Origin of the sequence: Corynebacterium spheniscorum (assembly GCF_900113445.1) — a bacterium.
In the GTDB taxonomy this organism is placed as follows: Bacteria; Actinomycetota; Actinomycetes; order Mycobacteriales; family Mycobacteriaceae; genus Corynebacterium; species Corynebacterium spheniscorum.
In genome coordinates, this window is sequence record NZ_FOPJ01000007.1 from 1 (window position 1) to 57,671 (window position 57,671).

Genomic DNA, 57,671 nt, shown 5'->3' on the forward strand with positions numbered 1-57,671 from the left:
TTTAGGTGTTGCGGCGGCGTAGTGCGGCGAGCAGTACGGTGAGGCCTGCGACGCTGAGCATCGATGCGATGGCTAGGGTCAGTGTGCTGTTGGCGCCGGTGTTAGCTAGGGTGCCGGTGCGCTTTGGTTGCTGTTGGGCAGGTTGTGCGCCCTTTGCGGGTTTGCTGGGGTCAGCGTTTGGGGCGGGATTCGGGGTCGGTGCAGGTGCCGGTTGTGCGGAGCCGTTGCTGCTGCCGGAGGAGCCGAGCGCCATGCTGCCGAGGGCTAGGCCGGGCAGGATGAGGGAGCCGGCGTCGAATCCAGGAGCCGGGGTGGTGGTCTCTTCGGGTTCGACTGGTGCTGTGGTGCTGCTTTCGGTCGTCGTCGGCAGCGCGGTGCCGGTTTCAGTTGAGGTGGTCGGGGCCGGAGTGCTGGTAGTCGGTGGGTTAACTACGGTGACCGTTGCAACGGCATCGAAGCCATAATCACCGGAGTATCCATCGGGATAGCCCCACGCGCCATTGGTGCCGAGGCGGGACCACTGCTTCCCATCGACGGTGATGGTGCCCCTGAGCTCAAAGGTGCCGGGTTGATCCAGAGCGCCATCAGGGATGGCGTCCCAGGTTACCTTGACATCTTTACGGCCGGTAGCGGTGGGATCTGCACATTCACGTGCCTGAGGCAATCCGGAAGCCTGAAGGTCGGTCGCGAAGTTAACGTTCACTGTCTCCGGAAGTTTAGGAGCTTTGCCGACAGTGGTCGTTTCATTCACGGGGGTTTGCTGCATAGCGAGTAAGCGGTTCCACCGGACGTAATACCATGGGGAGCTCTTGCCATCAGCAGGATCGCCAGGCTGCACGATTTCGAACTTGATCCCTTCGGAGGTTCGGTCGAGACCCCAGAGTTTGTCAGCGGGGATGGGATCCTGAACCCAGGATTGCCACTCATCTGCGGTCAGCTCATCACCTCCCATGTTCTTGATGATCTTGACCGGATACGTCTTGGTGGTGCCATCGGACATGAGGAAAGGCATCTCAGTAGGCATCGCAGGAGGATTGACCAGAGGCTTGGAACCACAGAAAGGCCCAACTAAAGCGGTAGCAGGCGCTTCGGGTTCCACCAGGGAGACCGGCTCTGCAAGTGTCGGTTCCTCGTCTTGAGCAAGGGCATAGGGGGCAGCAGTGAAACTGAGGGCAGCTACGGCGAGAGTCGCAGTGGCTTTACGGATGGCGTAGCCCACAACCTGTCCTTTCGGTGAAGGTATTAATGAAGCAAGCTCAAGCTAACAACCGAAGTTGCCTTTATTCAACGAATCAGCACCCCTTTTAAGGTTAATTAAGTAATATCTAAAGACTGTGGGCCAATTTTTGCAATGTTCTGGAGCTACTTGGGAAACCCACGGTGGAGCTCGGCGGGTGATGCGCCCTAACAGCATTTTTGCAGTTAGTTGCAGGTGAACCGCGGATCCGACGGCTTCATCTCTTAAGGATTGCGCCTACCAGGTAGAAGGGTAAAGGTGAGAGGTCTTGCCCTTATTGATCAGTGCGGTAACAGCTGCCTTCCCCTAACTCGGGTGCACTCCCGAATTCCTTCAAATATGTGCTGCTGGCACGGTTATCTGACCCTATAAATGACCCCGGCGAAGGCGGCTTTCCATGCTTAGATCGGATCAGCCGCCGGAACTACCATCGGGCCGCCAGTTGCAGGATCGCGACCGATAATCGCATCAAGCCCAAAACCTTCAGCAAGCAGCTCCGTGGTGAGCACCTTCCGGGCTGAACCTGTTTTCAGGATCTGTCCGCCCGAGCCCATAGCAATGAGATGGTCCGAATAGCGCGCAGCCAAATTGAGATCATGAAGGACCATAACGATCGTGCGGCCATCCACGGTCGACAAAGATTTCACTAAGCGCAGCATGTCGACGGCATGCGCTAAGTCGAGATAAGTAGTGGGTTCATCCAGAAGCATCACTTCGGTGTCCTGGGCAAGAACCATAGCTAGCCAGGCACGTTGACGCTGGCCACCAGAAAGTGCATTAAGAGGACGCTCCGCCAGATCTAATAGTGCAGTTCGTCGCAGCGCTTCACTAACGGCATGCTCATCTTCTTCGGTAAATCGCCCGTACCAGGACTGGTGCGGGTATCGACCACGAAGAACGAGCTCGCTGACTTTCAAAGTGCCGGGCGCACTAGGGGTTTGGGGTAGTAGTCCTACACGGGCTGCATAATCACGACGGGAAAGCTCGGAAATATTGGTGCCAGCGAAACTGATACGCCCCTTGTGGGGCTCCCGTACCCTTGCCAAAGTAGTGAGGAAAGTGGATTTACCGCAGCCATTAGAGCCAATCAACGTGGTGATCTGCCTACGTGGGATCTCCACGTTCAAACCCTTGAGAACCGTGCGATCACCATAGCCAACATGGAGGTCAGACACGCTGATGATGCTGTCTGATGCAAGTTTCGGTGAAGAAGAAGCTGGTGATGTCATGTGAGTTTCCTTTGGCTAGTGCGCAAGAGGAGATACAGGAGTAAAGCGCCACCAAGCGCGGAGGTCACCACACCTACTGGCGGATCCGAGGGGATGAAGGTGCGTACCGCAATATCTGAACTCAGTACGACCACTGCGCCGCTGAGAGTGGAAGCGGCGATCGGGGGTTGATGCGCACCGGTGAGCATGCGCGCCACATGTGGTGCAAGCAGTGCCGCGAAACCTAAGGGCCCAACTGCTGCAGCTGCGGTGGAGGCTAAGAGCACCGCGATGAACAACACCACTATCCGGGTGCGCTTGATGTTGACCCCTAGGCCAGATGCCGTGTCCAACCCCAAATACATGCGGGCTAGTCGTGGTGCCGCCCAGCCTCCGATGGGCAGAGAAATGACAAGTGCCACAAATACTGGTGCAGTGCGTTCCCAGGATGTTGCTTCCAAGGAGCCATTCAGCCATGTCTGGGCATTAGCGGCATCCCATAGGTCCGCGTTGACTAGCAACCAATTGATATAGGCACCGCATAGCGCAGTAAGCAATACACCGGAAAGCAAAAGACGCATTAAGCCAGAACCGCGAAGACTGGACAACCCCCATAGAAACAAGGCAACGAGGATGCCACCCATAAGGGCAGCCAGCGGTAGGACCAGCGTTCCCTTCACCCCGGTGGTAGGTGCACCAATAACGATGACGGTGACTGCAGCCGCGGAAGCACCGCCGGTAATACCAAGTAGATCCGGGCTAGCCAGTGGGTTGCGAATGGTTGACTGAGTCAAAGCGCCGGCTGCCCCTAGCGCTGCCCCAGCTAGGAGCCCGGCTGCGGTGCGGGGGCCTCGCCAATCTAGCGACGGTGCGCTCGAGAGATTCACCACCGCCTTTAAGTACCTCAAAAATTTGTGTCAACGACAGCGTGTAATCCCCGACCGCCAAAGAAGTAGGCAGCAAGATCAAAAGGAGAATCACAAGCCCGAGTGCGCTTAGCAGCATGCGTGGGGCCCACACGCTGTTGGCTGCACCGACCTTCAGTCGTCGAAGACTAGGCACGCTGGTGTCGTTAATACTTAGTAGACGAGCGCGGCGCGACTGTGGAGAGGATGCGTTGTGAGGTGACACAGTAGTTGAACTCATAGTTCCGGCAGCCTCCTTCGGGTAAGCAGTGCAAGGAGGAAAGGCACACCAATAACTGCGAGCATGATGCCGACCTGGAGTTCCCCGGGGCGGACCACCACCCGTGATGCAACATCAGCTAATAACAGCAGCGCTGCACCTGCTAGCGCAGAGTAGGGCACAGTCCAGCGATGATCGGCACCACTAATCGGGCGGACTAAATGTGGGCCGACTAAACCGACAAAGGAGATCGGCCCAGCAGCGGCAGCTGCAGCGCCAGCAAGCACAGCAACTGTGGCCAGCGCCGATCCGCGAACGCGCGCCGGGTTAATGCCAAGTGCGGTGGCGGCAGCATCGCCGAGGTTCAAAATATTCAGCCTTGCAGCTACTGGTAGTGCCGCGATCAGACCTAACCCAATCGCTGGACTGATGCCTAAGGCAACGGTCATATCACGTCCGGCGAGTGAACCTGCTGTCCAAAAGCGCATGCGATCTAAAGCTGTGAGATTAGCTAGCAATACTCCCGAGGTTAAGGCCAAGAGCACTGCTGATAGTGCGGCACCGCCGAGCACGATTCCGACTAAGGATTCTTCTCCACCGCGGCCGGCTCCGGTAGCTACGGCCAAAGAATGCACGATTGCTGCTGCCGCGAGTGAACCTAAGAAACCAGCAAAAACCATGCTGTGCATACTCGCTAAACCGAGGTAACTAAGACCGATAACAACAGCGAAGGAAGCTCCCGCGGAGATCCCCAAAACACCGGGCCCAGCGCTCGGATTACGTGTGAGACCTTGGACGATGGCCCCAGCGGCGCCGAGCGCAGCGCCCACCAATATTCCGACGAGAGTACGAGGGACGCGGAGTTGAGCAATCAATGAACCGGTAGAGATCCCATCGGCCTCACGCTGCTGGCTAATAATCTGCCAGGCCTCAAGCAGACTGCGGGACAGCTCATTGGCGGGAATAGGGCGTGAACCAACCGCCAACGAGAGCACTGAACTGAGCAGAACAACAAACACCAACAGTAGAAGAAACGCAGTACGTACCCCGTTATGCGCACGCAAGCGTGGGGAACTGCTTTCTCCTATGTGTTGGCGTTCCATTGGTGGGCGAAGCGACATTAGTTCTTATGAACCTTGGCCATCGCGGGTTCTAGTTCCTTAAGCAGCCAGGGAACAGCTGCCACATTGGGATCCTGTAAGGCGGTGGCAACTTCGCTGCTTAGAGCCACATAGCGGTCTTGCAGGATGGACAGGTCCTTGATTGCAGGGTGATTTTCGAAGGCCTCTTGCCCCTCCGAAGAGCGGAAAGTCATGAGCAGGAGATCAGCATCGTTGATGACACTGGCGTTTTCATAGCTCAGTCCCACGGCGGCCTTTAGACGAACTTTGCCGGGATCCATCTCAGCTACAGCGGGTAGCGGAGTTAAACCAAGCTGTTCCATGAACCACACCGAAGCATCAGGTTTCTTCACCAGCATCACCATCTGGTCATCTCCAGCTTGGCCGTATAAATACGTGGCGTTTTCCAGCTGCGGATGAGCTTTTTTGAAATCTGCACGCGCCTTGTCAGCAGCGTCGATGAGTTCCTTTGCCTTTTCTGGGACACCAAGGACTTGGCCGATTCTTTCCGCAACTTCTGGTGCGGGGGACTTATAGAGTTCCTCTTGGTAAGTCACCACCGGCGCGATGGCGCTGAGCTTTTCATATAGTTCCTGGTCCATCATGAAGGCAGCATGCGCGAGGATGACATCGGGGTGCGTTGCAGCGACTTCCTCGACCTTCAGCTTCATCGGGTTAACCCAGGTGACGTCATCCTTAGGGGCGTCAACATAAGGCAGCTTCGGATCCTCACTGACCCCGGCAATCTTGGAATAGGAAATAGGTGCGGCAACCACATTGGCACCCATTGCTAGAGCAAGGCCTCATCACCAAAACCTAGAGTCGCAACACGATTAGGGCGTTCCTTAATGGTCACATCCCCGAAAGCAGTGGGCAGGGTAAGCGGATAGCTGACCGCATTTTCACTATTAGCTGCGCTGCTCTCAGCTGAAGCTGCAGCGGAAGCCGAGCTGGATGCTGCCGAACCTGTTGCGCTTTCAGTGTTCTCGCCGTCACTGCTGCTACAACCGCTTAGTCCAAGTGCGGTAGCAGTGCCGAGAACCACCAGACTGCGCAATAAACGAGAAGAGGTGTGTGTCTTAGTCATCCTGTCTCCAAAGAGGGGTAGAAATACAGTTCCCGCAGGTGAATGAAGGATTAATCCTGCGAGAAGGTGGCAGCGGAAGGAAGGAGAAGGACGTGACTATGTGTGCGTTGAAGTGAAAAGAGAAGCACCACTAGAGGTAGAAGCCTGTGATGATCCCTTCCCTTGGGCCTGAGCTGCACTCAGACACTAAAGCTTGGTATCTGGCTAGCTATTCTTGGGAGGAGAAACATTTTTTAGCTAACTCAGCTGGAACCAAGCTGTTGGGCGATCAAGGTGAATACATCTGCTGAACAGCAGTTTTCATCATGTTCTGTCCAACGCTCGCTTAGCTCTTTAAACCTGGAGTTGGACTCTTCTGTGGCGTTAGAGGTCACCAATCGCGGCATGTCTGCACCATGTTCCAGGCGTGCAACGGTGAACGTTGCTTGCCCAAGGATGGCGCTAAACATTGAGCGATAAAAGAGAAATGCTCGCTGGTCGCTTAGGCCAGCATCCTGGGCGCACTCGATGAGGTGCCTGGGGATAGCAAGCCCAGTCGAACTAATTGCTCTGCCTGTGGGGATCAGCCCGATCATAAAGGGATTGTTGACCAGCACTTCGTGAAACGACTCAGCGATCATGACAGCCCGCTGTGCCGGTGGAATATCCCGGGAAGGGAACTCCAACTTGCTGGCAATGCGGCCTGCAACCGCGGCGAGAAGATCATCGCGATTGCGGAAATAACGGTATAAAGCCATAGGCGTCACGTTGAGTCTTTTCGCAAGTGCACGCATGCTGATTTCAGGATTATCTGATTCAGCAAGCATGGCTTGAGCCTCATCCAAGATGAGTTCTTCCCTTAGTGGCGGCACGTGAAACTAATCCTTCCTTCGCGCTAGGTATACATGTATACCAAGGCGAGCCAAACCTCAACGTTTGGGGGTATGTTCTACCCCCAATGTGGAGCGAGATTCCGCGCTGGCGGAACCTGGATGAAAAGAGCTAAGAGGTATCTTTAAAAAATTTTTTAGCACATCACCACCTGCATACTGGGACCGCTAAAGAGCCGGGTTCCGCTCTTAGCTTCTGGTTTTCCTCGGCTAGGAATTAACCAGGTCGCATTAGCTCCTGGTAGAGCAAATCTACAGGTCATAGGCCGTGAAAAATTTTTTAGGAGCGTTTCTTCGCTCGCTTCTTAAACAGCGAACTAGCGGGCGCCTCATTGACGCGCATGTACTCCGGATCGCTATACAAACCTTCACGGCGAGCCACACGGCCTAAACGCTGCGCAGTCACCGGGCTAGTCAATAAAGCGAACAGCACGAGCAGAACCAATACCCCGATATCGCCACGATCATTGTGTGTGAAGTCAGGAGAACCGATCACCCGAATCATCGCGCCCACCACAGTAAGGATCAGCCCCACGGTCTGTGGCTTGGTGATTGCATGCACGCGGGAGAGGGCATCCCTAAAACGCACCAATCCTACGGCTGCAGAGAATACGAAGAACGCGCCGGCGAGAATAAAAACCAGGGAAATAATATCCGTTATTAGGTGCAGCATTAGGTGCCATCCTTCTTCCGGAAACGCGCGACCGACACTGAGCTAATGAAGCCGAGCAACGCAACCACCAACATTGCACCAGATACGGTGAGATCCAAAGACCAGCAGATATAGGTGGCTAGTGCGCATTGAATCATGGCCACTAAACCATCAAGCCCAAGCAGGCGGTCCAAAGAATTGGGTCCGGCGAGGATTCGATAGGAAGTGAGAATGAAGGCTGCGCCAAAGAAAAGAGCAGCAACTAAGAGGAAGCCGTTGTAGATAGCGGGATCCATATCAACTAATTCCTCTCAAAGATGTGGATGAGGTCGCGTTCCAGTTTGGCCACATTCTCAATTTCTTGGGCTAACGCCTCCGGGGTACCAGCATCAAGCAGATGCACCGTGAGCATACGATTCCCAATATCAATATCGGTGACCGAACCACCTGGCTGCAGATTAAACAAGGTGGTGGCAAAAGCCAGCACAATATCGGATTGCACCCGCATCGGAACCTTAATGATGGCGGTCTGTGGCGGGTCTGCACGGCGCAAGGCTAACCAAGCGACCTTCACAGAGGCTTTGAGTAAATCCCAGAGCCAGCCGAGCATCAGCTTGGCGAACGCACCCCAGCGAATATTGGCACTCGCTAAGGGCATATTCGGAAGCGGCAAACCAAGGACAATCACCAACCCAATAAGCACACCGGCGATAACATTCGCCCAGGTGAGTTGCCCCATGAGCATGACCCAGATGAAGGTAATCCAGACCACCGAACCTAAGTGGAATCGGCGCTGCACACCAGCAAATTTCATGCCAGAAAATTTTTTCATCAGCCCTGCTCACCTCCCTTAAGGCCCAGGGGCTTGGAACCTTCAGCATTATTGTGCGTGCTGGTACGCGGAGCTTTCTCAGGATGCGGGACAGGCTTCGGGGCTAAGGGACCTTCGGGTCGATCATCAATGGGGGACGGGTGATCGCGGTGAGAAAAATTATCTGCACCACCGTTATGGCTTTCTTGGTTTAAGGTTCGTCCCGGGTTTAGGTAGTGATCTCCGAGCACAGCATCACGATAAATGGTTGCGTCTTGGGCTGATTCCGCAGCGCGGTCGGTCACCGCGGACAGCGGACCAGCTAATACCGTGATGCTTAAAGAAACGGTAACCAACGCCGCGGTGGAGGCCACCATGCCGAAGGGCATACTGCCGACATCATCGCGTTCTTGAATATCTACTACATCGGTAACTTCTGCCAGTGGTGCCGGCCGGGCAATAGCTATGCTGCCTTCCGGGGCGTCTTGGCGGTCCCGCCAGAAGCCTTTCGACCACACCAACACCATGGTGTAGAGGGTGAGCAAACTGGTAGCTACCGCGCCGCCGATAAGCAGCCAGGGTAGGAAGCCACCTTCATCGGCGCCGGCTTGGAGCAAAATTATTTTCCCGAGGAATCCCGATAGCGGGGGGATCCCGCCGAGGTTAATGGCTGGGATGAAATACAAGGCGGCTAGCACCGGAGAGTAGCGGGCCAAGGATCCCAACCGCCGCAGGGAAGAAGTACCCACTTGGCGTTCGATGAGTCCAACTACCAGGAAGAGCGCGGTTTGCACCAAGATGTGGTGCACGGCGTAGAAGATCGCGCCGGATAGGCCATGGGCACTACCAAGGGCAATGCCGAAAATCATGTAGCCAATATGGCTGACCAGGGTAAATGACAATAAACGTTTAATGTCGTTCTGCGCCATCGCACCTAAAATGCCCACCAGCATGGTTGCTAGGGCAACCCACATTAAAAGGGTGTCCAAGGAGCCATCGGTAAAGACCACCGAGCGCATCCGAATAATCGAGTAGACACCGACCTTGGTAAGCAGGCCAGCAAACACTGCCGTCACCAAGGAAGGCGCGGTGGGGTAGGAGTCCGGTAGCCAGGCATCGAGCGGGAAGACAGCGGCTTTAATACCAAAGGCAATGAGCAACATGCCGAAAATCGCGGCGCGCGTACCGCTGGGAATTTCGGCCATCCGAAGCCCAATATGTGCCATGTTCACGGTGCCCACGGAGGCATAGACCATACCGATGGCAAAGAGGAATACCAGAGAAGACACCATGGAGACCATCACATAGCCAGCGCCAGCACGCACTCGCGCGGCCGATGCCCCCAAGGTCAGCAGCACATAGCTGGCCACTAAGAACACTTCGAAGCCGACATAGAGGTTAAAGAGGTCACCAGCTAAGAAGGACATATTCACGCCCATGCTTAAGAGCAGGTAGCTGGGCAGGAAGACCGCGACGGGTTCATCATCCCCACCATCGCGAATACCCTGGCTAATGGCGTACCACATCACGCAGAAGAGCACGAGCGCTGAGACCGTCAGCATCACGGTGGACAGCCGGTCAGCCACCAAAGTAATGCCCACCGGGGCATCCCAACCACCGATTTGGACGGTTTGAATTCCTTCGGCATCCACCAGCCACACCATGGCGATGTTCAGCACAATCAAGCTGATGAGGGTGCCAAGCGCAATGATCCTTTGGAGCACCGGAAGTTTCGCGGACATTAACGCCAAGCCCGCTGCCACCGCCGGGAGTACTACCGGCAAGGGGATCAGGAAGGGCATCAACGGCATTAAGGTGGCGCGAAGATCGGCGGCTCCGCTAAGGCCAAGAATCTGGGTGATCATGAGCGGCTATCACCATCTTCTTCGCTTTGGAGCGGCTGCTCGAATGATCGCGGGCCGAAGCTATCGCCCACACTGGTGGCACGCCCAGTTTCTGGATCATTAGAGGCATCGTGGTCAGGTGCCGCTGAAGCCGTAGGTGGGCGCTTAGCGATTGCGGTGTCTTCGGAGTCATCCTCAATCAAGTCCGCGGTGCGATAACCATATTGGCGGAAAGCCAAGGTCAAAATGAAGGCAGTCATTGCCATGGAAATAACAATCGCCGTCAAAATCATGGCTTGGGCTAAGGGATCTGAGATTTGCTCACCATGAAGGACAGAATCGCGGCCCATAATCGGTGGGGAACCAGCCTTCCCGCCGGCTAGCAAGATAAGCAGGTTGGCACCATTGCCGGCCAGCATTAACCCCAACATCATCTTGGTCATGGCGCGATCCAAGATGAGGTACACACCGGCACCAATGAGTGCGCCGGCGGCGAGCAACAGACTGAGGTTCGCAATCATGAAATCTTTCCTCCCTCTGTTGCCTTGCTAGCCGATGCCCGAGGCTTCTCAGCCTTCCCGGCCCCAGCCTTCTGCTCAGCTTCCGCGGCTTCTTGTTGTTTCCTTAACTCCCGGGCGCGTTTCATAGAGCGCGCACGATCACGAGCACGTTGACGGCGTAGTGCCTCATCGGCATCAATCTTGCCGCCCAAAGCATGCAGAATATGCAATGCCACACCCACCACAATCAGGTACACACCAGCATCAAAAAGCAGTGCCGAAGGAATATGCACATCCCCAATCACCGGGATGCTCCACTCCCATACCCGCGTGGTTAAAGGCGGGCGGCCTAAGAACATTGGCCAGATCACCGCAGCGGCGGCAGCTAGTACGCCGGTACCCATCATGCGGGCTGGGTCCACCGGCAAGGTTTCTTCTAATTCTGCACGCCCACCAGCTAAATAGCGCAGGGTAATAGCTAGTGCTGCTACTAAACCACCAGCGAAACCACCGCCGGGGGCATTATGGCCACTAAAGAAGAAGTAGAAGGACACCGCCACCATGGTGGGGAAGAGCAGCCGGGTGGCCACATCCACCATCAGCGATCGACTACGGGCACGCTCACTGGTCACATCAGCGGCCAACCAACGCCGGCCTTCGGAACGCAAGGTAGGGCGACGGGAACGCCGCGTAAAAGAGCGGCTCCTAAACACCAGGGAAGCCACCCCGGTAGCAGCAATCACCAGCACCATAATCTCGCCGAAGGTATCCCAGGCTCGTTGGTCCACCAAGAGCACATTCACCGCATTCGCGCCGTGGGAAATATCCTTCGCCAAATCAGGGATGAACACACTAATCGGGGCGCTGCTGCGCGCATTCATGGCAAAGAGTGCCACCACTACCACGGAGAATCCCACTGCCACCGCTAACCAGGCGCGCATGCGGTCCACCGAGGCGCTGGGGCGCCAATGCGTTTCCGTAGGTAGTTTGCGCAGCACCAGCATGAACACCACCATCACCATGGTTTCCACCAAGGTTTGGGTTAAAGCCAAATCCGGGGCGCCTTGGAGCGCAAAAAGCACAGCCAGGGCGTAGCCGGTTACACCCACCACGATGAGTGCTGAGAGGCGATTATTTAGACGGGTGGCTGCGACCGCCATGACGATGATGATGGCTGCGGCTACTGCTTGCATGGGGGTATCCCAGAGCTGCATCCGCACGGTTGAGCGTGCACCACTAATCAGTGCGCTCAGTGGCAAAAGCACCACCACGGCGAAGATGATGGCCAAGTTAATACCTAAGGAACCGCGCTGGGTAGAAGCCGTAAGGCGCAGAGAAATCAGGCGGAAGATTGCTAGCACCTTGTCGTAGGCATGGTCGGCATTGCCGAAAGCGGCGGTCTTGAAGTGTGCCTTGGCCACCACCTCGCGCTGCCAGAACATCAGCGCACCACCAGCCAAAATCACGCCGGTGAGGACTAGCGGCAACCCAAAACCATGCCAGAGCGCCAAGGGGCTGGGGATATCCGCAGGCGCAGGCAGGTTATCAATATGCATATCCAACAGGCGCCCCAAGATGCTAGGGAAAAGCCCGAGCACAATAGTGAACGTAGTGAGCACCAAGGGCGGGAACCAGAGGCGCGTGCGGATGGGCTGCATCTGGGCAATCGCGCGGCTTTCACACACCCGGCCGCTCTCACCTTCCGCAGCAGCGCAGGGCCCCTCTTGAGCTGCTTTGGTGGCAAAAGCCCCATAAAGGAAGTGCGCGCTATAGGCCACTGTGAGCACGGAACCTAAGACCAGCCCGGCCAACATGAGTTCGCGCGGCAACCCAATTAATAAGGCCTCATCCATGACGGTGCTCAGCGCAGTTTCTTTAGCCACGAAACCTAAAAGCGGTGGCACCCCAGCCATGGAGGCAGCGGAAATAATAGCCAACGCCATAATGAAGGGCTCTTTGCGCCCCAACCCAGAGATCTCCCGGATATCGCGGGTGCCGGTGGTGTGGTCAATGGCGCCGACCACCATAAAGAGCGCGGCTTTGAAAAGCGCATGCCCGAAGGTGAGGGCCAACCCAGCCAGCAGCGCGGTGCGCGAACCAATCCCGATGACGGACATAATGAAGCCCAGTTGCGAGACCGTGCCATAAGCCAAAATGAGTTTGAGGTCGCGTTGGCGTAGCGCCATCCACCCAGCCATCAACATGGTGAATACCCCCAGCGGGAGTACCACCAAATGCCAGGCGGAGAGCACATGCACATCTGGGGCAAGGCGGGCTACTAAATAAATGCCGGCTTTGACCATCGCCGCGGAGTGCAAATAGGCCGACACCGGGGTGGGGGCGGCCATCGCGCCGGGAAGCCAAAAATGTGCCGGGGCGATCGCGGATTTAGAAAGCGCGCCGGCCAAGATCAATACGAAGGCCACTGCCAGCCGCGGCACAGTTTCTAGCTCCGGGATAAGTGGGATGGCGGATAGTTCCCAGACCCCGGTTTGGCGGCCCAGCAAAATAATGCCCACCAGCATCGCCAACCCACCCAAGGTGGTGATCATCAGTGCCTGCCCAGCGGCGCGCCGGGAGGAGGCGCGTTCCCCGTAGTAGCCGACCAGCAAGAAGGAGAGCACACTGGTGATCTCCCAAAAAACGTACATGAGCAGGAGGTTGTCGGAGACCACTAGCCCGAACATGGCCAGTGAGAAGCCCACCATGTGCATGCCGAAGGTGGCAAGGCGTCTGGGGTTGGAATCAAAATAGCCGCGGCAATACAGCAGAATGAGCGCGCCGATGCCCAGAATAATCAGCGAGAATAACCCGGAGAGCGCATCAAGGCGCAAAGTGATATCCAGGTGCGCAGACGGCATCCACGGATAATGCACTTCTAGGGCCCCGCCACCGGCAAAGGTGTTGGTGGCAAAGAGTTGGCAGATCCATAAGAAGCCGCCGAAGGGGATGAGCGCTAAGAAGAGGAAGGCGTTTCTGCCCAGTTGGCGGATCAATAGGGGCGCCACCAGGGTAGCTAGGGTAAGGGCGCCGAGCAGGGTGAGCACGGGGTCTGGATTCCTCCTTGGGGTGAAGCTAGGCGCGCTAATTACCTTAAGCAGCGCCCGAAGTGCTGCCGAAGGTAATTCTTTTCGTCTTCTTCTGTGACCCTTTAGTGTACCCAGCTGAGGATCACCCTGGTGATCCGCAGTGTGGTTTTAACGCCACCCGTAGAGCCGTTGGCTCGCCGCGCTCATGGCGTGGGCAACGGAATCTTCTGGGGAACCAGCCATCCCCATCGCCCAGCGGGTTTTCCCGCTCATGGTGCAAGCCTTAATGAAGGTGACGGTGGATTCAAAAACTTCGACCTGGTGGAAGTTGAGGATCTCCATGGGGCGCCCTGCTTCCGCGAAGATGGCGGTGCAGGCCGCAACCGGGCCGCCGGCCGCAATGTGGCGGTGCGTGGCGTAGCTGGGGCGGGTTTTGGAGTTGTGGCGGATTTCCGCGGAGTAGATGGTGGAACCAAAAGCCCCGGCATCGGGTTCAACGTTCATGGTGTTGATGGTCATGGCCCCTGGGGTGGGCGCGTAGGTGGCCATGAAGAGGTACCAGCCCATGCCGCGGGCTTCTTCCCGCAGGCCGCGGGGCAGGCGGTGGCAGCCGAAGCGTTCGTAGAAACAATCTTCTGCGATGTGCGGGGTAGTGGCTTGCTCGATGCGGTAGTCGCTTAAGAAGGTGGTGTTGGTGTGCATGATGTGCAGGTGTCCTTTGCTGCGCGAGAAAAATACTTTCTCAGCTACCAGGGCTTCACCTATTAGTGTCTCGCCCACGCATCTGAATCAAAGGGGGCAAGTGCGAGTTGGTGTGGTGCTGAGATGACCTGCTCAGTTCTTTTAGCCTGGGGTTAAGGTGCGGCTACGCTCCCTCGCGCGGGGAGCTAGTCACCTTAGCCCGCGTGAGGGTACGTAGCCTTTGCTACTACCACGAGGTTGAAAAGAAGCTGCATCATGACGCAAATAGTAACTCAGTTCATAACCGCTGCCAAAGTGTGACCCATCTGTACGAGTGTCTCGGGTGTAGCCACATTTAAAAACCTGCAGCTCATACAGGCTCCCAACATCTCCACGCCCCACCCCCGTAGGGTCAAACTCCCCGCCAAGAAAAGAACCAGGCGTACCGAGCCTGCACACTCCAGACACTCGGTCTCGGGGAAAGTCCAAGGCCGGAAAAGAATAAAGCCCATGCTCCGCCAAAGGGAGCATGGGCTTAAGCGGCCAAGAATTATTGCTTGAATCCGAGTAAGAAGGCGGCTTCGGCAACCGCAATATCCCGGATTTCTTGGGGATCCACGGACTCATTGGGGGCGTGGATCACGCAGGTGGGTTCCTCCACGCCATACAGCGCAATCTCGGCTTCGGGGAAGAGTTCCTGCAGCTTGGTGCACAGCGGAATGGAACCACCCGTGCCCAGCACCGCAGCCTCCTCCTTGCCATAGGCGGCAGCCAGGCAGCTAGAAAGCGCATCAAAAGCTTCGCCGGAAGGATCCGTAGCGAAAGGCTCATTGACGTCCGTAAGCTCGGCTTTAAGCTTCGCGCCCCAGGGCACATGGGCATGCAGGTGGGCGATGAGCTTTTCTGCGGTATCAGCGGCATTCATGCCTGCCGGAACCCGTAGATTCAGCTGCGCAGAGGCAGTATTGGGCACCGCATTCACGGCCTCTTCCACCGGGGTGGAGCTAAACCCAATCACCGTCACCGCAGGGCGCGCCCACACAAAATCGCTGGGCATGTCATTTTCATCGCCCATCAACTCCACGCCGTCCAGCACCCCCGCATCGCGGCGGAAATCCTCCGGCAGGTAGGGCATGCCCTCCCAGCGGCGCGAACAATCCACCCCATCAATCACGGTGCGGCCGCGCTCATCACGCAGGGAATCCAGGGTGCGCATCAACGCCGCCACCGCATCCGGGGCAGCACCACCAAACCCACCAGAGTGCATGGCTGAGCGCAGGGTATCCACGGTGACGCGCACCTGCCCACCGCCGCGCAGCGAGGTGGTCATGGTGGGCACACCCACCGCGGCATTACCGGAATCGGCAATCAAAATAACATCGGCGCGGAAAAGCTCCGGGTGTTCATCAATGAGATGATCCAGGCCCTCCCCGCCGCGCTCTTCCGAACCCTCAATCAGCACCTTCAGGTTCAGCTTGGTGCCGCCGAGCTCCTCCACCGCGCGCAGCGCAGCCAGGTGCATCACCAGGTTTCCCTTGCAATCCGCAGCGCCCCGGGCATACCAGCGGCCATCCTTTTCGGTGAGCGAAAATGGGTCACTATCCCAGGCCTCCCGCGGGCCCGCGGGCACCACATCATAGTGGCTATAGAGCATCACCGTCGGCGCATCCGGGTCGCCTGCCTTCGTCCCCAGCAGGGTCTGCGACTTATCCACCGTGGGATAGGCCTTCATCTCAAACCCGGCGGCCTCAAAATGCTCCTTCACCCACGCGGCTGCCCCATCGAGCTGCTCCGCCAGCTCCGGCACGCTATGCACGGAATTAAAAGAAGTGATCTCCTTCAACTGCTCAAAGATCTGCTCACGCTGCGCGCCGAGCTCCTCACGCAGCTGCTCGATCCGGTCTTTCTCCACAATTTTCGTCATGGATTCGATGCTACTAGCGTGCCCGCGCGCACGCTGTGAGCGAACAGAGATTTTCTCCTTATATATAAGGAGATGCCGGAAACCTTCGTGATCAGGGCGCATTTTCGAGATCGGGTGCCTGGGGTGGGCAGGAAAGCACGCGTGGTGAGCAGGCTAGGCGCGAGTAGCCCTTGGCAACCTTGCACTCGTAGGGTGTGACTGCTAGAAAAGAACTGGCACTTGGCGCTAGTGAGTGCCAAGTACATGATCGACAACTACAGCGTGTTTAAAGGGTGAGGTTGGTTTACACTCGGCCGACTTAGCCGTCGCGGGCGCCCCTTAAAAACACACGCTTCAGACGTGAGTGTCGTCCTTAAATTACCTTTCAAAGGAGCACGAACATATGGCAAAGATCATCGCTTTTGATGAGGAAGCGCGCCGCGGCCTAGAAAAGGGCCTGAATACCTTGGCGGATGCCGTCAAGGTCACTCTGGGGCCCAAGGGCCGCAATGTTGTCCTGGAGAAGTCCTGGGGCGCGCCGACCATCACCAATGATGGCGTTTCCATTGCTCGCGAAATCGAGCTGGAAGATCCTTATGAGAAGATCGGCGCTGAGCTGGTCAAAGAAGTAGCTAAGAAGACCGATGATGTTGCCGGTGATGGCACCACCACCGCCACAGTCCTCGCCCAGGCCCTGGTTTCTGAGGGTCTGCGCAATGTTGCCGCCGGCTCCAACCCGATGGGTATTAAGCGCGGCATCGAGCAGGCTGTCACCAAGGTGACCGAATCCCTGCTAGCTTCCGCTAAGGAAGTAGAAACCGAAGAAGAAATCGCCGCCACCGCCGGTATTTCCGCTGCTGACCCGGAGATCGGCAAGCAGATCGCCAAGGCCATGTACGCGGTGGGCAATGGTGCGGTGAATAAGGATTCCGTCATCACCGTGGAAGAGTCCAACACCTTCGGTGTGGAACTCGAAGTCACCGAAGGTATGCGCTTCGATAAGGGCTATATCTCCGGCTACTTCGCCACCGATATGGAACGCCAGGAAGCTGTCCTGGAAGACCCCTACATCCTGCTGGTCTCCTCCAAGATCTCCAATATCAAGGACCTGCTGCCGCTGCTGGAAAAGGTCATGCAGTCCGGCAAGCCGCTGCTGATCATCGCCGAGGACGTGGAAGGCGAAGCACTATCCACCCTGGTGGTGAATAAGATCCGCGGCACCTTCAAGTCCGTTGCCGTGAAGGCCCCGGGCTTTGGTGATCGCCGCAAGGCCCAGCTGCAGGACATGGCCATCCTCACCGGTGGCCAGGTTATTGCTGAAGAAGTTGGCCTCTCCCTGGAAACCGCTGACCTGCCGCTGCTCGGCCAGGCCCGCAAGGTTGTAGTCACCAAGGATGACACCACCATTGTCGAAGGTGCTGGCTCCTCCGAGCAGATCGAAGGCCGCGTGAAGCAGATCCGCGCTGAGATCGATAACTCCGATTCTGACTATGACCGCGAGAAGCTCCAAGAGCGCCTCGCCAAGCTGGCTGGCGGCGTGGCAGTGCTCAAGGTTGGTGCCGCCACCGAGGTTGAGCTGAAGGAACGCAAGCACCGCATCGAAGATGCCGTGCGCAACGCCAAGGCTGCCGTGGAAGAAGGCATTGTTGCCGGCGGTGGCGTGGCCCTGCTGCAGGCCTCCCATGTGCTGGATGACAACCTGGACCTGGATGGCGATGAAGCCACCGGCGTGAAGATTGTTCGCCAGGCACTGGCTTCCCCGCTGAAGCAGATTGCCGCTAACGCTGGCCTGGAGTCCGGCGTGGTTGCCGATAAGGTGTCCACCCTGCCGGCTGGCCAGGGCCTGAATGCCGCTACCGGCGAGTACATCGACCTGATGGCCGCTGGCATTAATGACCCGGTGAAGGTCACCCGCTCTGCCCTGCAGAACGCTGCCTCCATCGCTGCGCTCTTCTTGACCACCGAAGCTGTGGTTGCTGAGAAGCCGCAGCCGGCTGGTGCTGGCACCCCGGGTGCTGAAGAAATGGGCGGCATGGGCGGCTTCTAAGCCCCGTATAAAGCGCTAAGCCTTAAGCGCGGGAGTGTACTTCAGATATGAAGCGCACTCCCGCGCTTTTCTGCGTCTAAGGGGAAGGGAGAGGCAGCGCCGCTGGAAGGAGGTCTCTGTGTGGCCTCTATATATAGGAATAGGGAGGTACCGCCACGGTGCGTGCCTCGGCGCCTTATACGGCGCTCTAAGAGCCCTAGAACGCCGCCTAAGGCTGCTGAGAACTTACCTGTAGAACATGTCTTAGGGTTCGACGTGGGTGGAAAAATCCCCCGGGAGCTACACCCCCGGGCCTTAGTGTGTCGCAGATTACTTTTAAAGATCCGTGCGTTAGATGTGTGCGCCTATGAAATCGCGTCCAAGGAGAAGAATTCTTAGGTGCTGAGTGATAGCTAGAAGAAGCGCTCCAGCTGCATGAATAGGTGCAAATTACCCCCGGATTAGGGGACTTTGAAAAATCTTTTTTGGGGTGGGCGGCGCTTTATCGCAGGCCGTTATCAGCACGTTACATAACAACGCGACAAGAAAGCGGAATGAGATTGAGAAAATAGCAACTGAGCTGCGGCGATAGCCCAAAATTCGCTGACGTAGAACTTTTTACAGATGTGGCTAACGTGAGGAGCGTGACTAGGGGGAAGGGAAAACTTCCGTGGGCTCTGCTTGACGGTGGGAGAATCTATGTCAGAATGTATGACGTGACGCCCAGAGGGGTGTCAGCTACTGGAAACCTCACCAGCCAACGCTGGTTCCTCTCTAATTAGGAGATTTTTCATGGATATCGCTGCCATCCGCGAACTGCTCGGCAACTTCGGCACCTTCGTCAAGAACTTCGCTGAGTTCTTCCCGAACCTCTTTGACGGCATCGATGAGGCTGTTGCCTTCTCTTCCGTCATCGCTGCTCTTTAAGTCGTAGCCAACCGGCATCTAGTAGTCTAGTTGCCACCGGCTATGCCTCTACCGGTGTAGCCATAGTAAACATCACATAGATCTCGAGATTTACGATTTCTCGAGGCTACTCGAAAGGTACTTACATGCTCTCCACCGCTGCTTTCCTGCAGGATCTCGCCAACCTCGTTACCAACACCTTCTTCTACAACTTCGTCGTTTCCCTCAAGGGTCTCGCCGAGGCTGCTGGTAACCTGAACGGCCTGCTCGGTCTGATCAAGTAATACAGCTCTGAGCGATAATCTTCTTCCATTAGGGAAGAAGATCAACAACTCAAGACTTTAAGACCCCTGCCTGCCACATGAATGTGGCAGGCAGGGGTTTTGTCGTGCCTCAAACTAGCCTCCCGGCGGCCTTGAGAGGGAATGCGCCGGAATAGATCCAGCAGTACCGAGCGTGTTGCCCGCCACACCGGGGCTAAAAGTAGTGCTCTTGCCTCAGAAACTTTGCTGGCCCGGTAGAATCTTGGTATGGCTGAGCACAAAGAAGACGAACTCCCGGTCATCGATCTGGCCCGTACTGAAGGCTATGTCGTAGACGACTCCGATGAAGACGATCCGATTTTGATCCGACCGGATGGTTCACCTGTGGAAACCTGGCGGGAAAACTACCCCTACCAGGAGCGTCTCTCCCGCGATGAGTATGAACACGTAAAGCGTGCCCTCCAAATCGAGCTCCTGAAATGGCAGAACTGGACCAAAGAAACCGGCCAGCGCCACATCATCCTCTTCGAGGGCCGCGATGCCGCCGGTAAGGGGGGCACCATCAAACGCTTCAATGAGCACCTCAACCCCCGTGGTGCCCGTACCGTCGCCCTGGAGAAGCCCTCCCCACGTGAATCCACCTCCTGGTATTTCCAACGCTACATCGAGCACTTCCCCTGCGCCGGCGAAATCGTATTCTTCGACCGCTCTTGGTATAACCGCTCCGGCGTGGAACGCGTCATGGGTTTCTGCACCGAATCCCAACACGCTGAGTTTCTCCGCGAAGTCCCCATGTTGGAGAACATGCTCCTAGGTAGTGGCATCTCGCTGACCAAGTTCTGGTTCTCTGTCACCCAGAAGGAACAACGCACCCGTTTTGCGATCCGCCAGGTGGACCCAGTGCGCCAGTGGAAGCTCTCCCCAATGGACTTGGCCTCCTTGGATAAGTGGGAGGACTACACCCGCGCTAAGGAAGAGCAATTCCGCTACACCGACACTGATGAATCCCCCTGGATTACGATCCGCTCGAATGATAAGAAGCGGGCACGTCTTAACGCCATGCGTTATGTGCTGAGCAAGTTCGAGTACACCGATAAGGACCATGAACTTGTTGGTGAACCCGATCCGAAGATCGTGATGCGTGGCCGCGACCAGATCGGCGACTAATCCCACTCTGTGCGGGTACAGCCCGCGCAGCTGAGGGTGCTCTCAGCCAGCACCACGTGAAAAACCCCGCTGAGCAAGAAGAACCTATCTTGCCTAGCGGGGTTATGTTGTGCCTTGCGCGATTATTGTTCCTGCTTGGCGCTGTGGCTATGCTGATCTTCTTCTTCACTGGCAATAATCGCGGCAGCTAGCTTGCGCAGATGCTTGAGCTGCTTCTGAGTGGACTCATCTAATGCTCGATCCTCCGCATTAGATACTAAGCGGTTTAACTCCACCCGCTTATGGCGGCCAGCAGCGCTGAGAGTAATAATCTGGCGGCGGCGATCGCGTGGATCACGCTCACGCTTTGCCCACCCGCGCTCTTCTAAAGCATCAATAATGCGCACCATATCGGATGCGTCAATGGCTAATAATTCGCAGAGCGATGTTTGGCTAGCAGCATCACGATCAGCCAAGCACGTCATCACCCAATACTCCCTCAACGTGGTGTTATCGGGTTGAAGCGCCAACTCAACTTCCTCGCGGGTGCGGCGGCGTAAGCGATCAAGCTGGAAGGAGGGCGACTCTAATAATGCAGCAGGAATATCTTGGCTATACGGCATGGGTCCCAGCATATTGCATAGCTGGGAGTTCAACTATGGGTTCGTCCCCATACTTTCGTTCGCAGTAGGAAATAATCCCTCATCTGGGGTTAAAAAGACCCTAAGGCCCGTACTTTTAGCTGACGTAGCCTTAGGGTCACTCTTCAGCGCGGGAACCTAGCTCTCCGCTGGAGCCTAGCTCTCCATGGGGAGGTTAGCTTGCTGCCAAGCACCCGTTCCGCCTTCAACATTAATGGCCTCGATACCGCGGGCCTCCAGATATTCACAGACCTTCGCGGAGCGACCGCCACCTTGGCAGATGACATAGATATCGCGTTGCTGATCCAACTTATCGACATGTTGCACGAACTCGCTCATCGGCAGGTTCACTGCATTAGCGGCATGCCCGGCGGCATACTCATCAACTTCGCGGACATCAATGAGTTGGGCGTCTTGGGGAACATTCTGAACAGTCACAGACTTCATGGCGGTATCTACTAACTCCTAAAAAAAAAGGGGTGGCGGTTCAGCTTCATCAAGAAGCCGAAAACAATCGAGGAACCTTAGGTGCAAAAAAGGGGAGGTAAATAGCTGGCGAAAAGGGGCGCTGCCAGCAGCACCTGGCCTCTATTTTATGGTGCTGATGGACAATGAAGCTGTTCCGCTAACCCTTCCACCCCCGTCATCATGATTTGCGGATCATCATCGCGAGCATGCTGAGCCCAGGCTTGAGCATTAATGACCCAGCACTCATGAGCATCATCGGTATGCCCAGCCATGTGATAACCCAAACTGCGGCTAAGCTCCACCGACGCGCGGTTAAGTGGTTGTGCTGCTGACTCCACTTCTTTAAGCCCGAAACCTTCGAAGGCAAGATGGAGCAGCATGCGGCGCATTAAGCGCCCATAGCCTTGGCCTTGGAACTCACGGAATAAATAAGAGCCGGTGTCATAGAGCACCTGCTCACCGCGGATAATCCGCCGCAAGGAGCATGTACCCATGAGGTCTTCACCTTTAAAGCACGCCAGCTTTAATTCCCAGGGGCTGCGCTCATCTTTGGGGGTTAAAGAAGCTAGTGAGGCGTAGGAAAAGAAATGATCTCTGCGGGTGCGGCATCTACCCAGCCGAAGACCCAGGGGGCGGTGGGGTCAGGGAAAATATCTTCGGCTTGGTTTCTTATCCCCAGCTCTACGATGCTGCGATCATCAACTACCCGTAGGTGGATCTGTTGGTTTTGATGGTGAGGATCTTTGGCGAGCAGGCGTAGCGACGCTGGGGGCCACGCTGTAGGGGAAGGAGCAGTAGAAGATTGCTCTCGGTGTGCACTGTGCATGAAGAAAACATTTTCATGCCCTAGCTGGATTAAAAAATATCCCCTCAGCACCGCAACGCGCGGGGTACTGAGGGGAGCTTATCTACCGAGAACTCTTAGTCCTTGTAGCGGTCGATAGCCTCCTGCAAGATGCGCTCGGCATCTTCACGGCTACCCCAACCAGCGGCCTGGACTTCCTTGCCGGGCTCCAGGTCCTTGTAGTGGCAGAAGAAGTGCTCGATCTCGTCCTTGACGAACTGCGAGATATCTTCGATTTCTTGGTACTGCTCGAAACGCACATCATCAAGCACGCAGAGCAGCTTGTCATCGCCGCCAGCTTCATCGGTCATCTTGAAGACACCGACCGGGCGGGCCTTGCAGATCACACCGGGGAAGAGCGGTTCCGGCAGGATTACCAGAGCATCCAAAGGATCGCCGTCTTCGCCGAGGGTGTGGTCAATGAAGCCATAGTCGGCGGGGTACGCCATCGGGGTGAACAGGTAGCGGTCCAGGTGCACCCGGCCGGACTCGTGATCAACCTCGTACTTATTGCGCGACCCCTTCGGGATCTCGATGGTCACCTCAACGTTCATTGAGTTTCCAACTCCTTCAGTCCTCAAACAGAAATAACAAGTAGCACCCATCGTAGCGCTACCGGGTCAGCTACCCAGTAGGCTGTGGTGCAATGAGCAAGAAGGTGTGGTGGATGACCTCCGCCGTAGTTGTCACAGTCGCGGTCACCGGTGTCGCCGGTGTGGGAATCACCGCGCAAAAAAACTACGCCGATGTGGTGCATAAAGCACCGTGGGAGCTATCGGCATCCACGGACGCTGAACTTATCCCGGCACGCGGCCAAGCTGAGGTGGACCTAGGAAGTCTGCGAAGCACCCTAAAAGAGCTAAGCGCCAACCCGGCACTGGGCAGTTTCGGGGTACAGATTCTTGATTCCAGCACCGGGGAAGAGGTCTATTCTTACGATGCGCAGATCCCGCTGCGCCCAGCGAGTGCTACAAAAATTTTGACCAGTGCCGCAGCGATTAAAGCACTTGGCCCGGATGATCGGATTAGAACCGATATTGTGCGCGGGCCCATGGAAGGTTCGGTGGTGATTCGCGCTGCTGGGGATGTGTGGTTAGATCGCGCGGATCTGATGCGTGCCGCGGAAGCCATCCAAGTTAGTGGCATGAAGGTTACCCAGGTACTGATTGATACCAGCGTGTGGACTGGCCCAGATTTCTTAACTGGTTGGGATGAAAGCGATATTGATGCCGGGTTTGTTGCCCCCATGCAGCCAGCCATGATTCATGGTGGCCGCCTGGGTGAGGTGGAAAGCGGTGATGTGCCGCGTAGCCACACCCCGGCTTTCACGGTAGCCCAAGCCCTTGGCGAAGAACTAGGGGTAAGCACCATTGGTGTCACTGAACTAACTGAGCAACCAGTGGAAACGCTGTATACCATTGAGTCCCCGCGTTTATCTGAACGCCTAAGGGCCATGATGCAGCATTCCGATAATGTGATGGCCGAAGCCATTGGCCGGGAAGTGGCCATTAAACGCGGAAAAGGCAGTGACGCGCAGGCAGCCACCGAAGCGGTGCTGGAAGTACTTAATGAACTAGGGATTGATACCTCCACCACGAAGCTGGAGGATACCTGCGGGTTATCTATTCATAACCGGATTCCGGCTGAAGTGCTGGCGGAAATTATGGACACCGCAGCCCAAACCCAAGTACTAAGGCCACTGCTTGATGTGCTGCCTGTAGCTGGTGGTTCTGGCACTTTAGCTTCGCGTTTTATTGGCACACCTGGGCGTGGTGTGGTGCGCGCTAAAACCGGGACCTTGACGGGAACCTCGGCCTTAACCGGTGTGGTGACCGGGCAAAGCGGGCATGTCTATAGCTTCGGGATGATCTCCAATGACACTGATGTGCTTGGTCAGCGCCAGGCTTTAGACCGCATTGCCTCGGCCTTAAGTGAAGATGCCGCGGCAAACAGTGGTGTGCAGGCGGCGAAAGCAAACGCCGACGCCCAGCCCACGATCTCGGAAAGCAAACACAACCCCAGCACCAGCGATCGCTAAGGGCCATGGCGAGCGTTCTTAAGTTTCCGCGGGCATCTAAGAATTTATTGGCGTGCCGCCGGGGAATCCGCGGGCTCTATGAGCATGGGGTGGATGCGGGTGAGGAGCTAGCGATTGGGCTATCTGGGGGACCGGATTCTTTGGCGTTGGTGATTGCGGCGCGCGCGGAAGGACATGAGGTGTTGGCCTTGTGTGTGGATCATCAATTGCAAGAAGGATCTGCGCAGGTAGCTGCAGAGGCGGCGAGTAAAGCCCAAGCCTGGGGAGCGCGCGCGAAGGTGTTGCGCGTGGACGTTGTGGACCGTGGGGAAGGGACGGAGGCGGCGGCGCGCCGGGCGAGGTATGAGGCGTTGTCCAAAGCCGCTGGAAAGTTGCCGCTATTGGTGGCGCATACCGCTGAAGATCAGGCGGAGACCCTGTTATTGGGGGCATTACGCGGTAAAGCGAGTGGGATGTCGGTGAAGGCAGTAAGCGAAGGTGGGGTGGTGTATCGACCATTTTTGGGTTTAAGGCGCGCACAGACGGTGGGGACCTGTGTGGATTGCGGGGTGGATTTTTGGTCAGATCCGCACAATGAGCGCTTAAGTTTCCGGCGGGTGGCGGTGCGGAAGAATATTATGCCGGCTTTGGGGGAGATTCTGGGCAATGGCGATGCCACTGCAGTGTTGGCGCAGGCTGCGGCGATGGTGGCTGAGGATAATGCGTATTTGACTTCTTTGGTGCCGGAATGTGCACGTCAACCGCAGGATTTAGCGGTTGAGGTGATTGCGCGGCTACCGGAAGCTGTCGGCCGGCGCGCGGTGTTGGCGTGGCTGCATGCCCATGGGGAGGCGCACCCGCAGTGGCAGATGCGTTTAAGTAGTGCCGCGGTGGGTGATGTGCTGCGGCTATGTACGAAGTGGCGGGGCCAAGGGGCGGTGGCTGTGGGTAAGGACTTAGCTGCGGAATGTGGGGAAGGTACCCCCGAAGGTTTGGGGGCTGCGCGTGGGGTGCCAAGATTGGTTGTTGTACGGCTCAATGGCACACTAACGGTGACGACGCAGAAAGGTCACTAAATTTCTATGCACGACACCAAGGACATGAACGTTCCGACTAATCCCTATGGGGCTGATATTGAGGCAGTGCTGGTTTCTGAAGAACAATTGCAGGCCAGGGTTGCTGAAATGGCGCAGCGCGTGTCCGAGGAATACCGCGGGAAAGATGATGACCTGGTCCTCATCGGGGTGTTAAAGGGCGCGGTTTTCTTTATTACTGATTTTGCCCGCCAGCTAAGCATCCCCAGCCAAGTGGAGTTTATGGCGGTGTCTTCTTATGGCAATGCCACGAGTTCTTCTGGGGTGGTGCGGATTTTGAAGGACCTGGATCGCGATATTGAAGATCGCGATGTGTTGGTGGTCGAAGATATCATTGACTCCGGGTTGACGCTTTCGTGGTTGATGAAGAACCTGCAGGCCCGCCGCCCACGCAGCTTGAAGGTGGTGACCTTGCTGCGCAAACCAGAGGTGCAGACCGCGAAGGTGGATCTTTTTGATGTGGGCTTTGAGATCCCCAATGAGTTTGTGATCGGCTATGGCCTGGATTATGCCGAGCGTTATCGTGATCTTCCCTTTGTGGGGACCTTGCACCCGCGGGTGTATAGCGAAGATAACTAGCCGCCTGGGGGCGGGCGTCAGCTGACAGCGTTGGCTGATGGCGGGCGTCCGGGCAGGGGAGGCGTGGCGCCGCGCGCGCCGGGAAGCTCCTCGGGAACGTTTCTTTGTTGCCATGCGTTGATTCTGCGCAGAGACAGCGAATGTCGGTTGTGCCTCCTCGGGTTGCCGTGGCTTCGGGTTGCCCTGCCTTTAGGTGACCTGTTTAGGTGACCTGGGGAGGCGGATCACGCGCTGGCCCTTTAAAGTAGGGAAGATGTGTACCACAGGCATTGCCGCTTAGCGTGGCAAACGCTGTGCGCGGTGCATATATTTCTTGCTTGAAGAACATCGACATTTATCTTCACGTTCACTGACCCTCCACGTTCCTAAGAAAGGCCTCAACCCCAAGACAGCACAAGAACGCAGCCCTTAGACTCTGGGCAATCTCCCGCACCCCGCTTTTCTCCTGTGCAAGATATGAAAGCGGAAGAGACTGCTCATGGATGAGCGCGATGCGATCCCCGCTGGCTTCGGGCACTGCCTATGAATAACAAGAGAATCCTCCAAATCGCCTTAAGCGCTTCGGTGCTACTCATCATGCTTTTTGTGGTGAGCCTGCTCACCGATGACACGCGAACCTTCCAAAAGGTTGATACCTCGGTTGCGATCGCCCAGCTTCAGGACAATAACGTCAAGGAAGCTCAGATCGATGACCGCGAACAGCGCCTGCGCTTAACGCTCAAAGAACCCATCGATGTTGAAGAGCGCGAAGATGTTGAGGAGATTCTGACCCAATATCCAGCGCGCACCGCCCCCGATATTTTCAAGGCCGTGCGGGACTCCGACACCGAGAAGTACGCCACCAAGGTCACCCAGGAATCCTTCCTGCTCAATACCCTCGGCTTCATCCTGCCGATGCTCTTGGTCTTTGGCCTTTTGATGTTCTTCTTTAGCCGCATGCAATCCGGCGGGCTCTTTGGCATCGGTGGCTCCAAGGCCAAGGAATTAACCAAGGACATGCCCACCAACACCTTCAAGGATGTTGCGGGCGCGGATGAGGCCGTTGATGAGCTTCATGAAATCAAGGACTTCTTGGAAGATCCTTCGCACTATGAGCGCTTAGGGGCGAAGATCCCGCGCGGCGTGCTGCTTTATGGCCCGCCCGGTACCGGTAAGACCTTGTTGGCCCGTGCGGTGGCTGGTGAAGCTGGGGTACCTTTCTATTCCATTTCCGGTTCGGACTTCGTGGAGATGTTCGTCGGTGTGGGTGCCTCGCGTGTGCGTGACCTCTTTAAACAAGCCAAGGCCAATAGCCCCTGCATTATCTTCGTCGATGAGATTGATGCAGTGGGGCGTCGCCGTGGCTCCGGCATGGGGGGCGGTTTGGATGAACGTGAACAAACCCTCAACCAACTGCTAGTGGAAATGGATGGCTTCGATGATCGCCAAGGCGTGATCCTCATGGCGGCCACTAACCGCCCCGATATTTTGGATCCCGCACTTCTGCGCCCGGGTCGTTTCGATCGCCAAATCCCGGTGACCAACCCGGATCTCAAGGGACGCCAGCAGATTCTGAAGGTCCACGCGGAAGGCAAACCGCTGGGCCCGGATGCCGACCTGAATGCTTTGGCGAAGCGTACCGCCGGTATGTCCGGTGCGGACCTGGCTAATGTGCTCAATGAAGCTGCCCTTCTGACCGCCCGCATTGGCGGCAATGTGATTACCGCGGACGCCCTGGAAGAAGCCACGGACCGCGTGATTGGTGGTCCACGTCGAAGCTCCAAGATCATTTCCGAGAAGGAAAAGAAGATCACCGCCTATCACGAGGGCGGGCATACGCTATCTGCCTGGGCGATGAAGAATATTGAGCGCGTCTACAAGGTCACCATCCTGGCCCGTGGGCGTACCGGTGGTCATGCCATGACTGCCGAAGAAGATGACAAGGGCATGTACAACCGCGATGAGCTTTTTGCACGCCTAGTCTTCGCCATGGGTGGGCGTGCCGCTGAGGAGCTGGTGTTTGGTGAACCCACCACCGGTGCCTCTGCTGATATTGAGCAGGCCACCAAGATCGCTCGCGCCATGATCACCGAATATGGCATGTCACCCACCTTGGGCGCCGTGAAATATGGTGAGGAACAGGGCGATCCCTTCTCTGGCCGCGGTGGCGGCGGAACCTTGGAGTACTCCCCGAAGATCGCTGCGGAGATTGATGAGGAGATCCGCTACCTGCTGGATAAAGCCCATGAAAAGGCCTACCGCATTCTCGAAGAACACCGCGATTATCTGGATCGCTTGGCGGAGAAACTCCTGGAGAAGGAAACCCTGCGCCGCCCCGATTTGGAAGCGCTCTTTGAAGGCATTGACCCGCAAGAAGTCGATGAAGTCTTCCCCGGTGAAGATGTGCGCTTCCCTCGCCAGCTGGGCTACACCCCGGTGAAAACACCTACTGAGTTGGCCATCGAACGCGGTGAGGAACCACCGAAGCCCTTCTCCTTATTGGAGGCCTCCCAAAAGGCCCGCGCGCGCCGCCGTAAGCAACTAGATGCCCAACGTGCCGCCGGTGGTGGGGCGCCGATGCCCTGGCGTGGTACACGCCCTGCCAATACCTCGGATGCTTCTACCAGCCCCGGGGAAGAAGCCCAAGGCCGGCATGCAGCCCCCAGCTATGGTGGCACCCCGCCACCAGCAGGATGGACGGTTCCAGGCAGTGGCCAACAACCCAGCGGCCCCAGCGTTCCGCAGGCACCTTCGAGTCCGGAGAATATGCGCGGTTTGGGGATCCACCCTGGGATGAAGGCTTATGGGGAAGAACCTGAGGCAGAAGCCGGCCAGAATAATATTCCGGTTGCTGATGCCCCCGGCCCGGAGGACGACACTGAGCTGATTGGTTTCCGTCTACCGGAACGCGAGCGCCCGGATTACCCGGAAACCCCAGTGGAGAAAGCCCCGGAGGAGACCCCCACGGAGTCACATCCAGTGGTGGAACCAGAACCTCATACTTGTTTACCTGGGGAGGAGAACCCGGAAGGTGAGCTACCTACTGATCCGGACTCAGAATCCCCGAAGAATTTTTAACCCTGCTCAATAACAAAAGGGGGGTGTGCGGACAGTCCCTGCGCACCCCCCTTTTCCCCAACACCTAGCCTGCACGCTGGAACACTGGCTGGCTGCACACCAACGAGCTGGAACCATAATGGGGCTAGAAACCAAGCAACACTCCGCGACAGTTTTTCAGTGGGAGCGTTGCGCGGCGGATGGTTTAGCGAAGGAAAGCGAGATCCGAACACACACCATGGACGACAAGCAATTAACACACTTCGACCAGGAACGCGCCGAAAAAGCGGTGCGCGAATTACTCCTGGCAGTCGGTGAGGATCCGGATCGCGAAGGCCTAAAACAAACCCCAGCGCGGGTGGCGCGCGCCTTCCAAGAAACCTTCGCTGGTTTGCATAGCGACCCTCGTGAGGTGCTGTCCACCACCTTCGATGAAAACCACCAAGAGCTCGTGCTGGTGCGCGATATCCCCATTTACTCCACCTGCGAACACCACTTGGTGCCCTTCTTCGGCAAAGCTCATATCGGCTATATCCCCGGCAAAGATGGCAAGGTCACCGGACTCAGCAAACTAGCTCGCCTGGTCGACGGTTATGCCAAACGCCCGCAGGTCCAAGAACGCCTAACCACCCAGGTTGCTGATGCGCTGGTGGAATGCCTGGATGCCCAATCAGTGATTGTGGTCATTGAGTGCGAACACCTCTGCATGGCCATGCGTGGGATCCGCAAGCCCGGGGCGATGACGACCACCTCGGCAGTGCGCGGAGGCTTTAAACGCAATGCGGCTTCACGCGCGGAAGTCTTAAGCCTGATTAGGCAATAACTCCCGCCAAAAATTTTTCCACAAAGGCCATCACCTCAAGGCCAACGCCTCAAGGCCAACGCCCCAAGGCCACCATTCCGCTCAGGAGACTCCGCGATTGTGAGCACTACCGCGAACACCACCGCCCAGCACGCTACCGCCGTGCAGGCTACCCCAAACACCACCGCACACCACACCCCCACCGATGCCCTGGCGCGCCTCACCGTGCCCGGCCGCACCGCGGTGATGGGCATCGTGAATGTCACCCCGGACTCCTTCAGCGACGGCGGTCTTTGGGCCGACCAAGACCGCGCCATCGCGCACGCCCATGAACTCATCAACGCCGGCGCCGACATTATCGACATCGGCGGGGAATCCACCCGCCCCGGCGCCGAGCGCGTCACCGAAGAAGAAGAACTCCGCCGCGTCCTCCCCGTGGTCAAGGCCCTCCACCAAGAAGGCATCAACACCAGTGTGGATACCATGCGCGCCACTGTCGCCGCCGCCTGCGCTGAGGTCGGGGTCAGCATGATCAACGATGTATCCGGCGGCCTGGCGGATAAAAACATGCACGCCGTGATGGCCGATACCCAACTCCCGGTCTGCCTCATGCATTGGCGCGCCCTTCGCTTCGGCAACGCCGCCGGTGCTGCACACCATGAAGGTGGCGTCGTCGCCGATGTGCACCACACCCTCGCCGATCTCGTCGATCAAGCCGTCGCCGCTGGCGTGAACCCTGGCTCCATTGTGCTCGACCCCGGCCTGGGTTTCGCCAAAACCGCGGAAGATAATTGGGCACTGCTTCACGCCCTCCCGGAGTTCATCACAGGCGAATTCCCCATCCTGGTAGGTGCCTCCCGTAAGCGATTCCTCAGTGCCATCCGCGCTGATCGTGGGCTTTCCGGCAGCCCCGTGGATGCCGACCCAGCCACCGCCGCGGTCACCGCGATCTCTGCGCATCTGGGGGCTTGGGGGGTGCGCGTGCATAACGTACCGGTGTCTCGCGACGCCGTGGATGTGGCAACACGCTGGCGCCATGGCCAGCAGCCCACTAGCGTAAAGGCAAGCGAAAATCCGCTGGAAGGAGGCTCCCACCATGGCTGATCGCATTGAACTGCGCGGCCTGCGCTGCCGCGGCTTCCACGGGGTCTTCGAGGAAGAAAAGCGCGAAGGCCAAGACTTCATCTGCGATATCACCTGCTGGCTGGATTTCCCTACCGCCGATGATCTTTCCGGCACCGTCAACTACGCGGAACTCGCCGAACTCGCCCACAGCATCCTCAGCGGCCCCGCCCATGATCTCATCGAAACCGTTGCCAATGAGATCGCCGAAACCATCATGCACCGCTTTGACCTCCTCCACGCCGTCGAGGTCACGGTGCACAAACCCCACGCCCCCATCCCGCTGGAGTTCCAGGACGTGTCGGTAGTGGCGCGACGTTCCCGCAAACACATGCGCACGCTTAGCCCGCGCACCATTCCCGCCGCTGAAGCCGAAGGCCCACTGCGCGCCGTTTTATCCATCGGCTCAAATATGGCGGATCGCGAAGCCATGTTGCACAGTGTCGCCGAAGAATTCCGCGAGCAAATCATCGCCGCCTCCAGCCTCTACCAAACCAAACCCTGGGGCGAAACAGACCAACCCGATTTCCTCAACGCCGTCATCATCGTTGAAGTCCCCAGCACCGCCCTCGAGCTCCTCCACCGCGGCCAAGCACTCGAAGCCGCCGCGCAACGCACCCGCGAAAAGCACTGGGGTCCCCGCACCCTCGACGTCGACATTGTCACGGTCACAGATGCTAAAGGCAGGGAGCTTATCTCCGAGACCGAGGAGCTGAGGTTGCCGCATCCCTATGCCTCGGCACGGGCTTTTGTTTGCCTCCCGTGGTTAGAAGCCGACCCGAGTGCGCGACTTTCCGGCCAAGCCATAAAAAACCTCCTTAAAGCCGAGGAGCTGCAAGAAGATCTCGCAGCCATGCACAAACTTAAGCAGGATTGGCTATGAGCCGCACCAATCTTCTAGCCCTCGCCGCTGCAGCCGCCTTTTGTGCGCTCGCCACCTTGATCATCACCTGGCGTTTCTATGGCAACCTCACCGCGGTACCCGCATCCGGTGGTGCCCTCATGTGGTGTCTTGCGGTGTTATGCGTGATTATCGCGCTGCGGGTTCGGGACCGTAAAAAAGATAATCGGATCGGCTTGGACCGCTCCCAACTCAACCCGCTACGGGTCGCGCAATTCTTAGTCATTGGCAAAGCTTCTGCTTGGACTGGGGCTATTATTGGCGGGTCCTATATCGGCATGGCTTGTTATGTTTTGCCCATGGCCGCAAAGCTCAGTGCTGCTGCTGATGACACCCCCACTGTGCTCTTCGCGGCCCTTGGCGGGGTGGCTTTATCGGCAGCGGGGGTATGGCTAGAACGCACCTGCGAGGTCCCGCCGCCCACAGATGCCGAGCTGGTTGGGTAGATTAATACCCATGAGTCCCGAGAATGCTGCTGAGGACTACGCCCAAGACACCACCGGGCGTAGTGGAGGAAAAGTCACGGGGGCGCACATCGCCCTCATCGCGCTCGTCGTCCTGGCCCTAGTTGCCAGCATCATCATGCTGGTCGCCGATAGTGCCGGTGCCCTCAAGCTCGCGCTGTTGGCTTCCCTCTGGGCAGCGATCCTCGGTTTCTTCCTGGTTAGCCGCTACCGTCGCCTCGCCGATGCTGCAGAAGCTGAACTCGATAACGAGATCGCCCTGCATGATGCTGAGTTGGCCCGCATTGATGCCCAACAACGCGCCAATGAAGAAACCCTCGCCCGGCTTAAAGCCGAAGCGAAGAATCCCGCAGCTGCATCGGATGACACGGCCGAAACCTTGGCGGAGATTCGCAAAGAATTAGAGCAATTGCGCAACCACCTCGAAGACATCACCGGCTGGGTATTAGCCGATGAACCCGCCGTGGTGCGTGCTGAGGCACGCCGCATCCTCGAGCTGGAGGAGGAAGTCTCCCGTAAGAATCAGGACTCGCAGGCTTCCCAAACCCGCCAAAGCCTAGCCGATAAGGTGAAGGCCCCGAAGCAACCCGCAGCACCTCAGACCCCGCCCGCACCGCCAGCCGACTCACCTGATTCCCCGCGCCCACCGAAACCGAAGCAGAGTGCCCCGCGTGGCCCGCGTGCTTTTGATACCGGTGCGTTTGCGGCAGTGAAGTGGGATGATGGTGGCGAAAATAAGCAGAAGGATCCCTTCGCTGATTATTTCGCTGGCCTAGAAAAGCAAGCTGCTGCCGCCAAGCAAGCACAGCAACAGCCCAAGCAACCGGAGCAGGCGAAGCAACCGCAGCAGGCGAAGCAAACCCAAGAGCCTAAGCCAGCTCATGATGAGGCTGCTAAATCTGCCGCCACTTTAGCTCGCGAAGCTCAGGAACGCGCCGCTAAGGAAGCTAAGGCCCGCCGCCAGAAGGAACAAGCCGCTAAGGAAGCCGCCGAAAAGGCTGCCGCCGAGAAGAGCGCTGCTGAGAAGGCTGAAGCCCTGAAGAAGGCTGAGACGGAAAAGAAAGCTGCTGAACAGCGCAAGCTCGCCGAAAAGAAAGCCGCTGAGCAGAAAGCCGCCGAGCAGAAGAAGGCCGCTGAAGAAAAGGAAGCAGCCCAGAAGAAGGCTGCCGCCGAGGAAGAAGAACGCCGTGGTGGGCGTCGCCGCCGCGATGAGCGTTCCGGCAGCATCACCGTTGCTGAATTACTAGCCCGCCGCGATGAGGACTAATCCACCTTCATGAACGCACCTCGTGTGAAGGTGGGGCTGATTGGCTCCGAGCACATCAGCTTTAGCCGCTACCTCAGCAACGCTGGCAACTCTGTGGAGCGCATCCAGGATCTCGATGACGTCAAAAATTTTGAAGCCATCTTGATTGATGTGCGCGATGATGAACTATCTGATGTGGTGCTCGATCTAGTACCAAGGGTTCGCGAAGGCCAGATCATCATCCATAATTGCCCCAGCCAACCAGCAGAAGCACTCCAACCACTAGCCGATTACCTCACCTTCTGCGCTGCGGTGGTGCCACTGAACCCCCAAGGCACGCTCTTTTTCTGTGAGGCACTTGGTGAGTTAGCTGAGAACCTCATTGAGCTTTTAGTTATGGAGGTCTGCCAGGCAGCTGCCCCTGGTAGGGTGGCTCCGCGGATCCTCTCCCATGGGCCACGTACCGCCACGGAAGCGCTGAGGGCGATTGATAATGTACGAGACGCGATGCTCGCGTTAATGGGAACCTTGGGACCTGCGGAAGGCCAGATTATTTTAGCTGAGTTGCTGCAGGAACAGAGCTAAAAATTTTTTCGGAGGGACAATGACTTTTCAACCCGGGCAAGGTGAACTTTTCCAGCTCAGCGACCTTTTCCATGCGCGTAGCTTCGCGAATGCGCTACAGCGCACCGGCCGCCCCGTCAGCTTGATCTGCATCCACGCTGAGCAACTCCACCCCGGCCACATGGCGCTCATGCAGGCAGCTGCCACCATCCCGCGCGGCATTACGGTGGTGTGCAGCAAGCACCGGCTCTCCAAGAAAGATCAGCGCGCTTTAAGCGCGGCGAAGGTAGCGGCGTACCTTCATGCCCCGGAAGAGATGGTGTGGCCACGCGGCCAACATATTCAGCTCACCACCCCGCAGGGTTCGCGCACGCAACAGCGCCAGGATGAGATCAACCAGAAGCTGAACTATATTGCCGCTGTGTTGATTGCTATAAACCCCAGTGATCTTTTCTTAGGGGAAAAGGACCGCGAGTTCTTGTTGGAAGTGCACCGTTTGATTCGAGAGTTTCACTTTGATGTGAAAGCCCATGGGGTGCCCACTTTGAGGATGAATGATGGGGTGCCGTTTAGCCACCGCTACCGCGGTCTATCTGAAGAAGAACAAGAAGAATTACGCGTGCTATCGGCAGCTTTGGTGGCAGCCACGCATGCTGCCGATAAAGGCCCTAAGGCTGTTCGTCAGGTAGCCGAAGAGGTGTGCGCTGGTGCCGGGGTGCAGCTTCAGCGCGTGACGCTGCTCAGCCCAGAACTAAAAGAGGATGATATAGACGGTGATGCCTATATCATCCTCGAAACCCAGGTGGGTGGGAAGATCGCCAGCGATAATGCGGCGCTAAGTTTTAACTAGCTCTCCGGCGGGCAGAATTCACTAGCTAAAGCCCGCGCGCGGGTGGCAAGTAGTTGCACATCCGCACCGATGGCGGCGAAATCTGCGCCTTGGTCAAGGTAGCTGCGGGCTTGGGCCAGGTCGAAGGCATTAACGCCTACTGGTTTGCCGGCATCATGGACTGCCTGGAAGACGTGGGCGACCGCCTCAGTGACCTTGGGGTGGGCTTGTTGGCCGATATAGCCCATGGAAGCGGCCAGATCGCTGGGACCGACGAAAACTTGGTCCACACCGTCGACAGCAGCAATGGCGGCGGCGTTGTCCACCGCGGCCGCGGACTCGATTTGCACGCACAGGCTAAGCGTCTCACTCGCGTTGGTGAGGTAATTGGGCACCCCATTCCACCGTGAGGAACGTGCTAGGGCACTACCCACACCACGCACACCGCGCGGCGGATAATGCATAGCTTTGACCGCCGCTTCGGCTTCCTCAGCACTATCAATCATGGGGACCATGAGGTTCTGGACACCTAGGTCCAGGTACTGCTTGATCAGCACCGTGTCATTTACTGGGGCGCGCACAATCATGGTCGCCGGGTAGGCGGCTGCAGCGCGCAGTAACGAGGTGATGGTTTCCAGAGAATAAGGCGAATGCTCACCATCGATAAGAACCCAATCGAAACCACTACCAGCAGCGATTTCGCAGCACACCTCCGAGCCACTGGAGACCCACATGCCCACCAGCGGGCGGGAGCTTTCTTTGAGCTTGTGGGCGAACGTGCCGGGGAGCTCTAGATGAAACGACATGTGATTGCTCCTAAGGAACCATAATCAGCGTGCACAGTATCGCCGGGATGTACCCACATGGGTTTGGTGAAAGAACCAGCCAAAATAATATCCCCGGCAGCCAAGGTATCGCCGTGCGCATGGAGTTTATTGGCCAGCCACGCAACACCCATAGCGGGGTGGTTCAACACCGCGGCCGCCACCCCGGTGTCCTCGATGGACTCATTGCGATAGAGCAAGGCCGATACCCAACGTAGATCCACCGCATCGGGGGCGACGGGGTTACCGCCATACACCATGGCACCCATGGCGGCATTATCGCTAATGGTGTCCACAATGGTGCGGCCATCCATCTCGATGCGGGAATCGAGGATCTCTAAGGCCGGGACCACATATTCGGTGGCGCTAAGCACATCGAAGATGGTGGCATTGGGGCCGCTGAGTTCCTTTTTTAATTTGAAGGCCAGCTCAACTTCAATGCGCACACTGGAGAAACGATCGTGTTCAATGACCGAGCCGTTTTCGAAGATCATGTCTTCGAAGATGGCGCCATAGTCCGGTTCGGTAATGCCGGTGGCTTCTTGCATGACCTTGGAGGTTAAGCCGATTTTTCGGCCGACTAGGCGGCGCCCATTTTCGATGCCGCGGCGAACCCACTCGCGTTGGACAGCGTAGGAATCCTCCACAGTCATATCGGGGAAACGCTGGGTTAAAAGCGGCACCATGGTGTGGGTGCGTTCGGCTTCGGCGAGTTCATCAGCGATGCTGATGTGCTGCTCTTTGCTCAACATAGTGCGCTGAACTCCTAAAAGTGGCGGGGGTTAAAACAGAATCAGAAATAAGAATTATCAATCTCAGGTTAAGCACATCAGAAGGTGCGGCATACCTGCGGGAGGGAAACTCCCGGGCGGGGAAGCACTCCGCGTGGTGCCCCACGATCTCGAGGAAAGCCCAGATCGTGGGGCGAGGGCGTGGAAATTTAGAGCGAATGGCCGAGCTTGAACTCGCCCTTCTTCCAATCGGGCATCTCGCCTTCATCGGGGGAGCGGGTGTAGGAGAAACCGTCGGCGCCGATGGTTTGCTCCAGCTCGGAAGCCTCGGTGCGATGCACCAGGGGCACGAGGTTGCCGTCGAGGTCGAGCACGCGAGAACCGTCGCGGTACCAGGAGGGAACCACCGGGGTGCCCCACCAGTCGCGGCGCTGGTTATCGTGAACATCCCAGGTCACGCGCGGATTATCGGGGTCGCCGGTGTAATAATCCTGGGTGTAGATCTCCACGCGGTGGCCATCCGGGTCGCGCAGGTAGAGGTAGAAAGCATTGGAGACACCGTGGCGGCCGGGGCCGCGTTCGATGGCATCCGAGCGACGCAGGGCGCCGAGCTTATCGCAGATGGCGAGAATATTGTGCTTCTCGTGGGTGGCGAAAGCGATGTGGTGCATACGGGGGCCATCGCCGCCGGTCATGGCAGTGTCATGCACGGTGGGCTTGCGGCGCATCCAGGCGGCGTAGACAGTGCCTTCTTCATCCTGAATGTCTTCAGTGACGCGGAAGCCGAGGTCTTCCATGTACTGCACGGCGGTGGGAACATCCGGGGTGATCTGGTTGAAGTGATCGAGGCGGACCAGCGCGCCGGGGCCGTAGAGGTGGTAGTGCCAGGCGAGGCGCTCGACATGCTCAATTTCGTAGAAGAACTCATAGGGGAAGCCCAGCGGGTCTTCCACGCGAACGGCGTCGCCGATGCCCTTGACGAAGCCATCCTTCTTGCGCTCCACGCGGCAGCCGCGGGCGCGGTAGAACTCTTCGGCGAGATCCAGATCCTTGGGGCTGCGCACGCGGAAACCGAAAGCAGCGACGGCGGCTTCGGGGCCTTGGCGAAGCACCAGGTTGTGGTGGATGAATTCCTCGAAGGTGCGCAGGTAGATGGCGTTTTCATCTTCCTCGGTGACGACTAGGCCGAGGACGTCGACGTAGAACTCACGGGAGGCCTTGAGATCGGTGACGACGATCTCCATGTAGGCGCAGCGCAGAATATCGGGGGCTTGGGGAGCGTTGGTGGTGGATTGATCAGACATGACTGGGAGTGTTCTCCTTGTGTTATGGGGAAAGGAAGATGAGGAAACCACACATCCTTGAGTGCGCTAGGAGCGCTGGGGGCAGGTAAGAGCGATTCGAGCTGGAGGGGTGCGGGGAAGCTTGCGGGAAGCTATGGGAGGCTGCCTGCTGCGGTTGCTTCCCCGCAGGGGTGGTGTCTTTAGGTGCTGCGGGGTTAGCCCTGCTTGCCGAAGACGGGGTTGTGCACTTCGCCGAGGTTGATGTGCACGGCCTGCTGGTCGGTGTAGAAGTCGATGGAGCGGTAGCCGCCTTCATGGCCAAGACCAGAAGCCTTCACGCCACCGAAGGGAGTGCGCAGGTCACGGACGTTATTGGAGTTCAGCCACACCATGCCGGCCTCGATATCGTGGGCGAGGTTGTGGGCGCGCTTGAGATCCGAAGTCCACACATAGGCGGCCAGGCCATAGCGGGTGTTGTTGGCGAGCTCCAGGGCTTCTTCATCGGTGTCGAAGGGCGTGATGGCAACGACGGGGCCGAAGATTTCTTCTTGGAAGATGCGGGCATCCGGGCTGACATCGGCGAAGACGGTGGGTTGGATGAAGTTGCCTTCGGGGAAGCCTTCGGGGCGTTCGCCGCCGGCCTTGAGGGTGGCTTCTTGCTTACCGATCTCGATGTAGCTGGTGACCTTCTCATAGTGCTCGGGGTGCACCAGGGCGCCGACCTCGGTGGTGGGATCAGAGGGCAGACCAACCTTCACGCGCTTAGCTTGGGCAGCGTAGCGCTCCACGAACTCCTCGTAGATGGGGCGTTCCACCAAGATGCGAGAACCAGCGGTGCAGCGCTCACCATTTAAGGAGAAGACACCGAAGATGGTGGCATCGATGGCAGTATCTAGGTCAGCATCAGCGAAAACGATGGCCGGGGACTTGCCGCCGAGCTCCATGGACAGGCCCTTAAGGAAGGGGGCGGCGTTGCCGAAGATGATCTGGCCGGTGCGGGATTCACCGGTGAAGGAGATCAGCGGAACATCGGGGTGCTTGACCAGCGGGTCGCCCGCGTAGCCTTCTTCACCAAAGCCATTGACCAGGTTGAAGACACCCTTGGGTAGGCCAGCTTCTTCGAAGATTCCGGCCCACAGTTGTGCCGACAGCGGAGTGAATTCGGCGGGCTTGAGGACCACGCTATTGCCGGTGGCGATGGCGGGGGCGAGCTTCCAGCTTTCCAGCATGAAGGGGGTGTTCCAGGGCGTGATCAGGCCAGCAACGCCGATGGGCTTGCGGTTGACGTAGTTGATCTGGCGCTCGGGAACCTTGAAGGCATCATCGGTTTGGGCGACGATGAGGTCAGCGAAGAAACGGAAGTTCTCAGCTGCGCGGCGGGCCTGGCCCTTAGCCTGGGAGATTGGCAGACCGGAGTCGAAGGATTCCCAAGCGGCGAGGGTATCGCCACGGGTTTCCGCGATATCGGCGATGCGGTGCAGAATGCGGGAGCGTTCACGCGGCAGCATCCGCGCCCAGGGGCCTTCGTCGAAGGCTTTTTTAGCGGCTGCGACAGCGGCATCAATATCGGCGGGCTTGCCGGAAGCGGCCTTGATATAAGGCTTGTTGGTTACCGGATCGAGGACGTCGAATTCATCGCCATCGATGGAGTCAACGAATTCGCCATTGATGTAGTGGCGGATCTTCTCGGGAAGGTCCTTGGGCTTTGCAGCGGAGTTATCAAAGTTCTTATCAGCGTTTGCCATGTTGTGACAATGCCTCCTAAAAATCAGGTGCGTGGCGGGCGTTGGGTAGATGCTTGTGGGGTAACGCCCTGGGGAGCTTCGCGAGGTCCGCGAGACCGCTGGTGGGGGTTGCCGGTTCGCGTGGTTTGCGATCAGTAATGAAGTTGAAGAGTGAAAGAAAGTGCTTAACGCGGGTGCTTAGAGTCTTGCCTGGGTTCCTGCTAGGTGGTGCTTGGTGGTGCTTGGTGGGGCGGGGCCCCGTAGTGCGGGGATCGTCTCCTCGTGGGGCCTCGCCCTGGTGATCAGCGGTGTTAGTTGCTGCTCATCTTGGTGAAACTATCTACGTCTTTGAGGCGATCGGTTTCATCCAATTTCTTGCGGTACTTGACCATGGTGTTCATCCGGTGATCACGCATTTGCGCTTCCAAGTAGCTGGGTTCAGCACCGGCGGCGATCAGGTCAAGCATGCGGGAGTGTTCAGCCACCGATTCCATTGCGCGATCTGGGATATATCGGAAGGTAGATACCCGCAGATAATCCAATTTCTCCCATTCCGTGTAGACGATCTCGGCGAGATGTCGGTTGGGGCAACGGTCGAAAAGTACGCGGTGGAATTGGCGGTTTAACTCGGTGAAAGCTGCGGCATCGAAGTCATCGAGCAGAGCTTCCATCTTGTCGTTGAATTCCCGTGCGGTGGCTAGGTCAGTGGGAGTGAGATGAGGTACTGCTAGGGCAGTGGCATAGCCTTCCAATATCGCGAGGGTTTCCATGGTTTGGAAATAAACCTCACGGTTCAAAGTGGAGACCCGGGCACCTACGTTGTGTTCGTAGGTGACTTGGCCTTCTGCTTCGAGCTGGCGAATAGCTTCGCGCACAGGAACTGTGGACACATTCAGTTCCGAAGCGATGGCAGATAGAACAAGCCGGTGGCCGGGTTCGAACTCGCGGGTGCGAATGCGCTCCCGGATCCACTGGTAGGCCAGTTCTGATTTGCTTTGCTGACGGTCATTCATGATCGTGATGCGTTGTCCTTGAACTAAAGAAAGAGAATCGGCGCTGGCAGGAGGAAATTCCTGCTAGTTCTCTGTTCTAGCTGGACACTCCTTCAGCCGGGTTGGCTGGCGGGTTATCCGCTAAGAACTTCTGGTAATTCTCTTTATTCTCCCCGGTGGGCGGGAAGAGTCCATCCAAAGAACCACCCTGGGCGACCTGTTCAGCCACCCATTCGTCTTCATGTTCCTTGGCTAGAGCTGCATCAACAACCTCTTCGACCAGGTCACGTGGGATCACGATGACGCCATCATCATCACCAACGATGATGTCACCGGGAACCACCGTGGCATTGCCACAAGCAATTGCCAGGTCAACATCCCAAGGCACATGCTTGCGACCCAAGACCGCTGGATGCGCACCTTGGGTAAAAACTGGTAGTCCGATTTCCTTGACTGCTTCATAGTCGCGGACGCAACCGTCGGTGACCACACCCGCAGCGCCGCGGAACTTAGCGCGCAGCGCCAGAACATCGCCCATGGTGCCGGAGCCGGGTTCGCGGCGAGCTTCAATAACCAACACTTCGCCGGGGCGAACGTTATCGAAGGCACGCTTTTGAGCATTGAAGCCGCCGCCATGGGACTTGAAGAGGTCCTCACGGCCGGGAAGGAAACGTAAGGTGCGGGCCACGCCGACCACCTTGGTGCCCTTGGTTTGGGGATAGACACCTTCGATGACGACTTGGTTGAGTCCGCGGTTACGCAGCTGTGCTGACAGTCCCGCAGTTGGTGCCGCCATGAGGCGGGCGCGCAGCTCATCAGAGATTGCATTGGGATCCTCGGGCAGCCCCGCGGATGTGCGATCACCATAAGCATCTTCACGTTGCTTATCGTCGATCTGTGGCAGCAAGCCGATCTCGGGATCGAAGTCACCCGGGCCTTCCACCACGGTGGTCTTCAATTTGCCGGAGGTCGGTTGGCCTTCAGCATGTGGGGCATCCACTTCCACCTCAACAACATCGCCGGGGTGAATCACAGTGGACCCAGCTGGCGTGCCGGTCAGAATGATATCGCCGGTTTCCAGGGTCATGTGTTGGGAAAGATCCGCCACGAATTGTGCGAGCGGGAAGATCATATGCGCATCAGAGGTGTCATCGTCTTGGACGACTTCACCATTTACCCAGGTGCGTAGCCGCAGCTGAGTGGGGTCAATGCTTTGCGCATCAATCAGTTCCGGCCCGAGCGGGGTGTAACCATCACGGGACTTAGAGCGGGTATTAGAACCCTTATCCTGCGCGCGATAGTCATAGATACCCAGGTCATTAGAGGCAGTCACATAAGCAACGTGATCCCAGGCTTCAGCCAGGGACACGTGCTGAGCGGGCTTACCAATGATCAGGGCGATTTCGCCTTCAAACGCTAGGAGTTCCGTGCCGGCGGGGCGAATAACCTCGCTACCGCTTTCAGCTAAAGAGCTCGAGGCCTTAAGGAAATAGGAAGGCTTCTTTGGCCAACGGCCACGCTGTGCAGCCCGAGACTCGAAAGCCACATGCACAGCAATGATTTTGCCCGGTTTCTGCGGCAGTACCGCGGGAACCTTGGGCTGGCTGGGGTGATCAACCATGAGTTCTCCTTTGCGGGGGAGGAAGAAAAGATTTTGGGGGAAACCCTTGCAATCTATCCAGGATCGTATATTATTTGCCAGGCGAGTGCAAGTGTGCAGCGTCACAAAGTGTGTCCCGGAATGGGCGCAGACACAGACAATAAATAATCAGGAGGGACACTTATGTCCTCGAAGTACAAAAATGATTCGGTGGTGCACCCAGAAATAACGACCAGTGCTGCCGAACGCCGCCGGGTGGTAGCTGCAACCACCATCGGCACGGCAATCGAGTGGTACGACTACTTCCTCTATGCCAGTGTGGCTGGCTTGGTGTTTCACAAGCTCATGTTCGGCCCACTTGAAGGTGGCCTAGCAGCTGTTATCAGCTTCGCTACCGTGGGTATTTCCTTCCTCTTCCGGCCACTCGGCGCATTCCTTGCCGGACACTATGGCGACAAGCTTGGCCGTCGCCTGGTGCTAATGGTCACCCTCTTTACGATGGGCGGCGCAACCGCATTAATCGGCTTGCTGCCCACCTACGATTCCATCGGCGTTGCCGCCCCGATCCTCTTGGTGCTCCTCCGTATCCTGCAGGGTGTTTCCGCAGGTGGCGAATGGGGTGGCGCCGTGTTGCTGGCCGTGGAACACGCACCAGCTAAAAAGCGTGGCCTCTATGGAGCTGGCCCGCAGATCGGCGTTCCGGCTGGTCTGTTGCTTTCCTCTGGTGTGCTGGCGGTTATGAACGCCATCGCCCCAGGTGAGGCTTTCCTTGAGTGGGGATGGCGCGTGCCCTTCCTCTTCTCCATCGTCCTGGTAGGTATCGGCTACTACATCCGCCGCGGCGTGGAAGAATCCCCCGTTTTCGAAGAGCTCGTGGAGATCACCGAGCACGAAGCAAAACACCCGCTCAAGGTGCTATTCCGCGAGCACACTCCGCTGGTATTCATTGCCGCTTTGGTATTCGCCGGCAACGGCACCGTTGGTTATATGACCACCGGTGGTTATATCCAGAACTACGCCACCAACACAGAAGGCCTGGCCATGGACCGTGGCGGCGTGCTGATTGCCGTCACCCTATCGGCAGCGAGCTGGATGGTCTTCACCCTATTTGCCGGATTTATTTCCGATTATCTGGGCCGACGCAATACCTACATCCTCGGATTCATCCTCCAAGCTATCGGCGTTTTCGCTCTCTTCCCGCTGGTCAACACCGGCGATATGATGAAGCTGACTATCGCTTTGCTGGGCCTGACCGTTGGCTTGGGTCTGACCTATGGCCAGCAATCCGCTATGTACGCCGAGCTCTTCCCGGCCTCCATCCGCGCCTCCGGTGTGTCCATCACTTACGCCATTGGTTCCCTGCTCGGCGGCGCTTTTGCCCCGATGATTGCGGCCGCTTTGGTTCGCGCCACCGGGTCTACCACCGCTGTTACCGGTTATCTGGTCAGCGCCACCATTGTGGGGCTGATCGCCGCCATGATTCTGCGCGACCGCACCCGCATCCCGCTGGGTCGCGACCACGAAGCAGATCAAGCAAGTGGTCACTTCCTATTCTCCAAGGTCTAACGCCCTAGCGCCTCAACACACTGTGCCGATGTGCCCACACATTCCCATGCACTAGCTGCCGCGCACTAGGTTCCAAGCACTAACGCTCCTGCTCAGTGCTCCAAAGGCTTAGTTACATACCCAAGCTGAGCGACCATCATCGCTAAAAACTAAGACCCGTGGGGTGTAGAGCAGGTGCCAAGCTTTCCAGCACACCACCGCAACAAGAGCAGATATTCATAACCCCGAGTGTTATGAGTCTGAACTCAAAGTCTTGCGCGATCACATATGGATCGTATATGGTTTGCTACATAACTGAATGCGACTGGAATCACAATCGTCAATGATTGGTGTGGGCAGTCACCCTAAAAGCTTTAGGTCGAAGCGAAGACATGCAGTAGTGAACTTCGATCGGTTGAAATAAGGATGTACCTCCGTACGCACCCCCTTTGCACGTTCGTAGGGTTGCCTAATTTTGAGAGATTCTGCGTGAAAACCTCAGAATCATCACCCCACATATAGGGGTGTGGAGAAAAGGCATGATCATTCAAGAACATTCAGTGAGCTCAACAGCTCGTAGATCCACCCCAATGCTTTACCTTGCGCTAGCCATTTGCCCAGCGCAAAGCTCCAAAGTTTCACAACTGAAAACCCTTAAATCACCATCCCCACACACCCAAATACAGCACCCCTTATCGAGGAGGTCGACAACTCGTGCAGTTTCACCACTACGGCTATGTCTCCGAGGATCCCCGTGTTCTTCCCGCCTCAGGCTATGGCCTGAACCGCCCAGAGGAACTACCGGATGAGATGGATGTTCTCATCGTTGGCTCCGGTCCCGCCGGAATGATCGCCGCCGCGCAGTTGTCGATGTTCCCCGACGTGCGCACCCATGTCATTGAAAAGCGTGATGGCCGGCTAGTCCTCGGCCAAGCCGATGGTATCCAAGCCCGCTCGGTAGAAACCTTCCAGGCTTTCGGCTTTGCCACCGAAATCGAGGACGAGGCCTACCGCATCACCGAAATGTCCTTCTGGAATCAGGACCCCGAGAGGCCTGAAAACATCATCCGCATGGGTCGCCCCATCGACGATGAATTCGGCATCTCCGAATTCCCGCACCTCATCGTCAACCAGGCGCGCGTGCTGGACTACTTCGCACGCTTCATGCGCTACTCGCCTTCCAAGATGACCCCGGACTACGGCTGGGAATTCGCGGACCTGAAGGTGGAAGAAGAAGGGGAGTACCCCGTCGAGGTCACCTTGCGCCGCTGCGCTGAGGACGAAGAGGAACACACCCGCACCGTGCGCACGAAGTTCGTTATCGGCTGCGATGGTGCTCGCTCCCAGGTCCGTAAATCCATTGGCCGTCGCCTCAGCGGTGACTCCGCCAACCACGCCTGGGGTGTGATGGATGTCCTGGCCGTCACCGACTTCCCGGATCTACGCACCAAGTGCGCCATCCACTCCAAGAGCGGTTCCATCCTGCACATCCCACGTGAAGGTGGCTACCTCAGCCGCATGTACGTGGATCTTGGCGATGTGCCGGAAGACCCCAAGCATTCGGTTCGTGACACCCCGCTCGAAGAAGTCATTGAACGCGCCAACGCCATCCTTCACCCCTACACCCTCGACGTGAAGAATGTTGCCTGGAACTCCATTTACGAAGTTGGCCACCGACTGGTCGACGCCTTCGATGATCGCCCCGCGGACTGCCCCGAGGACACCGTTCCGCGCGTCTTCCTCACCGGTGATGCCTGCCATACGCACTCCGCTAAGGCCGGCCAGGGCATGAATGTGTCCATGCAGGATGGTTTCAATATCGGCTGGAAACTTGGGCATGTGGTTTCCGGGCGCGCCCCAGTCGAATTGCTCGGTACCTACCATGACGAGCGCCAACCGGCTGCCCAGAACCTCATCAACTTCGATAAGGAATGGTCCACGCTGATGGCCACTCCTCAAGATGAGCTCGGCTCCCCGGATGAGATTGAGAAGTACTACGTCCAGGCAGAAGAGTTCGCTGCCGGATTCCTCACGCAGTACTCCGACAACATCATCACCGGCACTGATGAGCACCAAGACCTGGCCAGTGGTTTCCCGATTGGCCGCCGCTTCAAGTCGCACCCGGCGATGCGCCGCTGCGATGCGCTACCCAAGCACATTGGGCATGAGCACTTCGCTGATGGCCGCTACCGCATCTACGTCTTTGCCGACCCGGCTGCCCCGAGCGATCCGGATTCCCCGACCGCTAAGTGGGCTGAGTGGATGTCGAGCGATGAGAATTCGCCCTTCAAGCGCTGCACCCCCGCTGATGGCGATGAAAATGCCATCTTCGATATCAAGGTGATCTACCAGCAGCACTACCGCGACTTTGAGGTCACTGACGCGCCGAAGCTCTTCCGTCCGAATGTTGGCCCCTTCGATCTCCATAACCTGGAAAACGTCTGGTCCGCCATTAAGGACAACGACATCTTCGAAGCTCGTGGCATTAGCCGTGATGGCGCCATCGTGGTGGTCCGCCCGGATCAATATGTGTCCGCAGTGCTCCCGCTTGATGATCGCGAAGAACTCACCAAGCTATTTGAAGGCCTGCTGAACTCCGCGAACTAAGAAAAGCTATTCCCTCCCACCGTTTTCTCTACGTAGCCTGCCAAGGCCAACGGGAAAAACGGTGGGAGGGATTTTTTAATGCTCTGGGAAGCTTTCTTCAATCTGGCCGTCGACTACTGTGAGCACCCGGGTGGCGCGGAAAGAATCCACCATGCGGCGATCGTGGCTGACGAAGAGAACGGTGCCTCGATAGTCCTGCAAAGCGCGCTCTAATTCCTCAATCGCTGCCACATCCAAGTGGTTGGTGGGCTCATCTAGGACTAAGAAGTTGGTGGATGTGGCCTGTAATAAGGCCATAAGAGCGCGAGTGCGTTCACCAGGGGAGAGGCTTCTCGCTGCACGCCCTATTACCTGGGATTTCACCAAGCCGAACTTCGACAACAGCGTCCGCAACTCGGCATCCTGGAATGCGGGCAAATAGGTGGAAAACACCGCCATCAGATCAACGTCTTGATCCAACAGCCCCCGCAACTGATCAATACTGCCCAACGCCACTGCGGAACCTAGGTTCTCTTCGCGGCACAGCGCACGCAACAAGGTGGTTTTACCTGCACCATTGGCACCACGAATGAGCACGCGATCCCCATAGTTCAGCTGCACAGTCCAGGGCCCAAAAGCTTTCTCACCTAGCTGCATCAGCTCATCGTCAAGCACCGATACCACCTGCCCGGAACGTGGGGCATCCGGAAGCCCTAAGTGCAGCACCCATTCTTTCCGTGGTTCTGGGACTTCCGTTAGTCGCTCAATGGCGCGTTCGGATTGCGCAATCTTCCCCGCCTGCTTTTCCGACCTCGCTGCCGAGCGGTTCCTTAAAATTTTGTCATTATCCGGAGCCTTCTTCAGCGCATTCTTCACGCCCTTGTCCAACCAGGTTTTCTGGGTTTGGATGCGCTCCCCAAGTTTTTCGCGCTTAGCTGCATATTCCTCATAGGATTCCCGTGCCCGCTGTCGTGCCCGGGCGCGTTCGACCACATAAGCGTCATAGCCGCCATGGAAGACCCTGATGCTTTCTTGGGCGGAATCCAATTCCACCATGTCTGTAATGGTGCGCGCTAAGAACTCACGATCATGTGACACCACCACCATGGGCCGCGGATCTGTCGACACATACTCCTCTAGAAGCGCCAGGTCTTGAGCATCGAGGTCATTGGTGGGCTCATCCAATAACAACAGATCATGCTGGGATAGCAGAATCACCGCCAGGTTAACCCGCGCTGCTTGGCCACCAGAAAGCCCGCTCATCGGCACATTTAAAAATTCCTGCAGGCCTAAAGTCTCGGTGACTTCCGCTAAGCGCTGCTCATAATCGGCACCACCTAAAGCCAACCACGCTTCCAAGGCGTCAGAATATTTATCGCCCACATCAGCACTTCCCAGGGCCTCGGCCAACTCATCCATCGAAGCGGTCGCATCGCGCACCCCGGTGCGCCGTTCAATATATTCCGCAGCGCTTTCTTCCCTACGTTCCACCTCTTGAGTGAGGTACCCAATGCTGGCATCCGCTGGGCTGAGCTCAAAGGAACCATCGACTACCACCGCTGGGTCAGCGGCCTCGGCCAAGATAGCCAGCAACGTTGATTTCCCGGCACCATTAGGGCCGCTTAGCCCCACTTTTTGGTTCCCCGAAACAACCAGGTTCAACCCGGCAAATAAGGTGCGCTCCCCATAGGAAGCCCCCAGGTTATGAATTTTTAACGTGGCCATGAAGCCCTATCCGAGCATGAAGCCCTATCCGAGCATGAAGCCCTATCCGGGCGCGGGGCCCTTACTATGAGCGCGATAAGCCTAAAGCCTCAGCGTACTCGCGCAAGCCCGCAAAACCTTGCACCTCCGTGGCTAAAAGCGGCACCCGCACAATCAGCGCATCCCCAACACTGGCGCGCAACTGCGCAATAAAGCCTTCCTCACGCTCCCGCCGAGCAGCTAAAAACTCACCTTGATCAGCCGGGGAACAACGGTTGACCACATAGCCGGCCACCGGCACCCCAATGCGCGCTAGTTCTTCTTTAAACTCCACCGACTCCAATACCGGAAGGCGTTCAGGGACCAGCACAATCACACACACGGCGTGCTTGAGCTCGTGGCGAAGCTTCGCGAACTTCTCCTTGCGGCGCAATAAAATATGCCGAATCCGATTATTACGGCGCTCCACCGGTGAATCCCCACTCACCCCAGCGGCCTTATCCTTCCCCGTGGCATCAAAGCCGCGCACCACCTCACCAAATTTTTCTGATTGCGCGCGGCGCTGCAATAACCCCTCAGTCCACGCGCCCATCAGTTCCGGCATATCCAGTAGGTGCGCGGTGTGCCCTGAAGGTGCGGTATCAACAATCACATGCTCATAGCCGCGTTCCTCCCGGGTAGTAATCAGGTCCGCCAGGCGTTCTAAGATGGCGGCCTCATGCGCGCCGGGAGTGCTCGCCGATAAAGCAAGGTGGTGGTCTACTTCCTTATGCAGGCGCTCCGGCATCATCGAATACATCACCTCTCGTGCCTGCTCGAGGTGCTTCTTGGTGGTTAGTGCCGGATCAATCTCGCAGACCTCCAGGTTCTCACTCAGGGAGTATTCTTGGTCCCCGATCTTCACGCCCCACAGATGCCCCAAGTTGTGTGCCGGGTCGGTGGAAACCAGCAGTACCTTTCGGCCAGCTTCGCTTAAGGCTAGGGCCACTGCCGCTGCGGTGGTGGTTTTCCCGACTCCGCCTTTGCCGCCAAAAAACACCAGCGGTGGAAGATCTAGCAGCATCGAATATTCTCCAGGGGTGAATGTTCCATTCCCATGCGCTGATGCCAAGCATGGAAATCTTCATAGATGATGGGCAAAAGTTCGAGGGTATAAAAGGCCGCCGGGTTAGGCACCCCAAGGGCTTCACCTAAGACCAGCAACATAAAGAGGTCTTCTTCTTCGCGTTGCGCGCGAAGGAAGGCACTGCGATAAGGCGCGGCATAAAACTCATTCAAGCCACGCCCAAAGGCCCGCAGTTTTTCTAAAAAATCCACGTTCTTATTCTCGCATTCTCGCGTGCCCCGCGGGACTATCCGGTGCGGCATACCTGCACCCCGGACATACCGCGGGGATATGTGCCCTCCTGCACCGCGGCCGATCTCGGGGAAAGCAAAAGAGCTCCAGGGGAGGAGACCCCTAGAGCCCCAATGCAGCGGTTAAGCTCTCCAGGAGCTACGCCCTTGCCCCCGGCTCAGCAGCACCCGAACCCGAGGCACCAGCCGAACCAGCAGACCCAGCAGCGCTCTCCGCGGCAGTCATGGGTGCGTCCAGGTCATTATCACTCCAGGTCACCTGCGGTTCCTTGCGTGCGCGGTTCATGGCGGCGAAGGCTTCCACCGTGATCCAGCAGGCCGCGACCAGGATGATCAGGTCGAGCACCAGCAGCAGCCACTGTCCCTTGGCGTAGAAGCCTTCGATCTGCGCGACAGCTGCCCACAGGCTCATGATCAGCACGAAGACCAGCGGGATGAGGATGGGCCAGGTGGGGCGACGCAGGCGGGTGAGCATGACCGCCAGGATGGACATGGTCAGCGCCGCCATCAGCTGGTTGGTGGTGCCAAACAGCGGCCAGATGATCATGCCGCCGGAACCATCGCCACCAGCGGAGAAGGTCAGGCCCACACCCACGGCCAGCACAATGATGGTGGCGGCAGCGGAGTTGAGCTTCCCGCCCATCACCTCAGCGATTTCTTGGACCACTAGGCGCTGGAGGCGAATACCGGTATCCATGGTGGTGGCGGCAAAAAGCACCGCCATGGTGGCCAGGATGGTGGCCGAGAGAGAGGTGGGGATGCCCAGGCCCTCATTGACCAGGTGCCCGCCGCCCTTGACGAAGGCACCGACGCCGCCTTGGCCGAAGGCGCTGTAGATTTCCTCCCATTGCTGCAGCGACTTAAAGCCAGCGGTGGTAGCGATGATCGCGCCCAGGGCCAACAGCCCTTCGCCCACGGCACCGAAGTAGCCGACAAAGCGCGCGTCGGTTTCCTTATCCAGCTGCTTGGAGGAGGTTCCGGAAGCCACCACCCCGTGGAAACCAGAGATCGCACCACAGGCGATGGTGACAAAGAGCAGTGGCAGGATAGAGGGCATGGGCGAACCATCGGCGCTGGTATCTGGCACATTCACCATGGGGGCGACCAGGGTAGGCGCCGTGAGCAGGAAGCTGGCATAGAGGATGCCCAGGCCCACGAAGAGCTGCAGGCCGTTGATGTAGTCGCGCGGTTGCAGCAGCACCCACACCGGCAGCAGCGAGGCGATGCCGCCGTAGATGAACAAAATAATGATCCAGATGGCTGCTGGCGGCAGACCGAAGGTGGATTCCGGCAGCTCAATGGGGTAGCGATCGCCAATCACCATGAGTGAATACAGCGCAATCACACCGACCACGGAAACCAGCGGCAGGTTCCACTTCAGGCGGTAGATCGCTTGGCCCACCAGCAGAGCCACCAGGATGGCACCCCAGGTGGGGATCACCGCGGATGGGGTGGAGACCAAAAGCCCGGCGATCACCACGGCGAAGGCTGCGACCACCATGAGCAGTAGCAGGAAGATCACCACGAGGAAGAGGTTGCGGCCCCGGGATCCGATATAGCGCCCCGATAGCGTGCCAATGGATTGCCCGCGGTGGCGCTGCGAGGCCCAGAGCGCACCGAAGTCATGCATGCCGGCGATAAAAACGGTGCCGATGGTGACCCAGAGGAAGGCGGGCAGCCAACCCCAGATCACGGCGACCGCCGGGCCCACGATGGGGGCGGCACCGGCAACCGAGGTGAAGTGGTGTCCCCACAGCACGTATTTATTGGTGGGCACATAATCGACACCATCTTCCATGGTGTGCGCGGGTGTCCGATAGTTCTTAGAAAGCCCGTAGACGCGCTTACCGAGGAATGTGGAATAGAGCAGGTAGCCGGCGATCATCATGCCGACGCCAATAAAAGCTAGAACAAGAGAATTCATTGAAACCTTCCAGTTAAACCTTCCAGCCGTGGTGTAGCTCACTATATTGACAGAATGGCGAAAGGATCACCTAATACTGGCGTGATTTTTATTCATTCTTAGGTTTAGCTTCTCGAGATCCTAGGCTTAGGCTGCTGCTTTTTCGCTGCACCCCGGGCAGGGGGCCGGGGTCTGCCACGCGTGATTACTCGGCGTGGCGCGAGTAGGCGAGGGCTGGGGCCGGTTGCGCCACGGGCCGGTTGTGCCACGGGCGAGTTGTGTCTTAGGCGCGTGGGTCTGGGGCGGTAGTCGGCGTCTCAGAGTCCAGCCGGGCATCGGGACCCACTGGGGCATCGGGCCCCACTGGGGCCTCTGCCATCACCGGCGAATCCAGATCATTATCCGTCCACACCATGGGTTCTTCCTTACGCGCACGATTCATCGCCGCAATCGCTTCCACAGTGATCCAGCACGCTGCGATGAGCACAATGATGTCCAATACGAGCAGCAGCCACTGGCCTTTGGCGTAGAAGCTTTCCACCTGGATGATCGCCGCCCACATGCTCATAAAGAGCACAAACACCAAGGGGATCAGGATCGGCCAGGTGGGGCGACGCAGCTTCGTCAAAATCACGGCCAAAATCGCCAGGGTCAGTGCCGCCATCAGCTGGTTGGTGGTACCCAACAGCGGCCAAATAATCATGCCGCCAGAACCATCGCCACCGGTCGAGAAGCTCAGCCCCAAGCCCATGATCAACGCAATGATTGTTGCGGTGGTGGCACTTAATTTCCCGCCAACTACCTGCGCAATTTCCTGAACCACCAGGCGTTGTAGGCGAATACCGGTATCCATGGTGGTGGCGGCAAAAAGCACCGCCATGGTGGCCAAAATCGTGGCCGAAAGGGAAGCCGGAATGCCCAGGCCTTCATTAACCAGGCTGCCGCCGCCCTTCACAAAGGCGCCCACGCCACCTTCGCCGAAGGCATGGTAGATCTCTTCCCATTGCTGCACGGACTTAAACCCAGCGGTGGTAGCCACAATGGAGCCCAAGGCCAATAGCCCTTCGCCGACAGCACCGAAGTAGCCCACAAAGCGCGCATCGGTTTCCTTATTCAATTGCTTAGAGGTGGTGCCAGAAGCCACCATCCCATGGAAACCAGAGATCGCACCACAGGCAATAGTCACAAAAAGCAGCGGCAGAATCGAGGGCATCGCAGAACCATCACTGCTGCTGGCAGTCAGGTTCAGCATGGGCGCAACCACCGTTGGCGCAGTAAGCAAGAAGCTGCCATAAAGAATGCCCAAGCCCACGAAAAGCTGCAGGCCGTTGATGTAGTCGCGCGGTTGCAGCAGCACCCACACCGGTAGCAGTGAGGCAATACCGCCATAAAGATAAAGCAGGATGATCCAAATCGCGGCCGGTGGTAACCCGAAGGTAGATTCCGGCAGCTCCATGGGGTAGCGATCACCAATCGCCATCAGCGAATACAGCGCAACCACACCAATAACCGACACCAGCGGCAGGTTCCACTTGAAGCGATAAATCGCTTGGCCCACCAGCACCGCCACCACAATCGCACCCCAGGTGGGGATCACCGCGGTCGGGGTAGAAACCAGTAGCCCACCAATCACCACCGCAAAGCCTGAAACCACAATCAGAATCAGGAGGAAGATCACCACCAAGAAAAGGTTGCGACCCCGCGGCCCGATATAACGCCCAGACAGCGTGCCAATGGATTGTCCGCGGTGTCGCTGCGAGGCCCACAGCGCACCAAAGTCATGCATGCCGGCAATAAATACCGTGCCAATGGTCACCCAGAGGAAAGCCGGCAGCCAACCCCAAATCACCGCCACTGCGGGGCCCACAATGGGGGCGGCACCTGCAACGGAGGTGAAGTGGTGTCCCCAGAGCACATATTTATTGGTGGGCACATAGTCCACGCCATCTTCCATGGTGTGCGCGGGAGTGCGGTAGCTCGCCGAGAGCCCATATACCCGCTGCGCCAAAAACTTCGAGTACAGCACATAGCCGGCAATCATCATGCCGACGCCAATAAAAACCAGGATGAGTGAGTTCATGTCGCGCTGATCCTTCCCGCGCCAAAAAGAGGTTTTGCTCACTATAGACATAATCTTCTGCATTTGTTTCCCAAACGAGCATTCTTCGAGATCGAATGCTTGGGGGCCCGGCAGGGACACACCCCCGTGACAGCACGGCTGGGGTATGCCACACGTGATTGGGGTGTGCGATGGTCTTAGTGCGATCTTCATCGACTACCCTGGGACAACGTGACTAAGCAGAAACCAAGCCAAAAGCAAACCACTGATCTTCCGGAGCAGTTGCGGATTCGCCGCGAAAAGCGCCAACGCTTACTTGATTCCGGGATTGATCCTTATCCGGTAGTGGTGGATCGCACCATCTCTTTGGCGGATTTACGTGCCCAATTCCAGGTCCTCCCGGAAGGTGAAACCGGTGATGAACCAGGTGTTACCTACTTGCATGCCGGGGAAGAAACCGATGTTGAGGTCGCTATTACCGGGCGCCTCATCTTCATGCGCAATACCGGCAAACTCTGCTTCGCCACTCTCCAAGCCGGTGATGGCACCCAAGTTCAAGCCATGCTTTCGCTCGCTGAAGTAGGCCAAGAAGCCTTGGATGCCTGGAAGTCCGATGTGGACCTCGGCGACTTTATTGGTGTACGCGGCCGCGTGATTGCCTCTAAACGCGGTGAGCTTTCAGTGATGGCTAAGACCTGGCAGCTCGCTGCGAAGTCACTACGCCCCCTGCCGGTGGCTTTTGCCGATATGAGCGAAGACACCCGCGTTCGCCACCGCTATACCGACCTGATTATGCGCGAGCAGGCCCGCAAGAATGCGCTGACCCGCATTAAGGTGATGCGCGCACTGCGCCACTTCTTGGAAGATGAAGGCTTCCTCGAGGTCGAAACCCCGATGCTCCAAACCCTGCACGGTGGTGCCGCAGCGCGGCCTTTTGAAACGCACTCCAATGCCCTCGATATTGACCTTTACCTGCGTATCGCCCCAGAGCTTTATCTCAAGCGCTGCGTAGTCGGCGGTATTGAAAAGGTCTTCGAGGTCAACCGCAACTTCCGTAATGAAGGTGTGGATTCCTCCCACAGCCCCGAATTCGCAATGCTGGAAACCTACCAGGCCTGGGGCACCTACGATGATGGGGCTGACCTGATCAAGCGCCTGATCCAACACTGCGCCCAAGAAGTATTCGGCAGCCTAGTGGTCACCTTGGCTGATGGCAGCACCTATGACTTCGGTGGCGAATGGCGCGAGATGGAAATGTACCCCTCGCTGAATGAGGCCCTGGCCAAGAAATTCCCCGGCCAAGCAGAAGTCACCATTGATTCCACCGTGGAAGAGCTTAAGGCCCTCGCCGAGGTTGTGGGCGTGGAAGTTCCCAAGAACGCTGGTTGGGGACACGGCAAGCTCGTCGAAGAAATCTGGGAAGCGCTCTGCGCTGACCAGCTTTACGGCCCGGTCTTTGTCCGTGACTTCCCGGTAGAGACCTCCCCGCTGACCCGCCAGCACCGCTCCAAGCCCGGGGTGACTGAGAAGTGGGACCTCTACGTCCGCGGTTTCGAGTTGGCCACCGGCTACTCCGAGCTGGTGGATCCCGTGGTACAGCGTGAGCGGTTCGAAGACCAAGCCCGCCTGGCAGCCGATGGTGATGAAGAAGCCATGGTGCTCGATGAAGACTTCCTCGCCGCCATGGAACAGGGTATGCCGCCGACTTCCGGTAACGGCATGGGTATCGATCGCCTGCTGATGGCTCTTACAGGTTTGGGTATCCGCGAGACGGTTCTCTTCCCCATGGTGAAACCAGAAGCCCGCTAAACCAATAAAACCAGGTTGATCGCCTATAGCACCCTCTGAGTAGGGTAGCGACTGGCCAAGGATAAATTTCCTTAAACAGCTCTTCCCTGGCCAGTTTTTCTTTAGCTTAGCCTCAGGAAACTCTACAGCACATAACGAAAAAGTGGAGGTTTTCCCCTTACCTATTTCAAGGGTTATATACATATCCGAGTCGTACTTTCGGTTAGCCCTTAGGTGGTAAAAACTTCTGCCAACAACTTGCTAAGTATGGCCGACCTGGGTAACGTACTGGCTGGCAACCGATGTTGCTCCCTGTATGTGGGTGAGGGAGCGATATTGGTTGCCGCCTTTATATCTGAGCAGTGCTTTCAGGGGGTTTGTGGCGGGTTATAATTAAGCCTTCATCGGTGATCTTTCAAGGTAAAGTCAATGCCGGTAGAGTATTGCCTTTCTCACTTTCCTGACAATTATGACGCCAATTTAATTAATGCGTTCAGATAAAAATGGAACGCTATCTCAACCCTTGGGAGTTATAAAGTTTGGGGACATATTACTGACCTGGGGTTTCATTTGGCATTACACTCTTTGTGGAGGAATTGCCCCCACTTGTGAGAAAAGTGCTGCGTAACCCGAAGTTTCCCGCGTGGTAGAAATCCCTCCCCGAAGGTGTCTTATAGGTGTGTTCGCTATCGGCGTACAAGCCCACCGGGAGCGCCCTGAACTGCGCGGATGCTAAGCGTAGCTGGGGTTTTGGGCGGGCAGGTGTTCGAGTGAGGGGAAGAAGTGGCCGGCACGCGCGTTAGAGTGGGTGGAACAAAATTTTAACGCGAGCGAAAACAAGGGGTTATTAAATGTTCGAGAGGTTCACGGACCGCGCACGACGCGTTGTCGTCCTGGCCCAGAATGAGGCCCGGGCGCTCAACCACAACTACATCGGGACCGAGCACATCCTGCTTGGCCTGATTCGTGAGGGTGAGGGTGTAGCCGCCAAGGCACTGGAGTCGATGGGCATTAGCCTCGACGCAGTCCGCCAAGAGGTCGAGGAATTTATCGGCCAAGGCACCAAAGCCCCGGAAGCAGAAATCCACTTCACCCCACGCGCCAAGAAGGTTCTGGAACTTTCTCTGCGTGAAGGCCTGCAGATGGGCCACAAATATATCGGCACCGAATTCCTGCTGCTCGGGCTTATCCGCGAAGGCGATGGCGTAGCAGCACAGGTGCTCGTTAAATTAGGTGCCGATCTCCCGCGGGTTCGCCAACAGGTGATCCAGCTACTGAGCGGTTATGAAGGTGGCCAAGGAACCCCCGAAGGAACCTCGCAAGCCGGTGGCGGCACCGTGGGTGCGGGGGCTGCTGGTTCCCGCGGCGGAAGCGCCGCTGGTGCCGGTGGCGGGGAACGCTCCAACTCCTTAGTGCTCGACCAATTCGGCCGTAACCTCACCGCGGCTGCCAAGGAAGGCAAGCTCGACCCAGTGGTCGGCCGCGATAAGGAAATTGAGCGCATTATGCAGGTGCTCTCGCGCCGCACCAAGAACAACCCCGTGCTCATCGGTGAACCCGGTGTGGGTAAAACCGCCGTCGTCGAAGGCTTAGCCCTCGACATTGTTAATGGCAAGGTTCCGGAGACCCTGAAGGATAAGCAGGTGTACTCCCTCGACTTAGGTTCCCTGGTTGCCGGCTCGCGCTACCGCGGTGACTTCGAAGAGCGTCTGAAGAAGGTGCTCAAGGAAATCAACCAGCGCGGCGACATTATCTTGTTCATCGACGAGATCCACACCCTCGTTGGTGCTGGTGCCGCCGAAGGTGCCATTGACGCTGCTAGCTTGTTAAAGCCCAAGCTCGCCCGCGGTGAACTCCAAACCATTGGTGCCACCACCTTGGATGAGTACCGCAAGCACATCGAAAAGGATGCTGCCCTGGAGCGTCGTTTCCAGCCGGTGCAGGTTGATGAACCTTCGGTGGAATTAACCATCGAAATCCTTAAAGGTCTGCGTGACCGCTACGAGGCACACCACCGCGTGTCCATTACTGATGGTGCGCTGACTGCTGCTGCGCAGCTCTCGGATCGCTATATCAATGACCGCTTCTTGCCGGATAAGGCAGTGGACCTCATTGATGAGGCCGGCGCCCGCATGCGCATTAAGCGCATGACCGCCCCGGCGTCGCTGCGAGAAATCGATGAGCGCATCGCGGAAGTTCGCCGCGAAAAGGAAGCCGCCATTGATGCTCAGGACTTCGAGAAGGCCGCTGGTCTTCGCGATAAGGAGCATAAGCTCGGCGATGAACGCGCCGAGAAGGAAAAGCAGTGGCGTTCCGGTGACCTCGAAGAAATCGCTGAGGTCGGCGAAGAGCAGATCGCTGAGGTGCTCGGCAATTGGACCGGCATCCCGGTCTTCAAGCTCACCGAAGAAGAATCTGCGCGCCTGCTGCGCATGGAAGATGAACTGCACAAGCGCATCATCGGCCAAGATGATGCGGTTAAGGCTGTTTCCCGTGCCATCCGCCGTACCCGCGCTGGCCTGAAGGATCCGAAGCGTCCCTCTGGTTCCTTCATCTTCGCG

At 57.5% G+C, this 57,671-nt stretch carries 50 protein-coding genes and 1 pseudogene (1 of these 51 running past the window's edge); 20 read left to right on the forward strand and 31 right to left on the reverse strand.

The genetic code is table 11. The annotated features are described in order from the left end of the window. Position 1 precedes the first annotated feature (1 nt). The 15 genes from BMZ01_RS06395 to BMZ01_RS06465 all read right to left on the reverse strand — a co-directional run bounded on the left by BMZ01_RS06395 (position 2) and on the right by BMZ01_RS06465 (position 16,088). Positions 2-1,219, reverse strand: coding sequence for an Ig-like domain-containing protein (locus tag BMZ01_RS06395; protein WP_092285641.1), 1,218 nt, complete (start codon positions 1,217-1,219; stop codon positions 2-4). Between the two features lie 419 nt (positions 1,220-1,638). Continuing rightward, positions 1,639-2,412, reverse strand: a complete 774-nt coding sequence (locus tag BMZ01_RS06400; protein ID WP_244887595.1) for an ABC transporter ATP-binding protein — start codon at positions 2,410-2,412, stop codon at positions 1,639-1,641. Between the two features lie 50 nt (positions 2,413-2,462). Further along, positions 2,463-3,335 carry a FecCD family ABC transporter permease gene (locus BMZ01_RS06405; RefSeq protein ID WP_317845915.1) on the reverse strand — a complete coding sequence of 291 codons (873 nt, stop codon included), beginning with the start codon at positions 3,333-3,335 and terminating at the stop codon, positions 2,463-2,465. A 252-nt stretch (positions 3,336-3,587) separates the two neighbouring features. Continuing rightward, a complete protein-coding gene (locus BMZ01_RS06410; protein WP_223845901.1) occupies positions 3,588-4,691 on the reverse strand; it encodes a FecCD family ABC transporter permease in 1,104 nt (367 codons plus the stop codon). Then, positions 4,691-5,479 (reverse strand): ABC transporter substrate-binding protein, encoded by a 789-nt coding sequence (locus BMZ01_RS06415; RefSeq protein ID WP_092285647.1) that lies wholly within the window; start codon positions 5,477-5,479, stop codon positions 4,691-4,693. The genes BMZ01_RS06410 and BMZ01_RS06415 overlap by 1 nt, the downstream gene beginning before the upstream one ends. Positions 5,480-5,481: 2 nt before the next feature. Then, the gene (locus tag BMZ01_RS06420) at positions 5,482-5,778 is read right to left on the reverse strand and encodes a hypothetical protein (RefSeq protein ID WP_092285649.1); all 297 of its coding nucleotides are present in this window, start codon (positions 5,776-5,778) and stop codon (positions 5,482-5,484) included. A gap of 242 nt (positions 5,779-6,020) precedes the next feature. Continuing rightward, a complete protein-coding gene (locus BMZ01_RS06425; RefSeq protein WP_092285651.1) occupies positions 6,021-6,629 on the reverse strand; it encodes a TetR/AcrR family transcriptional regulator in 609 nt (202 codons plus the stop codon). 298 nt (positions 6,630-6,927) lie between these two features. After that, positions 6,928-7,320 carry a monovalent cation/H(+) antiporter subunit G gene (mnhG, locus tag BMZ01_RS06430; RefSeq protein WP_092285653.1) on the reverse strand — a complete coding sequence of 131 codons (393 nt, stop codon included), beginning with the start codon at positions 7,318-7,320 and terminating at the stop codon, positions 6,928-6,930. Continuing rightward, complete coding sequence (locus BMZ01_RS06435; RefSeq protein WP_092285655.1) at positions 7,320-7,595, reverse strand: monovalent cation/H+ antiporter complex subunit F; 276 nt, start codon at positions 7,593-7,595, stop codon at positions 7,320-7,322. Before BMZ01_RS06435 ends, mnhG begins: the two co-directional genes overlap by 1 nt. A 5-nt stretch (positions 7,596-7,600) precedes the next feature. After that, positions 7,601-8,131, reverse strand: a complete 531-nt coding sequence (locus tag BMZ01_RS06440; RefSeq protein WP_223845902.1) for a Na+/H+ antiporter subunit E — start codon at positions 8,129-8,131, stop codon at positions 7,601-7,603. Further along, entirely contained in the window at positions 8,131-9,921 is a 1,791-nt protein-coding gene (locus BMZ01_RS06445; protein WP_395890914.1) for a Na+/H+ antiporter subunit D, read from the reverse strand. The genes BMZ01_RS06440 and BMZ01_RS06445 overlap by 1 nt, the downstream gene beginning before the upstream one ends. A gap of 50 nt (positions 9,922-9,971) precedes the next feature. Beyond that, positions 9,972-10,475, reverse strand: coding sequence for a Na(+)/H(+) antiporter subunit C (locus BMZ01_RS06450; RefSeq protein ID WP_092285659.1), 504 nt, complete (start codon positions 10,473-10,475; stop codon positions 9,972-9,974). Next, on the reverse strand, positions 10,472-13,501 hold the full coding sequence (locus BMZ01_RS06455; RefSeq protein ID WP_092285661.1) for a Na+/H+ antiporter subunit A: 3,030 nt from the start codon (positions 13,499-13,501) through the stop codon (positions 10,472-10,474). Before BMZ01_RS06455 ends, BMZ01_RS06450 begins: the two co-directional genes overlap by 4 nt. Before the next feature lie 150 nt (positions 13,502-13,651). Beyond that, positions 13,652-14,185 (reverse strand): hypothetical protein, encoded by a 534-nt coding sequence (locus BMZ01_RS06460; protein WP_092285663.1) that lies wholly within the window; start codon positions 14,183-14,185, stop codon positions 13,652-13,654. Between the two features lie 529 nt (positions 14,186-14,714). Further along, a complete protein-coding gene (locus tag BMZ01_RS06465; RefSeq protein ID WP_092285665.1) occupies positions 14,715-16,088 on the reverse strand; it encodes a dipeptidase in 1,374 nt (457 codons plus the stop codon). A 382-nt stretch (positions 16,089-16,470) separates the two neighbouring features. On the opposite strand from BMZ01_RS06465, the gene groL reads away from it, so the two are divergent. From groL to ppk2, 4 genes are all read left to right on the forward strand, one after another. After that, the gene (gene groL / locus BMZ01_RS06470; protein ID WP_092285667.1) at positions 16,471-18,114 is read left to right on the forward strand and encodes a chaperonin GroEL; all 1,644 of its coding nucleotides are present in this window, start codon (positions 16,471-16,473) and stop codon (positions 18,112-18,114) included. Between the two features lie 771 nt (positions 18,115-18,885). Beyond that, the gene (locus tag BMZ01_RS11465) at positions 18,886-19,020 is read left to right on the forward strand and encodes a hypothetical protein (protein ID WP_263364358.1); all 135 of its coding nucleotides are present in this window, start codon (positions 18,886-18,888) and stop codon (positions 19,018-19,020) included. A gap of 125 nt (positions 19,021-19,145) precedes the next feature. Next, the gene (locus BMZ01_RS11170) at positions 19,146-19,283 is read left to right on the forward strand and encodes a hypothetical protein (RefSeq protein WP_177180094.1); all 138 of its coding nucleotides are present in this window, start codon (positions 19,146-19,148) and stop codon (positions 19,281-19,283) included. Between the two features lie 246 nt (positions 19,284-19,529). Next, complete coding sequence (gene ppk2, locus BMZ01_RS06475) at positions 19,530-20,429, forward strand: polyphosphate kinase 2 (RefSeq protein WP_092285669.1); 900 nt, start codon at positions 19,530-19,532, stop codon at positions 20,427-20,429. Positions 20,430-20,551: 122 nt separating this feature from the next. Here ppk2 and BMZ01_RS06480 read toward each other — a convergent pair whose 3' ends face one another. The 5 genes from BMZ01_RS06480 to BMZ01_RS06495 form a co-directional block, all read right to left on the reverse strand. Further along, complete coding sequence (locus BMZ01_RS06480) at positions 20,552-21,031, reverse strand: MarR family winged helix-turn-helix transcriptional regulator (RefSeq protein ID WP_092285671.1); 480 nt, start codon at positions 21,029-21,031, stop codon at positions 20,552-20,554. A gap of 174 nt (positions 21,032-21,205) precedes the next feature. Further along, on the reverse strand, positions 21,206-21,496 hold the full coding sequence (locus BMZ01_RS06485; protein WP_092285673.1) for a rhodanese-like domain-containing protein: 291 nt from the start codon (positions 21,494-21,496) through the stop codon (positions 21,206-21,208). 146 nt (positions 21,497-21,642) lie between these two features. After that, the gene (locus BMZ01_RS06490) at positions 21,643-22,146 is read right to left on the reverse strand and encodes a GNAT family N-acetyltransferase (protein ID WP_092285675.1); all 504 of its coding nucleotides are present in this window, start codon (positions 22,144-22,146) and stop codon (positions 21,643-21,645) included. Next, the gene (locus tag BMZ01_RS11020; RefSeq protein ID WP_143067456.1) at positions 22,083-22,343 is read right to left on the reverse strand and encodes a hypothetical protein; all 261 of its coding nucleotides are present in this window, start codon (positions 22,341-22,343) and stop codon (positions 22,083-22,085) included. The genes BMZ01_RS06490 and BMZ01_RS11020 overlap by 64 nt, the downstream gene beginning before the upstream one ends. Positions 22,344-22,438: 95 nt before the next feature. Further along, complete coding sequence (locus tag BMZ01_RS06495) at positions 22,439-22,915, reverse strand: inorganic diphosphatase (protein ID WP_092285677.1); 477 nt, start codon at positions 22,913-22,915, stop codon at positions 22,439-22,441. Positions 22,916-23,007: 92 nt separating this feature from the next. Between BMZ01_RS06495 and dacB the strand changes: the two genes are divergently transcribed. The 12 genes and pseudogenes from dacB to BMZ01_RS06550 all read left to right on the forward strand — a co-directional run bounded on the left by dacB (position 23,008) and on the right by BMZ01_RS06550 (position 35,036). After that, positions 23,008-24,399 carry a D-alanyl-D-alanine carboxypeptidase/D-alanyl-D-alanine endopeptidase gene (dacB, locus tag BMZ01_RS06500; RefSeq protein ID WP_223845903.1) on the forward strand — a complete coding sequence of 464 codons (1,392 nt, stop codon included), beginning with the start codon at positions 23,008-23,010 and terminating at the stop codon, positions 24,397-24,399. Positions 24,400-24,404: 5 nt separating this feature from the next. Next, a complete protein-coding gene (tilS, locus tag BMZ01_RS06505) occupies positions 24,405-25,454 on the forward strand; it encodes a tRNA lysidine(34) synthetase TilS (RefSeq protein ID WP_092285681.1) in 1,050 nt (349 codons plus the stop codon). 6 nt (positions 25,455-25,460) lie between these two features. Beyond that, positions 25,461-26,051: a hypoxanthine phosphoribosyltransferase gene (gene hpt, locus BMZ01_RS06510; protein ID WP_092285683.1), complete on the forward strand. Its 591-nt coding sequence runs from the start codon at positions 25,461-25,463 to the stop codon at positions 26,049-26,051. 522 nt (positions 26,052-26,573) lie between these two features. Next, a complete protein-coding gene (gene ftsH, locus BMZ01_RS06515) occupies positions 26,574-29,108 on the forward strand; it encodes an ATP-dependent zinc metalloprotease FtsH (RefSeq protein ID WP_092285685.1) in 2,535 nt (844 codons plus the stop codon). A 217-nt stretch (positions 29,109-29,325) separates the two neighbouring features. Further along, the gene (gene folE / locus BMZ01_RS06520) at positions 29,326-29,910 is read left to right on the forward strand and encodes a GTP cyclohydrolase I FolE (protein ID WP_092285833.1); all 585 of its coding nucleotides are present in this window, start codon (positions 29,326-29,328) and stop codon (positions 29,908-29,910) included. Between the two features lie 225 nt (positions 29,911-30,135). Next, the gene (folP, locus tag BMZ01_RS06525; RefSeq protein ID WP_092285835.1) at positions 30,136-30,993 is read left to right on the forward strand and encodes a dihydropteroate synthase; all 858 of its coding nucleotides are present in this window, start codon (positions 30,136-30,138) and stop codon (positions 30,991-30,993) included. Beyond that, positions 30,986-31,339 (forward strand): annotated as a pseudogene (gene folB / locus BMZ01_RS11365) (dihydroneopterin aldolase); the annotation flags it as partial. The gene folP and the pseudogene folB, both read left to right, overlap by 8 nt. Positions 31,340-31,393: 54 nt before the next feature. After that, positions 31,394-31,894 (forward strand): 2-amino-4-hydroxy-6-hydroxymethyldihydropteridine diphosphokinase, encoded by a 501-nt coding sequence (gene folK, locus BMZ01_RS11370; RefSeq protein WP_223845908.1) that lies wholly within the window; start codon positions 31,394-31,396, stop codon positions 31,892-31,894. After that, positions 31,891-32,358: a DUF3180 domain-containing protein gene (locus BMZ01_RS06535; RefSeq protein ID WP_092285689.1), complete on the forward strand. Its 468-nt coding sequence runs from the start codon at positions 31,891-31,893 to the stop codon at positions 32,356-32,358. The genes folK and BMZ01_RS06535 overlap by 4 nt, the downstream gene beginning before the upstream one ends. 10 nt (positions 32,359-32,368) lie before the next feature. Beyond that, complete coding sequence (locus BMZ01_RS06540; RefSeq protein ID WP_092285691.1) at positions 32,369-33,643, forward strand: DUF6779 domain-containing protein; 1,275 nt, start codon at positions 32,369-32,371, stop codon at positions 33,641-33,643. A 9-nt stretch (positions 33,644-33,652) separates the two neighbouring features. Next, positions 33,653-34,207 (forward strand): hypothetical protein, encoded by a 555-nt coding sequence (locus BMZ01_RS06545; RefSeq protein ID WP_092285693.1) that lies wholly within the window; start codon positions 33,653-33,655, stop codon positions 34,205-34,207. A 19-nt stretch (positions 34,208-34,226) separates the two neighbouring features. After that, positions 34,227-35,036, forward strand: coding sequence for a pantoate--beta-alanine ligase (locus tag BMZ01_RS06550; RefSeq protein ID WP_092285695.1), 810 nt, complete (start codon positions 34,227-34,229; stop codon positions 35,034-35,036). On the opposite strand, the gene BMZ01_RS06555 is transcribed toward BMZ01_RS06550, so the two are convergent. From BMZ01_RS06555 to BMZ01_RS06580, 6 genes are all read right to left on the reverse strand, one after another. Continuing rightward, the gene (locus BMZ01_RS06555) at positions 35,033-35,821 is read right to left on the reverse strand and encodes an aldolase/citrate lyase family protein (RefSeq protein WP_092285697.1); all 789 of its coding nucleotides are present in this window, start codon (positions 35,819-35,821) and stop codon (positions 35,033-35,035) included. The genes BMZ01_RS06550 and BMZ01_RS06555 overlap by 4 nt on opposite strands. Beyond that, a complete protein-coding gene (hpaH, locus tag BMZ01_RS06560) occupies positions 35,806-36,591 on the reverse strand; it encodes a 2-oxo-hept-4-ene-1,7-dioate hydratase (protein ID WP_092285700.1) in 786 nt (261 codons plus the stop codon). Before hpaH ends, BMZ01_RS06555 begins: the two co-directional genes overlap by 16 nt. A 188-nt stretch (positions 36,592-36,779) precedes the next feature. Further along, positions 36,780-37,874: a 3,4-dihydroxyphenylacetate 2,3-dioxygenase gene (gene hpaD / locus BMZ01_RS06565; RefSeq protein ID WP_092285702.1), complete on the reverse strand. Its 1,095-nt coding sequence runs from the start codon at positions 37,872-37,874 to the stop codon at positions 36,780-36,782. 194 nt (positions 37,875-38,068) lie between these two features. Next, on the reverse strand, positions 38,069-39,598 hold the full coding sequence (gene hpaE, locus BMZ01_RS06570; protein WP_092285704.1) for a 5-carboxymethyl-2-hydroxymuconate semialdehyde dehydrogenase: 1,530 nt from the start codon (positions 39,596-39,598) through the stop codon (positions 38,069-38,071). 290 nt (positions 39,599-39,888) lie between these two features. Next, complete coding sequence (locus tag BMZ01_RS06575; protein ID WP_092285706.1) at positions 39,889-40,590, reverse strand: GntR family transcriptional regulator; 702 nt, start codon at positions 40,588-40,590, stop codon at positions 39,889-39,891. Between the two features lie 76 nt (positions 40,591-40,666). Then, the gene (locus BMZ01_RS06580; protein WP_092285708.1) at positions 40,667-42,190 is read right to left on the reverse strand and encodes a fumarylacetoacetate hydrolase family protein; all 1,524 of its coding nucleotides are present in this window, start codon (positions 42,188-42,190) and stop codon (positions 40,667-40,669) included. Between the two features lie 162 nt (positions 42,191-42,352). Here BMZ01_RS06580 and BMZ01_RS06585 point away from each other — a divergent pair, with 162 nt between their 5' ends. After that, a complete protein-coding gene (locus BMZ01_RS06585; protein WP_092285710.1) occupies positions 42,353-43,735 on the forward strand; it encodes an MFS transporter in 1,383 nt (460 codons plus the stop codon). Between the two features lie 693 nt (positions 43,736-44,428). Then, on the forward strand, positions 44,429-46,321 hold the full coding sequence (locus BMZ01_RS06590) for an FAD-binding monooxygenase (RefSeq protein WP_092285712.1): 1,893 nt from the start codon (positions 44,429-44,431) through the stop codon (positions 46,319-46,321). A gap of 75 nt (positions 46,322-46,396) precedes the next feature. Here BMZ01_RS06590 and BMZ01_RS06595 read toward each other — a convergent pair whose 3' ends face one another. The 5 genes from BMZ01_RS06595 to BMZ01_RS06615 form a co-directional block, all read right to left on the reverse strand. Further along, positions 46,397-48,025 carry an ABC-F family ATP-binding cassette domain-containing protein gene (locus BMZ01_RS06595; RefSeq protein ID WP_092285714.1) on the reverse strand — a complete coding sequence of 543 codons (1,629 nt, stop codon included), beginning with the start codon at positions 48,023-48,025 and terminating at the stop codon, positions 46,397-46,399. Positions 48,026-48,089: 64 nt separating this feature from the next. Next, positions 48,090-49,067 (reverse strand): ArsA family ATPase, encoded by a 978-nt coding sequence (locus BMZ01_RS06600; protein WP_092285716.1) that lies wholly within the window; start codon positions 49,065-49,067, stop codon positions 48,090-48,092. Further along, on the reverse strand, positions 49,058-49,321 hold the full coding sequence (locus BMZ01_RS06605; RefSeq protein ID WP_092285718.1) for a cory-CC-star protein: 264 nt from the start codon (positions 49,319-49,321) through the stop codon (positions 49,058-49,060). The genes BMZ01_RS06600 and BMZ01_RS06605 overlap by 10 nt, the downstream gene beginning before the upstream one ends. 178 nt (positions 49,322-49,499) lie before the next feature. Continuing rightward, positions 49,500-51,284: a carbon starvation CstA family protein gene (locus tag BMZ01_RS06610; RefSeq protein WP_092285720.1), complete on the reverse strand. Its 1,785-nt coding sequence runs from the start codon at positions 51,282-51,284 to the stop codon at positions 49,500-49,502. A 262-nt stretch (positions 51,285-51,546) separates the two neighbouring features. Then, positions 51,547-53,343 carry a carbon starvation CstA family protein gene (locus tag BMZ01_RS06615; RefSeq protein ID WP_092285722.1) on the reverse strand — a complete coding sequence of 599 codons (1,797 nt, stop codon included), beginning with the start codon at positions 53,341-53,343 and terminating at the stop codon, positions 51,547-51,549. A gap of 210 nt (positions 53,344-53,553) precedes the next feature. Here BMZ01_RS06615 and lysS point away from each other — a divergent pair, with 210 nt between their 5' ends. Together lysS and BMZ01_RS06625 are read left to right on the forward strand one after the other, a co-directional pair. Next, a complete protein-coding gene (gene lysS, locus BMZ01_RS06620) occupies positions 53,554-55,131 on the forward strand; it encodes a lysine--tRNA ligase (protein ID WP_092285724.1) in 1,578 nt (525 codons plus the stop codon). Positions 55,132-55,961: 830 nt separating this feature from the next. Continuing rightward, positions 55,962-57,671 carry the 5' portion of an ATP-dependent Clp protease ATP-binding subunit gene (locus BMZ01_RS06625; protein WP_092285726.1) on the forward strand. It continues 1,104 nt past the right edge of the window, so only the first 1,710 of its 2,814 coding nucleotides appear in the window; it begins with the start codon at positions 55,962-55,964; the stop codon falls past the right edge of the window.

Excerpts from the sequence above, each read along its gene's own strand:
- BMZ01_RS11170 (WP_177180094.1), top strand. The coding sequence starts at position 19,146 with ATGCTCTCCACCGCTGCTTTCCTGCAGGATCTCGCCAACCTCGTTACC.
- BMZ01_RS06485 (WP_092285673.1), bottom strand. The coding sequence starts at position 21,496 with ATGAAGTCTGTGACTGTTCAGAATGTTCCCCAAGACGCCCAACTCATT.
- BMZ01_RS06550 (WP_092285695.1), top strand. The coding sequence starts at position 34,227 with ATGACTTTTCAACCCGGGCAAGGTGAACTTTTCCAGCTCAGCGACCTT.
- BMZ01_RS06555 (WP_092285697.1), bottom strand. The coding sequence starts at position 35,821 with ATGTCGTTTCATCTAGAGCTCCCCGGCACGTTCGCCCACAAGCTCAAA.
- BMZ01_RS06465 (WP_092285665.1), bottom strand. The coding sequence starts at position 16,088 with ATGACGAAAATTGTGGAGAAAGACCGGATCGAGCAGCTGCGTGAGGAG.
- BMZ01_RS06420 (WP_092285649.1), bottom strand. The coding sequence starts at position 5,778 with ATGACTAAGACACACACCTCTTCTCGTTTATTGCGCAGTCTGGTGGTT.
- BMZ01_RS06410 (WP_223845901.1), bottom strand. The coding sequence starts at position 4,691 with ATGTCGCTTCGCCCACCAATGGAACGCCAACACATAGGAGAAAGCAGT.
- hpt (WP_092285683.1), top strand. The coding sequence starts at position 25,461 with ATGCACGACACCAAGGACATGAACGTTCCGACTAATCCCTATGGGGCT.
- BMZ01_RS06440 (WP_223845902.1), bottom strand. The coding sequence starts at position 8,131 with ATGAAAAAATTTTCTGGCATGAAATTTGCTGGTGTGCAGCGCCGATTC.
- BMZ01_RS06460 (WP_092285663.1), bottom strand. The coding sequence starts at position 14,185 with ATGCACACCAACACCACCTTCTTAAGCGACTACCGCATCGAGCAAGCC.
- BMZ01_RS06580 (WP_092285708.1), bottom strand. The coding sequence starts at position 42,190 with ATGGTTGATCACCCCAGCCAGCCCAAGGTTCCCGCGGTACTGCCGCAG.
- groL (WP_092285667.1), top strand. The coding sequence starts at position 16,471 with ATGGCAAAGATCATCGCTTTTGATGAGGAAGCGCGCCGCGGCCTAGAA.
- BMZ01_RS06575 (WP_092285706.1), bottom strand. The coding sequence starts at position 40,590 with ATGAATGACCGTCAGCAAAGCAAATCAGAACTGGCCTACCAGTGGATC.
- BMZ01_RS06415 (WP_092285647.1), bottom strand. The coding sequence starts at position 5,479 with ATGGGTGCCAATGTGGTTGCCGCACCTATTTCCTATTCCAAGATTGCC.
- hpaD (WP_092285702.1), bottom strand. The coding sequence starts at position 37,874 with ATGTCTGATCAATCCACCACCAACGCTCCCCAAGCCCCCGATATTCTG.
- BMZ01_RS06435 (WP_092285655.1), bottom strand. The coding sequence starts at position 7,595 with ATGGATCCCGCTATCTACAACGGCTTCCTCTTAGTTGCTGCTCTTTTC.
- folE (WP_092285833.1), top strand. The coding sequence starts at position 29,326 with ATGGACGACAAGCAATTAACACACTTCGACCAGGAACGCGCCGAAAAA.
- ppk2 (WP_092285669.1), top strand. The coding sequence starts at position 19,530 with ATGGCTGAGCACAAAGAAGACGAACTCCCGGTCATCGATCTGGCCCGT.
- BMZ01_RS06595 (WP_092285714.1), bottom strand. The coding sequence starts at position 48,025 with ATGGCCACGTTAAAAATTCATAACCTGGGGGCTTCCTATGGGGAGCGC.
- ftsH (WP_092285685.1), top strand. The coding sequence starts at position 26,574 with ATGAATAACAAGAGAATCCTCCAAATCGCCTTAAGCGCTTCGGTGCTA.
- BMZ01_RS06610 (WP_092285720.1), bottom strand. The coding sequence starts at position 51,284 with ATGAATTCTCTTGTTCTAGCTTTTATTGGCGTCGGCATGATGATCGCC.
- tilS (WP_092285681.1), top strand. The coding sequence starts at position 24,405 with ATGGCGAGCGTTCTTAAGTTTCCGCGGGCATCTAAGAATTTATTGGCG.
- BMZ01_RS06585 (WP_092285710.1), top strand. The coding sequence starts at position 42,353 with ATGTCCTCGAAGTACAAAAATGATTCGGTGGTGCACCCAGAAATAACG.
- BMZ01_RS06600 (WP_092285716.1), bottom strand. The coding sequence starts at position 49,067 with ATGCTGCTAGATCTTCCACCGCTGGTGTTTTTTGGCGGCAAAGGCGGA.
- dacB (WP_223845903.1), top strand. The coding sequence starts at position 23,008 with ATGAGCAAGAAGGTGTGGTGGATGACCTCCGCCGTAGTTGTCACAGTC.
- BMZ01_RS06480 (WP_092285671.1), bottom strand. The coding sequence starts at position 21,031 with ATGCCGTATAGCCAAGATATTCCTGCTGCATTATTAGAGTCGCCCTCC.
- BMZ01_RS11020 (WP_143067456.1), bottom strand. The coding sequence starts at position 22,343 with ATGCACAGTGCACACCGAGAGCAATCTTCTACTGCTCCTTCCCCTACA.
- hpaH (WP_092285700.1), bottom strand. The coding sequence starts at position 36,591 with ATGTTGAGCAAAGAGCAGCACATCAGCATCGCTGATGAACTCGCCGAA.
- BMZ01_RS06615 (WP_092285722.1), bottom strand. The coding sequence starts at position 53,343 with ATGAACTCACTCATCCTGGTTTTTATTGGCGTCGGCATGATGATTGCC.
- BMZ01_RS11465 (WP_263364358.1), top strand. The coding sequence starts at position 18,886 with ATGGATATCGCTGCCATCCGCGAACTGCTCGGCAACTTCGGCACCTTC.
- BMZ01_RS06545 (WP_092285693.1), top strand. The coding sequence starts at position 33,653 with ATGAACGCACCTCGTGTGAAGGTGGGGCTGATTGGCTCCGAGCACATC.
- BMZ01_RS06540 (WP_092285691.1), top strand. The coding sequence starts at position 32,369 with ATGAGTCCCGAGAATGCTGCTGAGGACTACGCCCAAGACACCACCGGG.
- BMZ01_RS06450 (WP_092285659.1), bottom strand. The coding sequence starts at position 10,475 with ATGATTGCGAACCTCAGTCTGTTGCTCGCCGCCGGCGCACTCATTGGT.
- BMZ01_RS06535 (WP_092285689.1), top strand. The coding sequence starts at position 31,891 with ATGAGCCGCACCAATCTTCTAGCCCTCGCCGCTGCAGCCGCCTTTTGT.
- folP (WP_092285835.1), top strand. The coding sequence starts at position 30,136 with ATGGGCATCGTGAATGTCACCCCGGACTCCTTCAGCGACGGCGGTCTT.
- BMZ01_RS06445 (WP_395890914.1), bottom strand. The coding sequence starts at position 9,921 with ATGCCGTTGATGCCCTTCCTGATCCCCTTGCCGGTAGTACTCCCGGCG.
- BMZ01_RS06495 (WP_092285677.1), bottom strand. The coding sequence starts at position 22,915 with ATGAACGTTGAGGTGACCATCGAGATCCCGAAGGGGTCGCGCAATAAG.
- mnhG (WP_092285653.1), bottom strand. The coding sequence starts at position 7,320 with ATGCTGCACCTAATAACGGATATTATTTCCCTGGTTTTTATTCTCGCC.
- hpaE (WP_092285704.1), bottom strand. The coding sequence starts at position 39,598 with ATGGCAAACGCTGATAAGAACTTTGATAACTCCGCTGCAAAGCCCAAG.